This is a genomic window from Streptomyces sp. NPDC058632, assembly GCF_042717095.1.
GTDB lineage: Bacteria > Actinomycetota > Actinomycetes > Streptomycetales > Streptomycetaceae > Streptomyces.
In genome coordinates, this window is record NZ_JBHXQZ010000005.1 from 56,695 (window position 1) to 114,365 (window position 57,671).

The 57,671-nt window shown below is 71.6% G+C and carries 46 protein-coding genes, 2 pseudogenes and 1 riboswitch (1 of these 49 running past the window's edge); of the genes and pseudogenes, 18 read left to right on the forward strand and 30 right to left on the reverse strand.

All coding sequences use genetic code 11. From position 1 onward, the window contains the following. The first annotated feature begins 120 nt into the window (after positions 1-120). Both ACFWVE_RS03735 and ACFWVE_RS03740 read left to right on the forward strand, forming a co-directional pair. Positions 121-2,052 (forward strand): 2-oxoacid:acceptor oxidoreductase subunit alpha, encoded by a 1,932-nt coding sequence (locus tag ACFWVE_RS03735; RefSeq protein ID WP_384007873.1) that lies wholly within the window; start codon positions 121-123, stop codon positions 2,050-2,052. Next, a complete protein-coding gene (locus ACFWVE_RS03740) occupies positions 2,045-3,160 on the forward strand; it encodes a 2-oxoacid:ferredoxin oxidoreductase subunit beta (protein WP_384007875.1) in 1,116 nt (371 codons plus the stop codon). Before ACFWVE_RS03735 ends, ACFWVE_RS03740 begins: the two co-directional genes overlap by 8 nt. 116 nt (positions 3,161-3,276) lie before the next feature. Here ACFWVE_RS03740 and ACFWVE_RS03745 read toward each other — a convergent pair whose 3' ends face one another. Then, complete coding sequence (locus tag ACFWVE_RS03745) at positions 3,277-3,630, reverse strand: winged helix-turn-helix transcriptional regulator (protein ID WP_384007977.1); 354 nt, start codon at positions 3,628-3,630, stop codon at positions 3,277-3,279. 173 nt (positions 3,631-3,803) lie between these two features. Between ACFWVE_RS03745 and ACFWVE_RS03750 the strand changes: the two genes are divergently transcribed. From ACFWVE_RS03750 to ACFWVE_RS03760, 3 genes are all read left to right on the forward strand, one after another. Next, positions 3,804-4,658: an SDR family oxidoreductase gene (locus tag ACFWVE_RS03750; RefSeq protein WP_384007877.1), complete on the forward strand. Its 855-nt coding sequence runs from the start codon at positions 3,804-3,806 to the stop codon at positions 4,656-4,658. Between the two features lie 167 nt (positions 4,659-4,825). Next, positions 4,826-5,890, forward strand: a complete 1,065-nt coding sequence (gene rarD / locus ACFWVE_RS03755; protein ID WP_384007879.1) for an EamA family transporter RarD — start codon at positions 4,826-4,828, stop codon at positions 5,888-5,890. A 27-nt stretch (positions 5,891-5,917) separates the two neighbouring features. Next, on the forward strand, positions 5,918-6,427 hold the full coding sequence (locus tag ACFWVE_RS03760; protein ID WP_384007880.1) for a VOC family protein: 510 nt from the start codon (positions 5,918-5,920) through the stop codon (positions 6,425-6,427). A 31-nt stretch (positions 6,428-6,458) separates the two neighbouring features. On the opposite strand, the gene ACFWVE_RS03765 is transcribed toward ACFWVE_RS03760, so the two are convergent. Then, entirely contained in the window at positions 6,459-7,991 is a 1,533-nt protein-coding gene (locus tag ACFWVE_RS03765; protein WP_384007882.1) for a tetratricopeptide repeat protein, read from the reverse strand. A 145-nt stretch (positions 7,992-8,136) separates the two neighbouring features. On the opposite strand from ACFWVE_RS03765, the gene ACFWVE_RS03770 reads away from it, so the two are divergent. The 3 genes from ACFWVE_RS03770 to ACFWVE_RS03780 all read left to right on the forward strand — a co-directional run bounded on the left by ACFWVE_RS03770 (position 8,137) and on the right by ACFWVE_RS03780 (position 10,602). Further along, complete coding sequence (locus tag ACFWVE_RS03770) at positions 8,137-8,631, forward strand: hypothetical protein (RefSeq protein ID WP_384007884.1); 495 nt, start codon at positions 8,137-8,139, stop codon at positions 8,629-8,631. A gap of 35 nt (positions 8,632-8,666) precedes the next feature. Beyond that, positions 8,667-9,908 (forward strand): amidase family protein, encoded by a 1,242-nt coding sequence (locus ACFWVE_RS03775; RefSeq protein ID WP_384007886.1) that lies wholly within the window; start codon positions 8,667-8,669, stop codon positions 9,906-9,908. Between the two features lie 109 nt (positions 9,909-10,017). Continuing rightward, positions 10,018-10,602: a flavodoxin family protein gene (locus ACFWVE_RS03780; RefSeq protein ID WP_384007979.1), complete on the forward strand. Its 585-nt coding sequence runs from the start codon at positions 10,018-10,020 to the stop codon at positions 10,600-10,602. Positions 10,603-10,610: 8 nt separating this feature from the next. Here ACFWVE_RS03780 and ACFWVE_RS03785 read toward each other — a convergent pair. The 3 genes and pseudogenes from ACFWVE_RS03785 to ACFWVE_RS03795 form a co-directional block, all read right to left on the reverse strand. After that, positions 10,611-10,921: pseudogene (locus ACFWVE_RS03785) on the reverse strand (ATP-binding cassette domain-containing protein); the annotation flags it as partial. A gap of 35 nt (positions 10,922-10,956) precedes the next feature. After that, positions 10,957-12,210, reverse strand: coding sequence for an outer membrane lipoprotein carrier protein LolA (locus ACFWVE_RS03790; RefSeq protein WP_384007888.1), 1,254 nt, complete (start codon positions 12,208-12,210; stop codon positions 10,957-10,959). Between the two features lie 257 nt (positions 12,211-12,467). Next, entirely contained in the window at positions 12,468-13,478 is a 1,011-nt protein-coding gene (locus ACFWVE_RS03795) for a polyprenyl synthetase family protein (protein ID WP_384007890.1), read from the reverse strand. Positions 13,479-14,100: 622 nt separating this feature from the next. Then, positions 14,101-14,263, forward strand: a riboswitch (cyclic di-AMP (ydaO/yuaA leader). A 5-nt stretch (positions 14,264-14,268) separates the two neighbouring features. Here ACFWVE_RS03795 and ACFWVE_RS03800 point away from each other — a divergent pair. Further along, positions 14,269-14,751, forward strand: coding sequence for a transglycosylase SLT domain-containing protein (locus tag ACFWVE_RS03800; protein ID WP_384007891.1), 483 nt, complete (start codon positions 14,269-14,271; stop codon positions 14,749-14,751). 100 nt (positions 14,752-14,851) lie between these two features. Here the strand turns inward: ACFWVE_RS03800 and ACFWVE_RS03805 are convergent, their stop codons facing one another. Further along, positions 14,852-15,721, reverse strand: a complete 870-nt coding sequence (locus ACFWVE_RS03805; protein ID WP_384007893.1) for an HAD family hydrolase — start codon at positions 15,719-15,721, stop codon at positions 14,852-14,854. Between the two features lie 174 nt (positions 15,722-15,895). Between ACFWVE_RS03805 and ACFWVE_RS03810 the strand changes: the two genes are divergently transcribed. The 3 genes from ACFWVE_RS03810 (at position 15,896) to ACFWVE_RS03820 (ending at position 19,407) form a co-directional block, all read left to right on the forward strand. Next, positions 15,896-16,987, forward strand: coding sequence for a GNAT family N-acetyltransferase (locus ACFWVE_RS03810; protein WP_384007895.1), 1,092 nt, complete (start codon positions 15,896-15,898; stop codon positions 16,985-16,987). A 114-nt stretch (positions 16,988-17,101) separates the two neighbouring features. Beyond that, positions 17,102-18,535 (forward strand): glycosyltransferase, encoded by a 1,434-nt coding sequence (locus ACFWVE_RS03815; protein WP_384007897.1) that lies wholly within the window; start codon positions 17,102-17,104, stop codon positions 18,533-18,535. Between the two features lie 116 nt (positions 18,536-18,651). Then, positions 18,652-19,407 carry a polysaccharide deacetylase family protein gene (locus ACFWVE_RS03820; RefSeq protein WP_384007899.1) on the forward strand — a complete coding sequence of 252 codons (756 nt, stop codon included), beginning with the start codon at positions 18,652-18,654 and terminating at the stop codon, positions 19,405-19,407. 52 nt (positions 19,408-19,459) lie between these two features. Here the strand turns inward: ACFWVE_RS03820 and ACFWVE_RS03825 are convergent, their stop codons facing one another. From ACFWVE_RS03825 to ACFWVE_RS03845, 5 genes are all read right to left on the reverse strand, one after another. After that, positions 19,460-20,662 carry a glycoside hydrolase family 26 protein gene (locus ACFWVE_RS03825; RefSeq protein WP_384007901.1) on the reverse strand — a complete coding sequence of 401 codons (1,203 nt, stop codon included), beginning with the start codon at positions 20,660-20,662 and terminating at the stop codon, positions 19,460-19,462. After that, complete coding sequence (locus ACFWVE_RS03830) at positions 20,659-21,087, reverse strand: hypothetical protein (protein WP_384007903.1); 429 nt, start codon at positions 21,085-21,087, stop codon at positions 20,659-20,661. Before ACFWVE_RS03830 ends, ACFWVE_RS03825 begins: the two co-directional genes overlap by 4 nt. Beyond that, positions 21,084-23,030, reverse strand: coding sequence for a glycosyltransferase (locus ACFWVE_RS03835; protein ID WP_384007905.1), 1,947 nt, complete (start codon positions 23,028-23,030; stop codon positions 21,084-21,086). Before ACFWVE_RS03835 ends, ACFWVE_RS03830 begins: the two co-directional genes overlap by 4 nt. A 213-nt stretch (positions 23,031-23,243) precedes the next feature. After that, positions 23,244-25,877: a lipopolysaccharide biosynthesis protein gene (locus ACFWVE_RS03840; RefSeq protein WP_384007907.1), complete on the reverse strand. Its 2,634-nt coding sequence runs from the start codon at positions 25,875-25,877 to the stop codon at positions 23,244-23,246. Further along, a complete protein-coding gene (locus ACFWVE_RS03845; protein ID WP_384007909.1) occupies positions 25,870-27,150 on the reverse strand; it encodes a DegT/DnrJ/EryC1/StrS family aminotransferase in 1,281 nt (426 codons plus the stop codon). Before ACFWVE_RS03845 ends, ACFWVE_RS03840 begins: the two co-directional genes overlap by 8 nt. A gap of 309 nt (positions 27,151-27,459) precedes the next feature. Here ACFWVE_RS03845 and fahA point away from each other — a divergent pair, with 309 nt between their 5' ends. Both fahA and ACFWVE_RS03855 read left to right on the forward strand, forming a co-directional pair. Beyond that, on the forward strand, positions 27,460-28,674 hold the full coding sequence (fahA, locus tag ACFWVE_RS03850) for a fumarylacetoacetase (RefSeq protein WP_384007911.1): 1,215 nt from the start codon (positions 27,460-27,462) through the stop codon (positions 28,672-28,674). Positions 28,675-28,938: 264 nt separating this feature from the next. Beyond that, entirely contained in the window at positions 28,939-29,886 is a 948-nt protein-coding gene (locus tag ACFWVE_RS03855; RefSeq protein ID WP_384007913.1) for a M56 family metallopeptidase, read from the forward strand. A 35-nt stretch (positions 29,887-29,921) separates the two neighbouring features. On the opposite strand, the gene recQ is transcribed toward ACFWVE_RS03855, so the two are convergent. The 15 genes from recQ to ACFWVE_RS03930 form a co-directional block, all read right to left on the reverse strand. Continuing rightward, the gene (gene recQ / locus ACFWVE_RS03860; RefSeq protein ID WP_384007981.1) at positions 29,922-31,964 is read right to left on the reverse strand and encodes a DNA helicase RecQ; all 2,043 of its coding nucleotides are present in this window, start codon (positions 31,962-31,964) and stop codon (positions 29,922-29,924) included. Between the two features lie 255 nt (positions 31,965-32,219). Beyond that, positions 32,220-33,869, reverse strand: coding sequence for an NADH-quinone oxidoreductase subunit NuoN (gene nuoN, locus ACFWVE_RS03865; RefSeq protein WP_384007914.1), 1,650 nt, complete (start codon positions 33,867-33,869; stop codon positions 32,220-32,222). After that, positions 33,866-35,464, reverse strand: a complete 1,599-nt coding sequence (locus tag ACFWVE_RS03870; RefSeq protein WP_384007916.1) for an NADH-quinone oxidoreductase subunit M — start codon at positions 35,462-35,464, stop codon at positions 33,866-33,868. The genes nuoN and ACFWVE_RS03870 overlap by 4 nt, the downstream gene beginning before the upstream one ends. Positions 35,465-35,469: 5 nt before the next feature. Next, the gene (gene nuoL, locus ACFWVE_RS03875; protein ID WP_384007918.1) at positions 35,470-37,470 is read right to left on the reverse strand and encodes an NADH-quinone oxidoreductase subunit L; all 2,001 of its coding nucleotides are present in this window, start codon (positions 37,468-37,470) and stop codon (positions 35,470-35,472) included. Between the two features lie 15 nt (positions 37,471-37,485). Beyond that, positions 37,486-37,785, reverse strand: coding sequence for an NADH-quinone oxidoreductase subunit NuoK (nuoK, locus tag ACFWVE_RS03880; RefSeq protein WP_003974374.1), 300 nt, complete (start codon positions 37,783-37,785; stop codon positions 37,486-37,488). Beyond that, entirely contained in the window at positions 37,782-38,624 is an 843-nt protein-coding gene (locus ACFWVE_RS03885) for an NADH-quinone oxidoreductase subunit J (RefSeq protein ID WP_384007920.1), read from the reverse strand. Before ACFWVE_RS03885 ends, nuoK begins: the two co-directional genes overlap by 4 nt. Then, positions 38,621-39,262 carry an NADH-quinone oxidoreductase subunit NuoI gene (gene nuoI, locus ACFWVE_RS03890; protein WP_384007922.1) on the reverse strand — a complete coding sequence of 214 codons (642 nt, stop codon included), beginning with the start codon at positions 39,260-39,262 and terminating at the stop codon, positions 38,621-38,623. The genes ACFWVE_RS03885 and nuoI overlap by 4 nt, the downstream gene beginning before the upstream one ends. Beyond that, positions 39,255-40,628: an NADH-quinone oxidoreductase subunit NuoH gene (gene nuoH / locus ACFWVE_RS03895; protein WP_384007924.1), complete on the reverse strand. Its 1,374-nt coding sequence runs from the start codon at positions 40,626-40,628 to the stop codon at positions 39,255-39,257. Before nuoH ends, nuoI begins: the two co-directional genes overlap by 8 nt. Further along, positions 40,625-43,150 carry an NADH-quinone oxidoreductase subunit G gene (locus ACFWVE_RS03900; RefSeq protein WP_384007926.1) on the reverse strand — a complete coding sequence of 842 codons (2,526 nt, stop codon included), beginning with the start codon at positions 43,148-43,150 and terminating at the stop codon, positions 40,625-40,627. Before ACFWVE_RS03900 ends, nuoH begins: the two co-directional genes overlap by 4 nt. After that, a complete protein-coding gene (gene nuoF / locus ACFWVE_RS03905) occupies positions 43,147-44,493 on the reverse strand; it encodes an NADH-quinone oxidoreductase subunit NuoF (RefSeq protein ID WP_384007928.1) in 1,347 nt (448 codons plus the stop codon). The genes ACFWVE_RS03900 and nuoF overlap by 4 nt, the downstream gene beginning before the upstream one ends. Next, positions 44,493-45,353, reverse strand: a complete 861-nt coding sequence (gene nuoE / locus ACFWVE_RS03910) for an NADH-quinone oxidoreductase subunit NuoE (RefSeq protein WP_384007930.1) — start codon at positions 45,351-45,353, stop codon at positions 44,493-44,495. Before nuoE ends, nuoF begins: the two co-directional genes overlap by 1 nt. After that, positions 45,350-46,681 carry an NADH-quinone oxidoreductase subunit D gene (locus ACFWVE_RS03915; protein ID WP_384007932.1) on the reverse strand — a complete coding sequence of 444 codons (1,332 nt, stop codon included), beginning with the start codon at positions 46,679-46,681 and terminating at the stop codon, positions 45,350-45,352. Before ACFWVE_RS03915 ends, nuoE begins: the two co-directional genes overlap by 4 nt. Continuing rightward, a complete protein-coding gene (locus ACFWVE_RS03920; protein WP_384007934.1) occupies positions 46,678-47,427 on the reverse strand; it encodes an NADH-quinone oxidoreductase subunit C in 750 nt (249 codons plus the stop codon). The genes ACFWVE_RS03915 and ACFWVE_RS03920 overlap by 4 nt, the downstream gene beginning before the upstream one ends. Further along, complete coding sequence (locus ACFWVE_RS03925; protein ID WP_042164915.1) at positions 47,424-47,978, reverse strand: NADH-quinone oxidoreductase subunit B family protein; 555 nt, start codon at positions 47,976-47,978, stop codon at positions 47,424-47,426. The genes ACFWVE_RS03920 and ACFWVE_RS03925 overlap by 4 nt, the downstream gene beginning before the upstream one ends. Positions 47,979-47,991: 13 nt before the next feature. Continuing rightward, positions 47,992-48,351, reverse strand: coding sequence for an NADH-quinone oxidoreductase subunit A (locus ACFWVE_RS03930; RefSeq protein ID WP_055570452.1), 360 nt, complete (start codon positions 48,349-48,351; stop codon positions 47,992-47,994). Positions 48,352-49,358: 1,007 nt separating this feature from the next. Here ACFWVE_RS03930 and ACFWVE_RS03935 point away from each other — a divergent pair. Next, complete coding sequence (locus ACFWVE_RS03935) at positions 49,359-50,213, forward strand: C40 family peptidase (RefSeq protein ID WP_384007936.1); 855 nt, start codon at positions 49,359-49,361, stop codon at positions 50,211-50,213. Between the two features lie 354 nt (positions 50,214-50,567). Here the strand turns inward: ACFWVE_RS03935 and ACFWVE_RS03940 are convergent, their stop codons facing one another. Next, positions 50,568-51,851 carry a geranylgeranyl reductase family protein gene (locus ACFWVE_RS03940; protein ID WP_384007937.1) on the reverse strand — a complete coding sequence of 428 codons (1,284 nt, stop codon included), beginning with the start codon at positions 51,849-51,851 and terminating at the stop codon, positions 50,568-50,570. 97 nt (positions 51,852-51,948) lie between these two features. On the opposite strand from ACFWVE_RS03940, the pseudogene ACFWVE_RS03945 reads away from it, so the two are divergent. Further along, positions 51,949-52,452, forward strand: a pseudogene (locus tag ACFWVE_RS03945) (GNAT family N-acetyltransferase). A 128-nt stretch (positions 52,453-52,580) separates the two neighbouring features. Further along, positions 52,581-52,937: a PASTA domain-containing protein gene (locus ACFWVE_RS03950; protein WP_384007983.1), complete on the forward strand. Its 357-nt coding sequence runs from the start codon at positions 52,581-52,583 to the stop codon at positions 52,935-52,937. A gap of 40 nt (positions 52,938-52,977) precedes the next feature. Here ACFWVE_RS03950 and ACFWVE_RS03955 read toward each other — a convergent pair whose 3' ends face one another. The 3 genes from ACFWVE_RS03955 to ACFWVE_RS03965 all read right to left on the reverse strand — a co-directional run bounded on the left by ACFWVE_RS03955 (position 52,978) and on the right by ACFWVE_RS03965 (position 56,588). Next, positions 52,978-53,673: a demethylmenaquinone methyltransferase gene (locus ACFWVE_RS03955; protein WP_384007939.1), complete on the reverse strand. Its 696-nt coding sequence runs from the start codon at positions 53,671-53,673 to the stop codon at positions 52,978-52,980. A 156-nt stretch (positions 53,674-53,829) separates the two neighbouring features. Next, positions 53,830-56,130, reverse strand: coding sequence for a bifunctional polysaccharide deacetylase/glycosyltransferase family 2 protein (locus ACFWVE_RS03960; protein ID WP_384007941.1), 2,301 nt, complete (start codon positions 56,128-56,130; stop codon positions 53,830-53,832). After that, a complete protein-coding gene (locus ACFWVE_RS03965) occupies positions 56,127-56,588 on the reverse strand; it encodes a hypothetical protein (protein ID WP_384007943.1) in 462 nt (153 codons plus the stop codon). Before ACFWVE_RS03965 ends, ACFWVE_RS03960 begins: the two co-directional genes overlap by 4 nt. Positions 56,589-56,794: 206 nt before the next feature. On the opposite strand from ACFWVE_RS03965, the gene ACFWVE_RS03970 reads away from it, so the two are divergent. After that, positions 56,795-57,671, forward strand: partial view of a chitinase gene (locus ACFWVE_RS03970; protein ID WP_384007944.1) — the 5' portion only. 125 nt of this gene lie beyond the right edge of the window; the window shows 877 of its 1,002 coding nt (coding positions 1-877); the start codon lies at positions 56,795-56,797; its stop codon lies off the right edge, out of view.

Genomic DNA, 57,671 nt, shown 5'->3' on the forward strand with positions numbered 1-57,671 from the left:
AAGTCGTGCCCAAGATGCGAATGACCCGAGGAAGGCGACCCTTACGGACGTAGGGTTGATCCAGGGACGGCCCGCAGGAGGGCCGGTCCCGGACAGCCGCCCTCGAGGAGGTCCAGTTCAGTGACCAGTCAGGTCAGCAGCCCAGCGGAGCAGGCCGACGGAACAGTCCTAGGAGAGCAGCGCAAAGCGGCGGGCACGAAGGACGTCCGCCGTCTGGACCGGGTGATCATCAGGTTCGCGGGGGACTCGGGTGACGGTATGCAGCTCACCGGTGACCGCTTCACCTCGGAGACGGCCTCCTTCGGCAACGATCTGTCGACCCTGCCGAACTTCCCCGCCGAGATCCGTGCCCCGGCCGGCACCCTGCCGGGTGTCTCGTCCTTCCAGCTCCACTTCGCCGACCACGACATCCTCACTCCCGGTGACGCGCCGAACGTGCTGGTGGCGATGAACCCGGCCGCGTTGAAGGCGAACATCGGGGACCTGCCGCGCGGCGCGGAGATCATCGTCAACACGGACGAGTTCACCAAGCGGGCGATGCAGAAGGTCGGCTATGCGAGCAACCCGCTGGAGGACGGCTCGCTCGACGGCTACAGCCTCCATCCGGTGCCGTTGACGACGCTGACGGTCGAAGCGCTGAAGCAGTTCGACCTCAGCCGCAAGGAGGCCGAGCGCAGCAAGAACATGTTCGCGCTCGGTCTGCTGAGCTGGATGTACCACCGGCCCACCGAGGGCACGGAGAGGTTCCTGAACTCGAAGTTCGCCAAGAAACCGGACATCGCGGCGGCCAACATCGCCGCGTACCGGGCGGGCTGGAACTTCGGGGAGACGACGGAGGACTTCGCCGTCTCCTACGAGGTGGCCCCGGCCGCCACGGCGTTTCCGCCGGGCGTGTACCGGAACATCTCCGGCAACCTGGCCCTGGCGTACGGCCTGATCGCGGCGTCCCGGCAGGCGGATCTGCCGCTGTTCCTGGGGTCGTACCCGATCACGCCGGCCTCTGACATCCTGCACGAGCTGAGCCGGCACAAGAACTTCGGCGTGCGGACCTTCCAGGCCGAGGACGAGATCGCCGGCATCGGTGCCGCACTGGGGGCGGCTTTCGGCGGTTCGCTGGCGGTGACGACGACCAGTGGTCCCGGGGTGGCGCTGAAGTCCGAGACGATCGGTCTCGCGGTGTCGCTGGAGCTGCCGCTGCTGATCGTGGACATCCAGCGTGGCGGCCCGTCCACGGGCCTGCCCACCAAGACCGAGCAGGCGGACCTGCTCCAGGCGATGTACGGGCGCAACGGCGAGGCGCCGGTCCCGGTGGTCGCACCGCGTACGCCGGCCGACTGCTTCGACGCGGCGCTCGAGGCGGCCCGGATCGCGCTGGCCTACCGGACGCCGGTGTTCCTGCTCTCCGACGGCTACCTGGCCAACGGCAGCGAGCCGTGGCGCATCCCGGACGCGGAGGAGCTGCCGGACCTGAGAGTGCGGTTCGCGCAGGGCCCCAACCACACGATGGACGACGGAACCGAGGTGTTCTGGCCGTACCAGCGGGACCCGCACACACTGGCCCGGCCGTGGGCGATCCCGGGCACACCGGGTCTGGAGCACCGGATCGGCGGCATCGAGAAGCAGGACGGCACGGGCAACATCTCGTACGACCCGGCCAACCACGACTTCATGGTGCGCACCCGGCAGGCGAAGATCGACGGCGTCGACGTCCCCGATCTGGAGGTCGACGACGCGGCCGGCGACGCCAGGGTCCTGGTGCTCGGCTGGGGGTCCACCTACGGGCCGATCACCGCGGCCGTACGGCGCATCAGGGGCGCAGGGGGCACGGTCGCGCAGGCCCATCTGCGCCACATCAACCCCTTTCCGCGGAATCTGGGAGAGGTCCTGAAGCGCTACGAGAAGGTGGTCGTACCCGAGATGAACCTCGGTCAGCTCGCGACCCTGATCCGGGCGAAGTACCTGGTCGACGCCCACTCCTACAACCAGGTCAACGGCATGCCGTTCAAGGCGGAGCAGCTTGCCGAGGCGCTGAAGGAGGCCATCGATGACTGAGACGACGACAGGCGGCCCGTCCCCCCTCGGCGACTCCCCCCTCGGAGACCCTCCGTTCGGCGAGGCGCTCGCCCTGGTGCCCAAGGCCGAGGGCAAGCAGTCGATGAAGGACTTCAAGTCCGACCAGGAGGTGCGCTGGTGCCCCGGCTGCGGCGACTACGCCGTCCTGGCCGCCGTGCAGGGCTTCATGCCCCAGCTCGGGCTGGCGAAGGAGAACATCGTCTTCGTCTCCGGCATCGGCTGTTCGTCCCGGTTCCCGTACTACATGAACACCTACGGGATGCATTCCATCCACGGCCGCGCCCCCGCGATCGCGACGGGCCTGGCGACGTCCCGGCGCGACCTGAGCGTGTGGGTCGTCACCGGTGACGGGGACGCGTTGTCCATCGGCGGCAACCATCTGATCCACGCGCTGCGGCGTAACGTCAATCTGAAGATCCTGCTGTTCAACAACCGGATCTACGGCCTGACCAAGGGCCAGTACTCGCCGACGTCCGAAATCGGCAAGATCACCAAGTCGACGCCGGTGGGTTCGCTGGACGCGCCCTTCAACCCGGTGTCGCTGGCGATCGGCGCGGAGGCGTCCTTCGTGGCCCGTACGGTCGACTCGGACCGCAAGCATCTGACCGAGGTGCTGCGGCAGGCCGCCGCCCATCCGGGCACCGCCCTGGTCGAGATCTACCAGAACTGCAACATCTTCAACGACGGCGCCTTCGAGATCCTCAAGGACCGGCAGCAGGCCGAGGAGGCGGTGATCCGGCTGGAGCACGGCAGCCCGATCCGCTTCGGTGGTGAGGGATGCGCGAAGGGCGTCGTCCGGGACCGGGCCACCGGTGACCTGAAGGTGGTCGCGGTGACGCCGGAGAACGAGGCGGAGATCGTGGTCCACGACGCGCACTCGGCGTCCCCGACCACCGCGTTCGCGCTGTCCCGGCTCGCCGATCCGGACACCCTGCACCACACTCCGATCGGTGTCTTCCGCTCCGTGGACCGCCCGGTCTACGACACGCTGATGGCCGAGCAGTTGGACGCCTCCGTCGAGCAGCACGGCAAGGGCGACCTCGGCGCGCTGCTGGCGGGCAACGACACGTGGACGGTCGTCGGCTGAGCGGCAACCACTGAAAGCCGAAGTCCCGCACGGGGCCCGGACGCTTCAGGGCGTCCGGGCCCCGTCGCGTTCCCGCCGGGCTCGGCCGTACGTCTCCACCGGGCCTCGTCGCGCGCCTACCGGGCCTCGTCGCGCGTCCGCCGGGCCTCGTCGTACGCCTGGCGGGCGTCCCGCACGTCGTCCATGCGCCGCTCGGTCCACAGGGCCAGCGCGCGCACCTGTTCGGCGACCTCGCGCCCCAGGTCGGTGAGGGAGTAGTCGACGCGCGGCGGGATCACCGGTTTGGCGTCACGATGGACGAGGCCGTCGCGCTCCAGCGTCTGGAGGGTCTGGGTGAGCATCTTCTCGCTGACCCTGCCGATCGCCCGGCGCAGCTCGCTGAAGCGGTAGGGCCGCTCCTGGAGCCGGATCAGCACGAGCACCCCCCAGCGGCTCGTCACGTGCTCCAGGACCAGGCGCTGCGGGCACATCGTCTCCTGCCCGCTCCACAGCGGCCCGAGAAAAGGCGCCGGTGCAGGCGCCGGGGGCACGGACACACGCTCACTTACCGTCATGCCAGTACCTTACTTCAAAGTGGGTACTTACAAAAAGTTAGCGTAAGTCCTAGCGTTGACGGCACCGCACCCCACAAGGAGTTCTGATCATGAGCATCGTCGTCACCGGAGCCACCGGACACCTCGGCCGCCACGTCGTGGAGCAGTTGCTGGAGAGGGTTCCGGCCGGACAGGTCACCGCCGTCGTCCGCAGCCCGGAGAAGGCCGCCGGCCTGGCGGAGCGCGGCGTGCGGCTCGCGGTCGCCGACTACAGCGCCCCCGAGACCTTCGACGGAGTGTTCGCGGCGGGCGACAAGGTGCTGCTGATCTCGGGCAACGAGTTCGACAAGGGCCGGGTACAGCAGCACCGGGTGGTCATCGAGGCCGCCAAGGCGGCCGGTGTCGCCCTGCTCGCCTACACCAGCGCCCCCAGAACACTGACCGCCGCGCTCGCCGACGACCACCGCGGCACCGAGAAGGCCCTGCTGGACTCCGGCGTGCCGTACGTCCTGCTGCGCAACGGCTGGTACCACGAGGTCTACACCGAGAACCTCGCCCCGGTACTGGAGCACAACGCGGTCGTCGCCGCCGCCGGCGAGGGCCGCATCTCCTCCGCCGCGCGCGCCGACTACGCCGCGGCCGCGGTCGCCGTACTGACCGGCGAGGGCCACGAGAACAAGACGTACGAGCTGGGCGGCGACGAGGCGTGGAGCCTCGCCGAGTACGCGGCCGAGCTGAGCCGGCAGACCGGCAGGGAGATCGCCTACAAGCCGGTCACGGTCGAGGAACTCACCGGCATCCTGGCCGGTGCCGGACTGCCCGGGCCGGTGGCCGCCATCTTCGCCGGTGTGGACGCCTCCATCGAGAAGGGTGAACTGGTCGTCACCAGTGGCGACCTGGCCCGTCTGGCCGGCCGGCCGGCCACGCCGCTCGCGGACGCCGTCGCCGCCGCGCTGAAGGGCTGACCTCCGCGCGGGCCCGCGGCCCGGACACACCCCTGCCTGTCATGACCGTATTCCGATACGGGCATGACAGGCAGGGGTGTGCGGCGTTACCGTCGTCCGGGCGGCCGTCGGCCGCCCGGACGGCACACGTCAAACGCCCCGGACGCAGCAGGTGAGAAGGAGGACCCGTGACCGAGAAGTCGGCCAACGAGCGGCGCAAGGGACTGCTGAACGGCTTCGCGGCATACGGCATGTGGGGACTCGTCCCCCTCTTCTGGCCCCTCCTCACGCCCGCGGGGGCCGTGGAGATCCTGGCCCACCGGATGGTCTGGTCGCTGTTGTTCGTGGGCGCCGCCCTGCTCGTCGTGCGCCGCTGGGCCTGGCTCGGGGAACTGCTGCGGCAGCCCCGTCGGCTGGCCCTGATCACGGTCGCCGCGGCGGTCATCACCGTGAACTGGGGCGTCTACATCTGGTCGGTGAACTCCGGCCACGTCGTCGAGGCCTCCCTCGGCTACTTCATCAACCCGCTGGTCACCATCGCCATCGGCGTACTGCTGCTGAAGGAACGGCTGCGGCCCGTGCAGTGGACGGCGGTCGGGGTCGGCTTCGCCGCGGTGCTCGTCCTCACCATCGGCTACGGCCGCCCGCCGTGGATCTCGCTCTGCCTCGCCTTCTCCTTCGCCGTCTACGGGCTGGTGAAGAAGAAGGTCAACCTCGGCGGCATCGAGTCGCTGGCCGCCGAGACGGCCATCCAGTTCCTGCCCGCGCTCGGCTATCTGCTGTGGCTGGGAAGCCAGGGCGGTTCCACGTTCGGCACGGAGGGCGTGGGACACGCGGCGCTGCTCGCCGCCACCGGGATCGTCACCGCGCTCCCCCTGGTCTGCTTCGGCGCCGCCGCGATCCGTGTGCCGCTGTCCACGATGGGGCTGCTCCAGTATCTGGCCCCGGTGTTCCAGTTCCTGCTCGGCATCCTCTACTTCAAGGAGGCCATGCCGCCCGAGCGCTGGGCCGGGTTCGCCCTGGTGTGGCTGGCGCTCGTACTGCTGACCTGGGACGCGCTGCACACCGCCCGTCGCTCCGCCCGCGCGCTCACCAAGGAGCGGGCGAGGGTGGCGGCGGCAACGGCGGCCGCCACGGCCGGTGCGGCCACGGCGGTCGCCGCCGTGGCGACGCCCCCCGTGGAGCCGGCGGGGGATGCGGCTGATGTGGTGGATGCGGTGGGCACGGTGGATGCGCCGGCAGTCAGGCCGTAGGGCGGCTCGGAGCGCTTGAATGGCTCCATGACGCAGCCACCGGCATCACCCTCTCCCGACGGTCCCACCGATCCCGCCACCCCCGCCGCTCCCGTGCACTGGAAGCTCGTCATCGACGCGGCCGACCCGCACGTACAGGCCGATTTCTGGGCCGCCGCCCTCGGGTACACGGTCGAGGACCACAGCGCACTCGTCGAGAAGCTGCTCGGTCTGGGCGCCGTACCGGTTGAGCTGACCACCGAGCAGCACGGCCGGGCCGCCCGGTGTGACCTGGCCGCGGTACGGCACCCCGACGACCCGTACCAGGAGGAGAGCGGCACCGGACTGGGACGGCGGCTGCTGTTCCAGCGGGTGCCGGAGTCGAAGACGGCCAAGAACCGGCTCCACCTCGCCCCGCACCCCGGCGAGGGGCGCCGCGAGGCGGAGGTGGCACGGCTGGAGCGGCTCGGGGCGAGGGTGCTGCGGCGCGTGGAGGAACCGTCCGGTTCCTGGACGGTGATGACGGACCCGGAAGGCAACGAGTACTGCGTGCACTGAGGCCTTCACGGCCCGGGGGAGCCCCGCTCGCTCACCCGTGGTGGGCGCGGGCCCGGTCGGACAGGCGGGCCATGCGGGCGCGGGCGGACTCCAGTTCCTCGATCTCGTCGGCGGCCGGACCGCCCTCGGTGGCGAGTTCGGTCCACCGCTCGATCAGGTCGCGCCCCAGTTCCAGCCCGCGCAGCGGGTCGCGCACCGCGCGCCAGGCGGTGGCCGCGCTGCGGACGTTGCCGTAGGCGGCCTCCGCGTCGCCCGTCCGGCGGTGGATACCGGCGAGGTCGAGGGAGAGCCGGAAGGCGTGCAGCGGCTCGTCACCGAGGTAGGCGATGTACGCGGTCAGTTCGCGCAGCCGGAGCACCTCGGGATGCTCGGGCCCCAGCGTCTGCGAGGCCTCGGTCACCGTCTCCCCGGCCAGTCGCGCCGCGGTGTCGATCCGGCCCGCCCGGACTGCGTCGTTGATCAGGCCCACGGGCTCTGCCAGATGGGTCTCGCCCGGTACGGCCGGCGGCTCGTCACCGAGCATCGCCTCCGCCACGGCGTCGAAGCCGCGGGGCGGGATCGGTTTGGGATCGGGGTCGCTGCCGCTGCCGGTGCCGGTGCCGAACACGGCTTCCGGAAGCGGTTCGGGCGTCCGGGGACGGCCGGCTTGCGGCCCCGGGCCGGTCGGTGTCCGGTCGGCCCGGGGCAGCGGGCCCGTCGGCCGGTCGGCCGCCGAGGGCAGGGGGCTCGGTATCCGGTCGGCCGGGGAGAGCGGGGGTGCCGGATGCCTCGGGGGTGCCGACGGGGTCCCGGGGAGGCTGTCCGCTTCGGGGGCGGGGTGCGGCCGCGCGTCCATGGGCGGGGGCGGGCCGAACTCACCGGTCGGCGGCGCGACCGTTCCCAAAGGCGCTGCGCCCGTCGCAGCCCCGGGCACCGGCCGCAGCCGGAAGGTGGGGGCGGAGTCCCGTACGGGGTCGGGCGCCGGATCCAGGGCTGGGGCCGGGGTCGACGCCCGTGCCGGGATCGGCGCCGGGGGCGGGTCCGGTACGGGGCGCAGGACGTGGGTGGACCGGTCGTGCCCGGGACGCGGGGGCGGAACGGCGACCGGTCCCGGGGCCGGGGCTGCGGAGAAGGGGGCGGCGGCGTGCGGCACGGCCGCCGATTCCTCCGGAGCCACGTCCCGGCCCGGCACATGGACCGGCCCCGGCTCCGGCTCGGACCCCGACGCGGGCTCCGCCCTCGGCTCCGGCTCCGGTTTCATCGGCGCCGGCTCCCCCGTGAAGCGGCTGGCGCCGTCCGGGTCGACCTGGAGGGGGACGACGTAGCCGATGCGCTCGTCGTGGATGGTGGCCAGGACGGCACGCCCCGAGGCGAGGGCGATGCGGTGGAGCCGGTTCAGCACGGCATGCTGAACCTCCTCACCGGGTCCGGCGACCACCAGTACCCCGTCGACGGACGCACTCCGCGTGCCCGCGCCGCCCCCCGCGGCGACGGGTATACGGACGTCGATCGGCACTGCCGCAAGGTGCGCCGCGTGTGCGGCCTGCTGCTGTTCCCGCTTCTTCTCGCGGCTGAGTCGCGCCATCGTTCCCTCGTTCGGGTCGTGAACCTACCGACGAGTCTGTCCGCCGACCCCTGTTTCTCACGTCACCGCGTTGTCACAGGCTCGTCCCAACGGCCGGCATGAGGACCGGGGGTGGCGAGGCAGGGGAACGGGCATGCGTACGGGCATGCGACAGGGACCGGAGATCTGGATCCGGGGACCGGTGGGAGTGCCGGAACCGGGCCCGCCGGAGCGCGCCCACGCCCGGGCTGCGCCCCTGCGCTTCTCCTGGGTCGGCCTCCATGGCGACGCCGGGGTCTCCACGCTCGCCGCGGTGCACGGTGGTCACGACAGCGGCCGTGCCCGGCCCGGACCGGCCGATCCGCAGTCGGTGCTGCTCGTCGCCCGGACGCAGGCGTCCGGTCCGGAGACCGTCGTCCCGGCCGTGGAGATGTTCCGGCACGGGGAGGTCCCGTACGGGTTCGGTCTCGATGCCGTCGTCCCGGCGGCGGACGCGCCGGATCGCCTGCCGCGCTCCCTCGCCCGGCGGATCCGGCACCTCGAACCGGTGACCGACGTCTACCGCGTGCCGTGGGTGCCCGCGTGGCGCCCGGGCCGCCTGAGTGGCCGGCTGCCGCGCGAGCCCGAGCCGCTGTCCCGCCCGACGGGATCGACGCGCTGAGCGGCGGCCGGGACGCCACTCGGGCTTCGGCTTCGGTGGCGGAGATCGCCTCCGCGGTGCGCACGGGGACGGTGCGGGCCGTCGATGTGGTCGCGGAGGCGCTGGAGCGGATCGAGCGGGCCGATCCGGTGCTGTGCGCGTTCACCGAGGTGTGGGCCGAGGAGGCGTTGCGGCGGGCGGGTGAGGTGGACGCCCTGATCGAGGCGGGCCCGCCGCATCCGCCGCATCCGTCGTATCCGCCACTTTTGCCGCCTCCGTCCGGCCCGAGCGTGGGCGAGGGGCCCGGGGCTCGCGCGTGGCTGCCGCTGGCCGGGGTGCCCGTCGCCGTCAAGAAGGGGCGGCACGGACTGCGGGCGGCGGGGCCGCTGCTCGCGGCCGGCTGTGTCGCGGTGGGTGCCACCGCGGTACCCGGGCCCGGCACCCCCTGGCAGACCTGGGGTCTCGGGGCGCGCGGACGGACCGTCAATCCGTGGCGGGCCGACCGTACGCCGGGCGGTTCCTCGGCCGGGGCCGCGGTCGCGGTGGCGTCGGGCCTGGTGCCGCTGGCGACGGGCAGCGACGGCGCGGGGTCGGTACGCATTCCGGCGGCGTGGTGCGGGGTCGTCGGGCTCAAGGTCACCAACGGCCTGCTTCCGTCGCCCGACCGCACGGGTCTCGCGGCGCCCGGAGTCCTCGCCCGTACGGCGGCCGACGCGGCGGCCTGGTGGCGGGCGGTGTCACCGACGCCCACCGGCGTCGGTGCGCGGCCGTCCCTCCCGCGCACCGCCGTCTGGTCCCCCGGCCTCGGCTTCGCCGGTCCCGATCCGGAGCCCCTGGCGCTGGCACGGGCGGCGGTCGACCGGCTCGTCGACGCCGGAGCCGTACGGCTCGTACGGCCGCCGGCACCGCCGCTGCTCCTGGACCCCGCCCCGGCCTGGCTCGCCCTGCGCAACCCCGGCACGGCGCCCTCCGGCCTCGTCGACGCCCACCGCGTCCGGGCGGAGAACGACCGGCGCCTGGCCCGCCTCTTCACCCGCGCCGAGCTGCTGCTGACACCCACCGCGCCCACCGCGCCGCACGGCCACGAAGGGCCGGGGGACATCTACTCCACCGCGCTCACCTGGGCGTTCAACCTGAGCGGGCACCCGGCGCTGAGCCTGCCCGCCGGGTTCGGCACCGACGGCTGCCCGGCCGGGCTCCAACTGGTGGCACCGCACGGGCGGGAGGCACTGCTGCTCGCCGTGGCAGGGGCCGCGGAGAAGCCGAGCGGCGGAGAAACCGGGCAACGGAGGAGCTGAGCGGCCGAGAGCCGGGGACCTCCCTCGGAATCCCCTTGGACATTTACTTGCTCATGCATATGATGCACATGCTTGTAGTTGGCGCACGCCAACCATCTGGAGGGTGACCATGACACGCCGTTTCCTCTTCGTCCTGGGGAGCGCCCGACGCGACGGCAACTCCGCGCTGCTGGCCCGCCGGGCCGCCGAACAGCTGCCCGCGGGTACGGAGCAGCGCTGGATCGACCTCGCCGACCATCCGCTGCCCGACTTCGAGGACCTCCGCCACGACAGCGACCACGTCCGCCCCACGGAGGGTGACGTCGCCCTGCTGCTCGACGCCACCGTCGCGGCGACGGACGTGGTGATCGTCTCTCCGCTGTACTGGTACTCGGTGTCCGCGCAGACCAAGCGCTACCTGGACCACTGGTCTGGCTGGCTGCGCACCCCCGGCCTGGACTTCGAGGCGACGATGGCGGGGCGCACGCTCTGGGGCGTCACGGCGCTCGCGGACGACGAGCCGGCGGTCGCCGACCCGCTGGTCGGCGCGCTCCACCACTCCGCCGCCTACCTGGGCATGCGTTTCGGCGGGGTGCTCCTCGGCAACGGCAGCAGGCCGGGGGACGTACTGAAGGACAACAAGGCACTGACCCGCGCCAAGACGTTCTTCGCACAGGACGCGCCCCTCGCCCGCTTCCCGTACGAGGCCGGCTGACCCGGCCGGTCCCGGCCGGAGAGGAAGCCGTACAGGGCGGGCCCCTCGATGAGGGCCCCGACCCGCGGGAGCACGGCGCGCGGCATGGGCCGTCCAAGAACGTGCGCCGTGCCCGAGGTGGGCCCGATCAGGCCCCTCAGCATGCGGATGGTGGTGGTCTTGCCGGAGCCGTTGGGACCGAGGAGCCGAAGACGATGCCCGCCGGGACGGTCGGATCGAGGCCGTCGACGGCGGGCCGTCCACCGCGGTAGCGCTTGGTGAGGGCACGGGTGACGATGACGCCGTCACCCGTACTCTGCGTGGCGGACGCCTCACCCATCGGCTCCCTCGCCCCCTGTCGTGCCGCTGCCCGGGTTACTTCGCCTCGTTGGCCGCCTTCACCAGCGTGTCCTTGGTGACGGTGCCCACGTAGACCTTGCCGTCCTCGGTGAACAGGGCGTTGACCAGGCGGGTGCTGAACACGGTGCCCGTGCCGAACTCGCCCTTCACCTGGTCGCCGAGCGAGCCGAGGAAACCGTCGAGGTCGCCTTCTCCGGAGCCGGTCGGCAGAGCGCCCTCGGCTCCGGTGTCGAAGGTGGCGACGGAGTTCCAGCCCTCGCCGAGCACCTTCAGCCCGTCGAGGCCCTTGGCCAGGTCCTTCTCGGACTTCGGGGCGCCCTCCGGCTTCCCGTGCTCCCTGCCCTTCTCGCCACTGCCCTTCTCACCGCCGTCCAGCTCGCCCTCCTCGGTCACCTTGGCGCCCTTGGGCGGGGTGAAGTCGAAGGTCGACGCGGCCGGCCGGTCGAAGCCGACCTTGGTGAAGCCGACGTCCACGACGGCGGCACCGCCGCTCGCCGGGGTCAGCGTGAACTTCAGCGGCGTACCGGTCCTGTGGTCCACCGCGATGCTGATGGCGCCGACCGTGGAGCCGGACTGCCTGGGCTTGACGACCAGCTTGTACGCGTCCCGGCCGGCCACCTGCGCGGTGCCGTCGACGGTGACGGACGTGGTGTCCTCGACCGACTTCAGCGCCTCCTCGGCGAAGTCCTTCGGCGTGGCCGGGGGCCGGTCCCGGTCCTCGGCCCCGGCGGACTCGTCGGTGGTGCCGTGGAAGACCTCGTTGGACTCGCTGTCGTAGCCCCAGACGTCCTCGCCGTTGTGTATCAGGCTGTACTCGGACGCGTTCCCGAGCAGCGACACCTTCTGCCGGTCGGGGCCGTCGGCCGCGACACGCAGGGTGTGCGTGCCGGACGCCAGCTCGGTGAGCCTGGCCGTCGGGTCGGCGGAGGAACCGCCGTCCCCACCCTGGCCCATGGCGCCGGAGGCCAGGCTGCTCTCCAGGCCGCCGAGGTCCGGCAGCCCGAGGTCGGTGGTGATCTTCACGGTGCCGGACAGCTGCTCGACGTCCGACTGGGCGATCTTCTCGATGAGCTGCGCGGCGGTGATCTTCGGCAGGTCCGGGTCGCCGGAGTCGGCGATCGCGGGGACGAGCCCGATGGTCGCGGCCGCCACTCCCATCACCGTGACCGGGACGACGTACCGCGCGGCCCTGCGCCGGCCCGCGCCCCGCCCGTCGGCCTCGCCGGCCTGACGAGCGGTCGTCGTGTCATCGGATTCGTACGGTGCCATGTGTGCCCTACCTCCGTGGTCGGCGGCGGCCTGCGTCTCGTGTCGCTCGCACCAGTCACACCCTGAGCCGCCATCCTCACCCGAATCGGTGAGGAGTGGTGATGTCCGTCGTGTTCCATCTGACCAAACCCGACGGGCGGATGCGTCAGACCCCGGACTCAACTCCGCGTACTGCTGCGGTATGACACAGGGCTTCGTTTCGTCCCCCGACCAGTAGGGGTCGGAGACCAGGGGTGGCGGACGGGGACGGCGGCAGGTCAGCCGGCCCGGTGCACCACGGCGTCGCACAGCTCGACCAGGGCCGTCTTCGACTCGCACTCCGGCAGCGGGGCCAGCGCCGAGCGCGCCTCCTGCGCATAGCGCACGGTGTCCTGGCGGGCCTGCTCCAGTGCGGGGTGGGCGCGCAGCAGCCGCAGCGCCTCGGCGTGCCGGGCGTCGTCGCCGAGGTCGGAGTCGAGCAGCTCGCACAGGGCGATGTCCTCGGCCAGCCCCAGCCGGGCCGCCCGCTCGCGCAGCCGCAGTACGGGCAGCGTCGGGATGCCCTCACGCAGGTCGGTGCCCGGGGTCTTGCCGGACTCGTGGGAGTCGGAGGCGATGTCCAGTACGTCGTCGGCGAGCTGGAAGGCGACCCCGAGGCGCTCGCCGTACTGGGTCAGCACGTCCACGACCGTGTCGTCCGCGCCGGACATCATGGCGCCGAACCGGCAGGCGACGGCGACCAGCGAGCCGGTCTTGCCGCCGAGGACGTCCAGGTAGTGGTCGACCGGGTCCCGGCCCTCCTGCGGCCCCGCGGTCTCCAGGATCTGACCGGTGACCAGTCGTTCGAACGCCTCGGCCTGTACCCGTACGGCCTCCGGGCCGAGGTCGGCCAGGATGTGCGACGCGCGCGCGAAGAGGAAGTCGCCGGTGAGGACCGCGACGGAGTTGCCCCAGCGGGTGTTGGCGCTGGGGACCCCGCGCCGCACGGTGGCGTCGTCCATCACGTCGTCGTGGTACAGCGTGGCCAGGTGGGTCAGCTCCACGACCACGGCGGACGGCACGACACCGGGCGCGTAGGGGTCGCCGAACTGGGCGGCGAGCGTCACGAGCAGCGGCCGGAACCGCTTGCCACCGGCCCGCACCAGGTGCTGGGCGGCCTCGGTGATGAAGGGGACCTCACTCTTCGTGGCCTCGAGCAGCCCTTCCTCGACAGCCGTCATCCCGGCCTGGACATCGGCTTCCAGAGCCTGGTCCCGCACGCTCAGCCCGAACGGCCCGACGACGGTCACGAGGGGTCTCCTGTCTGCTGGTGTCCACCGGCGCTTAGACGTCTTGCACAGTTTGTCGATAGGTCGCTGACATCACTCCAACCAGCGTATCCGGTCATGTTTCGATCACCGCCAGCACCCGCATTCCCCGGACTCACCCGCACACGCGCGGACGGCGCCTCACGGCGCCCTCCGTATCGGATCACCCTCAGACCGTTTCCGACCAGGTGGCAAAAAAGAATATTCATCGCTTTCCGGACACAGCGTCCCGCTCCCGAGGCGCAACCCGGAACGCGGTCCGGCGCACGGTCCCGCACGCAGGCCGTCCCGCCCACCCCGGAGTCCGATTTGCCGTAATTACCAAGCAAATTCCCTTTGGCGGCAAATACTCCCACGCGGTGCGGCCAGTGAAGTGAGTCACGCGCACCCCGACGCGCCCGCCCCTCGCGCTCGCCGGCGCTTCCCCTTGCCCCGCAAGCGAGTTGACCCTTGGCGTCCGCAAAGGATCAAGCACCTCAAAACCCCCACGGCAAGATCAAACGGCTCGATCCGTGACGGTCTCACTTGTTTCCGACAAGTGCGCTCGCATACGTTCCCGGCTTGTCGGGCGGACGCCGAATCCTGCCGCCGCCCGCGCCACCCATCGACGAACTCACTCACGCACGGCAGGAGCGGGGGACCCAGGTAAGCCGCCGGACCGGTTCGCACCCGGAACGGCTCGGGGTGAAGCCATGCCCGCAGGGGCACGGCCGGGCACTCTCCCGCCCGAACCCGACAGCTCACCTCGCAGGCGTAGGAGAGGAACACAGACATGACCGCATCCGGTCCGCCCCGCCGCTTCGGCAGCTCCCGCCTCGTCCGCTCCTTCGCCGTCGCCGGTGTCGCGGCGGTCGTCCTCCCGCTGTTCGGCGCCACCACCGCCTCCGCCGCGCCCGCCGCGCCCGCCCCTGCCGCCGGCACCGTGACCGCGTACCCGGACAACCTCGACGGCTGGATCCGCGAGTCGCTGTCCGTCATGGCGCAGCACGGCATCCCCGGCAGCTACGACTCCATCCACCGCAACATCCTGCGCGAGTCGTCCGGCAACCCGCAGGCCATCAACCTGTGGGACTCCAACGCCATGGCCGGCACCCCGTCGAAGGGCCTGCTCCAGGTCATCGACCCGACCTTCCAGGCGTACCACGTGCCCGGCACGGCCTTCGACCCGTTCGACCCGGTCGCGAACATCACGGCGGCCTGCAACTACGCGGCGGACCGCTACGGCTCCATCGACAACGTCTTCGGCGCCTACTGAGACACCTGAGGCATCCGAGACATCCGCGACACCCGGGCCCGTCGGAACGCCGGGACACCGGAACGCCGGCGGCACCGGCCACACCGGCGAACACCGGGGCCTACCGGGACACCCTCCCGGGCCTGGGGCGGGACAGCACGTGTTGGGGCACGCGCGGCTCCGCTCCGCCGAACAACCGCTCGAGGACGACGGCCACGCCGTCGTCCTCGTTCGACGTGGTGACCTCGTCGGCCACCGCCTTGAGCTCGGGGTGCGCGTTGGCCATGGCGACTCCGTGGGCCGCCCAGTCGAACATCGGGATGTCGTTGGGCATGTCGCCGAAGGCGATGGTCCGCTCGGGATCCAGCCCCAGGTACTCGGCGGCCAGTGCGAGACCCGTCGCCTTGGTGACACCGCACGGCTGGAGTTCCACGGTGCCCGGACCCGACATCGTGACCGTGGCCAGCGAGCCGACCGCCGCACGGGCCGTCGCCGCCAACTCGTCGTCGGTCAGGCCGGGATGGCGCAGCAGCACCTTGCTGATCGGCCGGGCCCACAGATCGTCCCGCCGTTCGACCCGCACGGCGGGCAGCGTCGGGTGCGGCATCAGGTAGCCCGGCTCGATCAGGGTGAGCCCGTCCACTCCGTTCTGGTCGACCGCGGCGTACAGCTCCCCGACCTCGGCCTCGATCTTGCCGAGCGCGGTCTCCGCCAGTTCCCGGTCCAGGGTGACCGACCACAGCAGCCGGTCCGTGCCGGCGTCGTACACCTGCGCGCCCTGTCCGCACACCGCGAGCCCCGTGGACCCCAGGTCGTCCAGGAGCGGCCGCACTCTGGGCGCCGGGCGCCCCGTCACCACGAGGTGCCGGACACCGGCCCGCGCCACCAGCTCCAGCGCGGCGAGGGAGCGGTCGGAGAGGGTGTCGTCGTCGCGCAGCAGCGTCCCGTCCAGGTCGGTGGCGATGAGCGAGCAATCGGTGGGTGCGGCCATGACCAGAGAATACGGACACCGCGCGCCCCCGACTCACCGCGCCCCGGGCACCCGTCCCGTGCCCCGTCCGCGGCCTCTGCACCACTTGGCAACAACATGCGCCGCTCCCTACCGTCCTCGCGGTCCCGGGCGGTACCTTCCAGATGTCCAGGGGGGACTTGATCGGGGGGTCAGGTGAGCAGTGGACGCACGCGTGTGCTGAGGCTCGACGAGCTCGGCGAGGGGGAGCGGGAGCGATGGCGTGAGCTGCGCGCCGCCTCGGGGGTACCGCGCAGCCCTTTCATGGAACCGGAGTTCGCCACCGCCGTGTCCAGGGTGCGGCCGCAGGCCCGGGTCGCGGTGCTGTACGAGGGGGCGTCCGCCGAACCGGCCGGCTTCCTGCCGTACGAGCGGGGCGCGTGGGGGCAGGGCCGGGCGATCGGGCTCGGGGTATCGGACTGCCAGGGCGCCGTCCTGCGGCCGGGGCTCGTGCCGGAGACCGGTGAACTGCTGCGTGCCTGTTCGGTGTCGAGCTTCGCCTTCGACAACCTGGAGGCGGACCAGGCCCTGTTCGTCCCGCAGGCGGCCGAGGAGCACGCCACCTTCGTCATCGACGTGGAGAAGGGCTACGAGACCTACGAGTCCGTCCTGCGCGCCCAGTCGCCGAAGTTCCTGAAGACCACCCTGGCCAAGGAGCGCAGGCTCGGCCGCCAGGCCGGACCCGTGCGGTTCGTGTTCGACGAACACGAACCGGCCGCGCTGCGCGCCCTCATCGGGTGGAAGTCGGCGCAGTACCGCAGGACCGGGCGCCGCGACCGGTTCGCGCAGGAGTGGATCACCCGGCTCGTGGGCCGCCTGGCCGAAACCCGGGCTCCGGGGTGCGCGGGCACGCTGTCCGTCCTGTACGCCGGGGACCGTCCCGTCGCCGCCCACTTCGGCCTGCGCTCGACTTCGGTGCTGGCCTGCTGGTTCCCGGCGTACGACCCGGAGTTCGCGAAGTTCTCGCCGGGGCTCGTGCTGCATCTGCGGATGGCCGAGGCGGCGGCCGGCGAGGGCATCGGCCTGCTCGACATGGGGCGCGGCCCGGCCGAGTACAAGAACTCGCTGAAGACGGGCGAACGCGCCGTCTACGAAGGCACGGCGACGCGTCCGGGGCTGGGCGCCACACTCCAGCTGCTGCGCCGCGAGCCCGCGCGCCGCGCGCACGGCTTCGTCGTCGCCCGACCGCGTCTCGCCTCGCTGGCGTCGCGCACCTTGAAGGGGGCGGCGCGGCTGCGCCGGACCTGAGTCCGTCAGCCCGTCAGTCCGTCAGTCCGTCAGGAGGTTCCGGTCGTGAGCACAAGGACCGCTCGGGACGGCCACGGCCGCTGGTGACAACCGTTCGTGAGGAGGGGAGGGCTCATGTCCCGCACGGCACGTACGCAGGGGGAGATACGGCGGTTCCTGGACATCGGTGCGGTTCAGGTCGCCGAACTGGACCTGAGAGGTGAGGAGGCGGAAGCCGCCCTGAGACCCGGTCCGGGCAGTCAGCCGGTGACGCACGGCGAGGTGTTCCTGCTGGTCAGGAGGGACGGTCTACCGGTGGGCACGTTGCTGGGAAGGGTCCCGGAGGGGGCCGATCCGACGACGGCCCTGGCGGCGCTCGCACGGCAGGCACATGTGCAAGAGCACGTGCAAGAGCAAGAACAGGGACGGGGACGGGGACGGGGACGGGGACGGGGACAACGGCAAGGGCATGACACGGCGGAGGCGGCCGCGGACGCCGCCGGGCCGCCCCCGCCCCTGTTCTCCTCGGTCGTCGTGGCCACCCGGGAGCGGGCCGGACAGCTCACCCGCGCCCTCGACTCCCTCCTCGCGCAGGACCATCCGCGCTTCGAGATCGTCGTCGTCGACAACGCGCCCGTGACGGACGAGACGCGCGACCTGGTGCAGCGGAAGTACGGGGAACGCGTGCGGTACGTGCGCGAGCCGGTCCCCGGACTCGCGACCGCGCACAACACCGGGCTCGCCCACGCCCTGGGTGAGGTGATCGCGTTCACCGACGACGACGTCGTCGCCGACACCCGCTGGCTCACCGAACTGGCCGCACCCTTCACCGCCGACCCGGAACTCGGCTGCGCCACCGGCCTGATCCTGCCTGCCCGGCTGCGCACCCCGGCCCAGGTCCTGCTGGAGAGCCACGGCGGCTTCGCGAAGGGGTTCACGCCGATGACGTACGACCCGCAGGACCCGCCCCGCGACGAACCGCTGTTCCCCTTCACCGCGGGCCGGTTCGGCTCCGGGGCGAACATGGCGTTCCGTACGGAAGTGCTGCGCGCGGTCGGCGGTTTCGACCCGGCCACCGGCGCCGGGACGCCTGCCCGGGGCGGCGACGACCTCTACGGGTTCGTCCGGGTCCTCGCCCAGGGGCACAGGCTGCGCTACACACCCCGGGCGCTGGTGTGGCACCACCACCGGGAAACGTGGGCCGATCTGGAGACCCAGGCCTTCGGCTACGGCGCCGGCCTCACCGCCTACCTCACGGCGATCCTGGTCAACCGGCCCGCGCTGCTGCCGGCGTTCCTGGCCCGGCTGCCCCGCGGCCTGTCCCACGCCCGCGGCCTCACCGCCGTACGGGACGCCGGGGATGCCGGAAACTCCGGGGGCGCCGGTGCCGGCTCGGCTACTCCGGGCGATCACGGCACCCGTACGCATCCCTGGCCGCGCCGCCTCTCCCGGCTGCAGCGCAGGGGGATGCTGTACGGCCCGGTCGGCTATCTGCGGGCCCGGCGGGCGGCGGGCGGCACGACGGGGAAGGCCTCCTCCGGCGGCCGGGCGGCCGGGGGTGCGCGATGACGGCCTCGTCCTCGCAGGACCCGGAGGTTCCAAGAGCCCGGGCCGGCTCACGTGCCAGAGGCGGCGACCGGGCCCCGAGGCCTCCGGCCATTCCGGTGTTCCTCTACCACGCCGTGATGGACGATCCGCCCGACTGGATCGCCGAATTCACCGTCACACCAAGGGAGTTCGCAGCGCATCTCGACGTCCTCGAGGACAGCGGCCGCACCCCCGTCACCATCAGCACCCTCGCGGGCCATCTCACCGGGCGGGCACCCCTGCCACCCCGGCCGGTGCTCCTCACCTTCGACGACGGCTTCGCGGACCTGCCCGGTCCCACCGCCGGCCTCCTGGCCCGACGCTCCCTGCCGGCCACCGCGTACCTCACCACCGGCGCCCTCACCCCGGGCGGACGCAGTCTGCTGCCGCCGGCGCCGATGATGACCCTGGACCGGGTGGCGGAACTGGAGGCTTCCGGCATGGAGATCGGCAGCCATACGGTCAGTCACGCCCAGCTGGACACGCTGACCGGGAAGCAGCTGCGCGCCGAACTGGTCGACTCCAAGGCCGTGCTGGAGGACACCCTCGGCCATCCGGTCCCCCATCTCGCCTACCCGCACGGCTACAACAGCCCCCGGGTGAGGGCCATGGCGTCCCGCACCGGGTACGAGACGGCGACCGCGGTGCGACACGCGCTCAGCTCGGACCGGGACGAGCGCTACCGCATCGCCCGGCTCATCGTCCGCCGCAGCCACACCGTCGCCGACGTCAGGGCCTGGCTGGCGGGCGACGGCGCCCGCGTCGCCCCCTACCGCGACGGCCCGAAGACGATCGCCTGGCGCTGGTACCGGCACGCCCGCGCGACACTCCGCGGACCGGAGTTCGCGGGCTGAGTCACGGGACGAACGCGGAAGGCGGCCGCGCGCGGCCGCCTTCCGCGTTCACTCACTCGGTCGGCTGGTTCAGATGCGGGTCGGCCGCCACCTTGCGCAGGGCCTCCCACGCCGCCTCGTTGGCCACGGCCAGGTCGCAGTGCGGGCCGGGGTCGCGGTAGTTCCACTGGAGCGCGGCCTTGACACCCTCCAGCCCCTTCAGCACGGGCGGTACCCGCGCGTACCACTCGGCCTGCCGTTCGGGCCGGGCGGAGTCGGCCGCGCTGCCGAACTCGGAGAGCATCAGCGGCTTGTCGGCGGAGATGTTCTCGCGTATCCACTCGTGCGTGGCCGTCTGGGTCTGCTCGAAGGTCAGCCACTCCGTCTTGTGACAGCGGTAGTAGTTGTACTGGTTGTAGCCGATCCAGTCGACGTACGCGTCCCCCGGATACATCCTCTTGAACAGGTCGCCGTGGTTCAGGTAGCCGGTGATGATCCAGGTCCACACCACGTTGTCCACGCCGAGTTCCCGGAACCGGTCGTGGATGTGCCGGTACGCCTGCACGTACTGGGCCGGCGTGCCGTTGGCCGGGGTGCGCGTGTCCATCTCGAGGTCGAAGGAGAGGAAGACCTTCTTCCCCGTGCGCTGCCCGTAGTCCTTGATGCGCTTCGCCTGGACGTCGATCACGGTCGCGTCCAGGTCACCGGCGGCTATCTCCTCCCACCTCGGCTGCTGCCCCTTCGTGCCGCCCCACCACTTGCTCTCCCAGGACAGCAGCAACATGCGCTTCTCGCCCACCCGTTGCTCCTCCGGGCTCAGCAACTGGCCCTCCCTGCGAGTTCCTTCGTGCAGGGACATGTCGTGGTACGTGTAGACGATGTCGAGCTTGCGGCCCACCTGTTCCTCGTAGGCCTTCACCTTCTCCTCCAGGTCGGCCCGTTCGTGCGGCACGAAGGCCCCGAACCAGGCGCCGCACGGCGGTTCGAGCAGTTCCGTGGGCCGGCACTCCCCGTCCGTCCCGGAGGGCTCCGAGGTGTTCCGCAGAGCGAGGACGGCGACCAGGGCCGCGCAGACGACCGCGGCCGAGGTGATCAGTACCCGACGGCGGCTCGCGGCCGGCCGCCCGGCTTTCGGACTACGGTGCCGGCCGGTTCCTGCGGGGGATCCGGGACCGGCGGGAGAGCCGGTGGCCGGACGGCCGGCGGGCGGGCCGGTTCCTGGTCGAACACCGCGCAGGGCGGCGGTGATACGGCGAAGAGGGCGAGCGAACCTCACAGGACGGAACCCTTCCGTGTCCTCGACGGCGGGGAGGCACGCAGCCGCGGGCAGAACGCGGCGAGCGTGGTCAGCAGCGTCAGGGCCAGCAGCACCCGCTGGGCGCTGAAGGTGTGCGTGGCGATCAGCACCGTCGCGACGATCATCATCGCGGCGACACTGACGAAGACGGCCAGCATCAGCCGTTCCAGCAGGTCGGAGTGGCGGACGAAGTCGGGGTCACGCCGCTCGACGGGCCCCCGTGCGGACCGTGCGCGCAGCGCGGGACCGCAGAGGCCGACCAGGGCCGCGCCCGGCCCCGCCGCCAGGAAGACGACGACGGCCGCGCCGCGCAGCGGCGAACCGCCGGGCAGGGCGAGCGCGGCGAGCGCCAGCCAGCCGGCGAACGGCGGAAGCATCCGGATCACGAGATCCTGCGGTGTCATCGCTCCCCTCCCCCTTCTCCCCCGGCCCTCTCTGTTCCCTCTGTTCCTTCTGTCCTCTCCGTCCTCTCCGTCCCCTCCGTCCTCTCCACTCCGTCTGCTTCCTCCGCCTGTCGCAGTTCGTAGACCGCCCCCGCGCCGTTCTCCGCCACCAGCCGGAACCGCGGCGACGTGGCGACGGACTCCAGGACGCTGTTCAACTGGACGCCGGTGAGCTGACCGTTCATCTCGGAGTTGGCCAGCTGGCCCTGGGTGAAGAGGAAGTAGGCCCGGCTCGGGCGGTCCACTCCCGCCATGTCGGTGGCGAGGGTGCCGGCCGGGTCCCGCACGATCTCGTCGACGTGGCTCCGGTCGTCCTCGAGGAACCAGTAGTGGTCGATGCTTCCGTACGAGGCGTAGGCGAGCGGGTAGTTACGGTTGGCGGCGACGACCAGCGAGCCCTCGGGCGCCTCGTCGAAGAGCTGCCCCACCAGGGCCACCTCCTGCGGCGGGAAGTAGTTGACCCGGTCCTTGCCCGAGTAGCTCGGGACGAACGCCAAAGTCCCGGCCAGCAGCACGGGCAGGGGGCCCCGGACACGGATACCGAAGCCGGTACGGAACCGGGTGCCGGTGCCGCGGCGCGCGGGCGACTCGGCCTTCCGGTGGGCCCTGGCCTCCGCCGCCGCCTCCGTGGCGGCGAGGGTGCGCACCTTGGGCAGCAGGGCGGCGGCGGCGAAGAAGGCGACGCCCGGCAGCATGAACATCAGGACTCGGAAGATCATCTCGCTGCCGTAATTGCTCGCGACGAACATCGGCAGCGGTGCCGCCGTGACCACCAGCAGCGGCATCGCGCGGTACCGCAGTACGGGCTGCCACCAGAGCCCGGCCGCCGCCAGCAGCAGGACAGAGCCCGAGAGCAGCCGGGCCGCCCACGAGGTCGCGATCGCCCCGGCACCGGTCGGGGTGGCGCCGTAGCCCGTCTCGACGTTGCCGCCGACGTCGCCCACGGCGCGGATCATGTCCGGCATCGCGGCGGACAGGAAGGGCAGCGCGGCCGTCAGGCACCAGGCCAGGAAGATGACGACCGTCGTGACCACCGGCACCCAGTCCCGGTGGCGGCGGAGCAGCACCAGCGCGAGCAGCGACACGACCAGCATGGCGGGAGTGAGCTGGTGCGAGATGACGATCGCCGTCACCAGCACGGTGAGCACGGCGGTCCAGATCGCCTGCCCCCGCCGCCCGCCGCCCCCGCCCCCGCCCTCGCCGGAACGGCCGTACCGGCGCAGCACCACGGCCAGCACGCCGAGGTGCAGCGCGAAGGCGACGGACTGCGGGGAGAAGTAGTCCTGGCCCACCCAGTTGGCGACCTGGAAGAGCCAGACCGCGGTCCAGATCAGCCGTCGGTCCTCGGTGAAGGTGCGGTAGACCAGCAGCAGCGGGAACAGCAGCATCAGACTGGACGCCAGCGGCCACCACGCCATGTACATCGCCGCCGAGTCCACGCCCAGCAGCCGTACCAGCGCCGCCTGCGCGGCGAAGAAGCCCGGCCACTGGTCGTAGACCGCCATGTCACCGATCCGGTCGGCGCTCTGGAGCCCGCCGGCGGTCAGCAGGTGGTCGATGACACCGTCGTGCTTCCACGCCCAGGCGTACAACGGGGTCGGGTAGAGCACGGCCTGCGTGGCCCGCTCCATCACCAGCAGGCCGAGCACGTACGCCGCCGGCCAGCCGCCGGGCCGGCGGCGGTCGCGGACCGTGGACCAGAAGCCGGCGGTGAGGACGGCGAGGCCGGCCCAGAAGCTCGGGTGGAGCGCGGTGACCAGGCCGTAGTCGTCGAGCCCCGACACATCGGTGTGCCGTACCGCGTACAGCCACAGGGTGAGCGCCGCGAGCAGCGGCAGGACGGGCCGGAGCGCGAGGGCGCGGCGCGCGGACCAGAGGGGCGGCAGGTCGGAAAGATCCGTCACGGGCTCATGGGCAGGGGTCGACGGCTCCGAGGAAGGGCGGGTCCGCGACTCGGTCCGCGAAGGCGGTTCCGCGGAGGTGTCCGCAGGCGTGCCGGGCGCCGGTGTGCTCTCTGGTGCGGGCTCGGACGCGGATCTCTCGCGTGGAGTGGCTGGCGGACGCACGGTGGTTCCCCCCTGGCGGTTCGGCTCCGAAAGCTTGGTTCGATCGCTGGTTCAGCCGTTCGGTCGTCTGTGGCCGGGCAGCCACGACGCCGTTGCGGCACGGCGGAGCGGCGGAAGTCGGAGAATGAGCAGCAGCAGAAGCAGTGCGGCGAGCAGCGGCGGTGACACGGGCGCGAGCGCGTCCCGCCACACCCAGCCGGCCACGGCGACGAGATACGACGCCCCCCAGCGCCCCGGCCAGGACAGCCGGTCGCCGCCCACCCGCTCGAGCAGCAGCCACAGCGCGACGAGGCACAGCACCTGGCACACCTGCGGCGTCCAGCGCAGCAGCGGCTCCGGTCCGTCGATTCCCACCGCGTCCGCGAGGAGTTCGGCTGCCCGGACGTACACCGCCCCGCCCACCGGCGAGGGTTCCCAGCCGAGCGCGACAGGTGCGGCGTACAGGGCGAGCAGGGCCGAACCCAGCGCGGTGCCGGGGAGCCAGGGTTCGGGCGCCGTGCACAGCGTCACCGCGGCGACGAAGACCAGGAGCAGCACTCCGCCCGCCGCGAGCGCCATGAGCGGCAGCTCTTCCAGCAACTGTCGCCCCGTCAGTTCGCCCTGCCGATCCGGCGGCGGCCCGCCGAGCCGGTGCAGCGGGCGCGTCGACGCCCAGAAGGTGACGGTGGCGAGTCCGAGCAGCCCCCAGAGGATGTCCCGCAGCCGCCGCTCGGACCGGTCGGGCCCGTCACCGCCGGCGGCCTCGCGGCGTTCGTCGTGTGGGGGCGGGGTCTCGTCCCGGGCCGATGCGTGTGTGTTCCGTGGAGTGGGCTCCGCGTGATCGCCGGCCACCCGGTCGACCGCCACCCGCTCGTGCGCCGCCCGATCGCCCGCCACCCGCTCGTGCGCCTCGGCGCCCGGCTGCTCCCCCGGCTCGGCGCTCGGACCCGCGCCGGCGTCCGCGACCGGTTCCGGGCCCCTGTCCGGGTCCACCTCCGGGTCCGCTTCCGGGCCCACGTCCGGCCCGGGGTCCGCGTCCGGCTCAGGGTCCCCGTCCGCGGGGCGGGGCCGGACGATGAACGCCATCGTGTCCGCCTGGAGGGCCTCCCGTTCGTAACCGGGGGTGCCGATGAACAGCGTGACGGTGTCCGCGTCGTCCTGCTCGCGGTCCTTGTCCTCGTACGCGGCCCGGCGGGCCCAGCCCGTGCCGTACCCGGCGGTGGCGTTCAGCTTCGCCCAGCGTGTGCCGTAGACGGGGCCGGTGGAGGTGCCCCCGGCCCGGCCCGGCCCGCTCGTCGTACGGTCCTTGCCGTCGGCGCCGCCCGGCCGGTCGACGGGCCCACCGTGCCCGCCGCGCGTGTCGTGCCCGCCGTGCGTGTCGCGCGTGTCGCGCAGTGCCGAGCGCAGGCCGAACACCGAGACGACGGCGACCACCGTCATGCCGGTCAGCACCGCCCACCCGGCGCCCGCGATGCCCGCCGGGGTGAACAGCACGGCCGCGCTGCCCAGGACCAGCACGCACATGGCACCCTGGAGGACGGCGAGCACGCCGGTGCGCCCCTGTACCCGCAGCACCCCGATGTACAGCTCCACGACCACCCGGGGCAGCGCCCCGAGCGCCAGCAGTCGCAGCACCAGCGAGCCGTGCTCGGCGTAGTCCGCGCTGAACGGCGTGAGGATCAGCGGCGCGAAGACCACCAGCACCAGCACGACCGGCACCAGAAGCAGCGTCATCCGGCGCAGCGCCCCCCGCACCCCGTCCGCGAGCCGGCGCGGGTCGTGCGAGGCGTGGGCGGTGAGCGACGCGGCCATGTTGATGGCCATGAACTCCATGGTTCCGCCGACGGTGTACGCCACGTAGAAGTAGCCGTTCTCGGCGGCGCTGAAGCGGACCGCGACCATCACCGGCAGGAGGTTGATCATCGCCAGGCTGAACAGCGCGCCGAGCGAGTCACCGGCGAGGAAGCGGCCCATGTCGCGGATCCTGGGCGGTTCCCGGTCGCGGTCGGCGGCGGCCTGACGCGGAATGAGCCGGCGGAAGATCAGCCAGCCGAGCGGCAGTATGGAGAACGCGATCGCGACGGCCCAGGACACGAAGATGCCCAGCACCGGCAGCGCGCTCGCGAAGACGGCCAGCAGGACCAGCTTGCCGGTGGAGAAGACGGCGTTGCCGACGGGCACCCACTCGGTCCTGCGCAGGCCCGTGAGGACCCCGTCCTGCAGGGTGAGCAGCGCCCAGGCCGCGCACGCCGCGACGAACAGCGCGCCCGCCAGGGGGGTGCCGAGGGGCTCGTACGACGCGCCCCACAGGTCGAGCGTGAGCAGGAAGACGCCCGCGGCCAGCACGACGACCAGCGAACTCGCCCCGTACACGCCCCACACCAGGCGCCCGGTCTCACGCCCTGCACGCGGCACGAAGCGGACCACGGCGCCGATCATCGTGGTCGCGGTGATGCTCGCGAGCAGCCGCATCGCGGCGATGGCGGCGGACCCCTGACCGACCGCGTCCTCGGAGTAGTAGCGCGCGGCCACGAGCCAGAAGCCCAGCCCGAGGACGGCGGACACGCCGGTGCTGAGCATCAGGAAGTAGGCGTTCTTGAACAGCGAGTCGGAGCCGTCGGAGCCGGGTTCGCCGTCGGCGGGTCCGGCTCCGCCGCCGCTGCCGGTGCGCACCGCGGCGGGTTCGTGCACCTGGATCTCAGCCACGAGACGGCCCCAGCCCTCTCCCCGTGGTCCCCTCCGGCGGCTCCGGTGCGTCCCGCACGCCCGGCTCCTCCGGCGGCTCGGCCGGCCGGGCCCCGGACCGCTCCAGGACCTCTACCGCCTCACGCGCCCGCAGCGGGTCCACCGGCAGCGCGTGCCGCGCGAACCAGCGAGCGTTGCCGGGGGCGGGCGACGGGTCCGTGAAGGCCGCCCCCGCGTAGTCGTCCAGGGGCGGGTCGTAGAGGTAGCCGACGACGATGCCGTGCCGGGCCAGCGCCGCCATCGCCGCGTCCCGGTCCGCGACCAGCAACGGCACCCGGAACAGCGGTTGCACCACGCCGTCCGCCGGCGGCCGGGCCCACGGCGTCGACAGCAGCAGCTCCGTGCCCGCCCGCGAGGCCCGTAGGACGTCGTCCAGCCGCCCGAGACTGCGGTGCACGCGGCGCAGGCGTACGGGGCCGGGCTCCAGCCGGTAGTCGTGCATGTCGACCCGCACCCAGGGGTCGTGCGCGGCCAGGTCCGGCGCGGAGCGCACGGCACCGGCCAGCGCGTCCGGACGCAGCGGCATCCGGATTCCCTCGCGCTCCGTCAGCCCCAGCAGACCCATCGCGGCCCAGGCGGCCCGGCGCAGCCCCAGCCGTCGCACGGCGGCCTCGGCGTACGGCCGTACCGCGTAGGTGAGTTCGGACGTCATGCGCCGCGGGGCGAGCAGTTCGGCGCAGGCCTCCCGCACGGCCGCGCTCCGGTCCGGGCCGGCCGGCGCGAGGATGCCTCCCGTCTGGGCGCCGGCATGCTTGGAAAGGCTGAAAACGGAGGCGTCGCCCCAGGCCCCGACCGGCCGCCCGCCGACCTCGCTGCCGATGGCATGCGCCCCGTCCTCGAACAACGGGATGCCCAACGCATCGCAGCGGGCCCGCAGTCCGGGGGCCGGATCCGGGTTGCCGTACAGGTTCGTGGTCAGTACGGCGGACAGCGAACCCCACGTCCCCTCCGGCACGGCGTCGATGTCGATGGACGCGTCGAACGGGTTGAGCGGTGCCTGCACCGGGCGCAGGCCCGCCGCGAGCACCACGAAGAAGACGACGTCGTCGTTGACCGGCGACATCAGCACCCTGCCGCCCGGCTGGCACCAGTGGCGCAGCGCCACGAACAGCCCGAACCTGCACGACGGCACGTACACGCACTCCCGGCCGAGCCGGCCGCGCATGGCATCTTCCAGCCTCTTGGGCCGCATGCCGGAGCGCGCCGCTCCCGGACCGGCCTCCCCAATGGCCATCCGTCCCCCTGGTGTGCCATCGGAACGCCCCCTCCCCGAGGCCTTCCGGCACCCGCCCAGAGTCGCCCTGTTCGCACCGCTCCGTCAAGATTGCGTCGCGTCCTGTGGATGACTTCCGGTACGCGGGGGGAAGCGGCGCACGCGTCCTGCCGTCCCGGGCACGTCGCCCGTCCTGCGCCCGGGACCCGTCCCCCGTCTCCGCCTCCGCCTCTGCCTCTGCCTCTGCCCAAGACCACCGCGGCCCCCGTAACGTGTGGCCTGACCACGGACACGTGGAGCACCTGCCACACGAAAGCGAGGCAGCACCCGATGCCCCCCTTCGATGTCCCCGAGGGCGATCCCTTCGGCCCGCACAATCTGCCGTACGGCGTGTTCTCGCCCTCCGGCTCGTCGGAGCAGAGGGTGGGCGTCCGGCTCGGTGACCACGTCCTCGACGCCGGCGCGGCCGCACACGCCCTGGGTTCCCCGTACGCCTCCCTGCTCGCCCGCCCGACCCTCAACCCGCTGCTGGCGGCGGGCCGTACGGCCTGGTCGGACGTCCGGCGCGCCCTCACCGCCTGGGTGACCGTCCCGGCGCACCGGGAGACCGTCGAGCCGCTGTTCCACCCGCTGTCGTCGGTGACCCTGCACCTCCCCTTCGAGGTCGCGGACTACGTCGACTTCTACGCCTCCGAGAACCATGCCCGGAACGTCGGCCGGATCTTCCGCCCGGACGCCGCCGACTCCCTCACCCCGAACTGGAAGCACCTGCCGATCGGCTATCACGGCCGCGCCGGCACGGTGCTGGTGTCCGGCACCGACGTCGTGCGCCCCTCGGGGCAGCGCAAGGCGCCCACCGATCCCGCCCCGGTCTTCGGTCCGTCGGTGCGGCTGGACATCGAGGCCGAGGTCGGCTTCGTGGTCGGGGCGCCGTCCGAGCCGGGCCGGCCGGTGCCGCTCGGCGACTTCCGCGACCACGTCTTCGGTCTCTGCCTCCTCAACGACTGGTCCGCACGCGACGTCCAGGCCTGGGAGTACGTTCCCCTCGGCCCGTTCCTCGGCAAGTCCTTCGCCACCTCGGTGGCGGCCTGGATCACCCCCCTGGACGCCCTAGAGGACGCCCGGGTGGCGCCACCGGAACGCACCCACGCGCTGCTGCCGTACCTGGACGACACGGACGAGGGACCCGGCGGTTACGACCTGCGGATCTCCGTGGCCGTCAACGGGCACGTCGTCTCCGAGCCTCCCTTCTCGACCATGTACTGGACGGCCGCCCAGCAGCTCGCCCACATGACCGTGAACGGCGCCTCCCTGCGCACCGGCGACCTCTACGGCTCCGGCACGGTGAGCGGTCCCGCCGAGGGACAGCGCGGGTCCCTGCTGGAACTGACCTGGAACGGCCGCGACGCCCTCGAACTGCCCGACGGCAAGCGGACGTTCCTCGAGGACGGCGACGTCGTGACCCTGTCGGCCTGGGCCCCGGGACCGGGCGGAGTCCGCGTCGGCCTCGGCGAGGTCACAGGCCGGGTGACCCCCGCGGTCTGACCCCCACCGCGGTCCGGCCCCCACCGGCGCCGCGACGGGCGCCCTTCGTGTCCGCCGATCGACGCCGCACCCCTGCCCCACGCCGCCCTTCGCCGTCATACTTGTCGGCGTCGGGCGGTGTGCGGCTCCCGCACGTTCCGCGCCGCACACTCCACGCACGGCCCCGCGCGTCACACGTCGGACACCCTCCGCACGTCACGCGCGGCCGCGCGTCCCCGCACGACCCGAAGCCGCCCCCTTCCGACAGGATCCGGAGCCCGTGGCATGACTGGCACGACCCTCTGCCTGCTCCTGCTGAGCGTTGTCGCCGTGACGGCCGCCTGGCCCGTCCCGCGTGCGCTGACCCGGGCGAACTGGCCGGAGCGGGAACCGGTGGTCGCCCTGTGGGTCTGGCAGTGTCTGGTCGCCACGGTCCTGTTGTGCTGCCTGACCGCCCTGGCCCTGGGCGCCGCCGCCGTCTTCGGCACGGTCCGCGCCCAGCTCTTCGCCCCGGCCCCGCCCGCGGTGACCGCGGCGTACGACCTGTCCGCCGCCCCGCCCTGGGCGGCCGCCCTCACCCTGCTGCTGGCCTGCGGCGCGGCCTGGACCACGGCCATGCTCGGGCGGGAACTGGCCGACGCCCGCCGGCGCCGCGCCCAGGCCCGCGCGCATCTGCTCGAGCGCGCCCCCGACCTGCCCGCCGGTCTCCCCGCCGCCCGCGGTCCCCTGCTGGTACTCGAGGACGAGTACCCCGACGCCTGGTGGATGCCGGGCAGCCCGCCCCAGCTGATCGTCACCACCGGCGCCCTGCGCCGCCTCACCGACCACCAGATCGACGCCGTCCTCACCCACGAACGCGGCCACGCCCGTGCCCACCACGACTGGCTGCTGCACCTCTCCACCGCCCTGGCCACCGGCTTTCCCCGTGTCCCGCTCTTCGCCCACTTCTGCGACCAGACCCACCGCCTGGTCGAACTCGCCGCCGACGACACCGCCTCCCGCCGCTGCGGTCACCTGACCACGGCACTGGCGCTGATCGAGCTCAACCGGCACCGCGGCGTCCTGTCCTGCGCCTCCAGCCACCGCCTGCTCGGCGAACGCGTCGACCGCCTTCTGAAGCCGCCGCCCCGCCTCGGCCGCCGCGACCGCGCCCTGACGACGACGGCGGCAGCCCTGGTCCCTCTCCTCCCCCTCCTGATCACCTTCGCCCCGGGCCTCACCGCCCTGCCGTAGGGCCTGTCCGGCCGCAGGACCGGACGGCTGCCGGGTCACATCCAGTCGGGCTCCGGCTCGGTGTCCATCTCCGGCCAGTCGTCGTCGGACACGGCACCGGCGTGGGTCCGACCCACGTCACCGGCCCCGGCACGACCGGAGCCACTGCCCGCGGCCTCGGCCGGGCCCTGCGCACCGGCCGGTGATCCGCCCTGTGGCCCGCCCAGCGCCGCGAGCACCCCCACCACGCCCTCCCCGTACGTCGCGAGCTTCTTCTCGCCCACCCCGCTGATCCCGCCGAGCTCGGCGACCGAGCCGGGCCAGAGCGTGACGATCTCGCGGAGCGTGGCGTCGTGGAAGATGACGTACGCGGGAACGCCCTGCTCGCGGGCCTGTTCGGCCCGCCAGGCGCGCAGCGCCTCGAAGGCCGGCAGGAGGTCCTCGGGCAGCTCGGCCGCCACGGCCTTGGCCTTCCCGGAGCCCGACGATCCCGGGGATCCCGGCCGGGAGGTCACCGGCTTCTTCGGCTCCTTGCGCAGCTGCACCTCCCGCTCGCGCCGCAGCACCGTCCCACTGGCCTCGGTCAGCACCAGCGTGCCGTAGTCCCCCTCGACCGCGAGCAGCCCCTGGGCCAGCAGCTGCCGGACGACGCCACGCCATTCGGCCTCGCCGAGATCCTCACCGATCCCGAACACGGAGAGCTGGTCGTGGTCGAACTGGATGACCTTGGCCGTGCGCTTGCCCAGCAGGATGTCCACGATCTGCACCGCGCCGAACTTCTGCCCGCGCTCCCGCTGCAGCCGGACCACCGTCGAGAGCACCTTCTGGGCCGCGACGGTGCCGTCCCAGGTCTCCGGCGGGGTGAGGCAGGAGTCGCAGTTGCCGCAGCCCGCCGGGTCGGGATTGTCCTGGCCGAAGTAGGCCAGGAGCTGCCCGCGCCGGCACCGGACCGTCTCGCACAGGGCCAGCATCGCGTCCAGGTGCCGGCCCGCCCGCCGCCGGAAGGTCTCGTCCCCCTCGCCGGACTGGATCAGCTTGCGCTGCTGTATGACGTCGTTGAGGCCGTACGCCATCCAGGCCGTGGACGGCAGCCCGTCGCGGCCCGCACGGCCCGTCTCCTGGTAGTAGCCCTCGACGGACTTGGGCAGGTCGAGGTGGGCGACGAACCGGACGTCCGGCTTGTCGATGCCCATGCCGAAGGCGATGGTCGCCACCACGACCAGGCCGTCCTCCCGCAGGAAGCGGGACTGGTGCGCGGCACGCGTCCCCGCGTCCAGTCCCGCGTGGTACGGCACCGCCTCGACGCCGTTGCGGCTGAGGAACTCGGCGGTCTTCTCCACGGAGTTGCGGGAGAGGCAGTAGACGATGCCCGCGTCGCCCGCGTGCTCCTCCCGCAGGAAGTTCAGCAGCTGCTTCTTGGGGTCGGCCTTGGGCACGATCCGGTACTGGATGTTGGGCCGGTCGAAGCTCGCCACGAAGTGCCGGGCGTCCGGCATGGCCAGCCGCTCGGTGATCTCCTGGTGCGTGGCGTGCGTGGCCGTCGCGGTGAGCGCGATCCGGGGCACGTCCGGCCAGCGCTCGCCGAGCAGCGACAGGGAGAGATAGTCCGGCCGGAAGTCGTGCCCCCACTGGGACACGCAGTGCGCCTCGTCGATCGCGAAGACGGAGATCTTCCCCCGCGAGAGCAGGTCCAGGGAGCTGTCCAACCGCAGCCGCTCCGGCGCGAGGTACAGCAGATCCAGCTCGCCGGCGAGGAACTCGGCCTCCACGACGCGCCGCTCCTCGAAGTCCTGCGTGGAGTTCATGAACCCGGCGCGCACGCCGAGCGCCCGCAGCGCGTCCACCTGGTCCTGCATCAGCGCGATCAGTGGGGAGACGACGACTCCCGTACCCGGTCTGACCAGGGCCGGAATCTGGTAGCACAGCGACTTGCCGCCACCGGTCGGCATGAGCACCACGGCGTCCCCGCCCGCGATCACATGCTCGATCACCGCCTGCTGCTCACCGCGGAAGGCGTCGAATCCGAACACCCGCTGCAGCACCGCCAGCGCCTCGTTCTCCGTCACTGCCATGCCACCACTACCGCCCGTCCCACCCATCGCCCTGCCCCCGTACGACCACTCGCGGCCACCGCGTCCACTGCGGCCGTTCTCGACCACTGCCTCCACGATAGGCGCCTCCACCGACATCCCCCGGGTTGTCCACAGACCGACGCCCCGGACGTGTCCACAGGCCCTCGCGCCGGTCACCTCCGCATACCGCTGTGCGCAGAGGACCGCGTTCCGCCGGGCACGACGACGGCCCGGCACCCCCCGAGCGGGTGCCGGGCCGCCCTGTCGTCGGCGGGCGCCGGGTCAGCGCACGAACACTCCCGCGTCCCCCGCCAGCTCCAGGAAGTACTGCGGCGCGACACCCAGCACCACCGTGACCGCCACGCCCAGCCCGATCGCCATCATCGTCAGCGGTGACGGCACCGCGACGGTCGGGCCCTCGGGCCGCGGCTCGCTGAAGAACATCAGGACGATCACCCGGATGTAGAAGAACGCCGCGATCGCCGACGCGATCACACCGACCACGACCAGCGGGACCGCGCCGCCCTCCGCCGCCGCCTTGAACACGGCGAACTTCCCGGCGAAGCCCGACGTCAGCGGAATGCCCGCGAAGGCGAGCAGGAACACCGCGAACACGGCCGCCACCAGGGGCGAACGGCGGCCGAGACCGGCCCACTTGGACAGGTGCGTCGCCTCGCCGCCCGCGTCCCGCACCAGCGTCACCACCGCGAACGCGCCGACCGTCACGAACGAGTACGCCGCCAGATAGAAGAGGACGGACGAGATGCCCTCCGGCGTGGTCGCGATGACACCCGCGAGGATGAAGCCCGCGTGCGAGATCGCCGAGTACGCCAGCAGCCGCTTGATGTCGGTCTGGGTGATCGCGATGATCGCGCCGCCCAGCATGGTGACGATCGCGACGGCCCACATGACCGGCCGCCAGTCCCAGCGCAGGCCGGGAAGCAGGACGTACAGCACTCGCAGCAGGGCACCGAACGCGGCCACCTTGGTCGCCGCCGCCATCAGGCCCGTCACCGGCGTCGGCGCGCCCTGGTACACGTCCGGCGTCCACATGTGGAAGGGGACGGCACCGACCTTGAACAGCAGGCCCATGATCAGCAGACCCGCGCCCACCAGGAGCAGCACGTCGTTGCCCATGGTGTTGACGAGCGCCGGGTCGACCTCCGCGATCGTGCCGTCGACGACCTGCGCGATCGTCGCGTACGACATCGAGCCCGCGTAGCCGTACAGCAGCGCGATGCCGAAGAGGAGGAACGCGGAGGCGAACGAGCCGAGCAGGAAGTACTTGACCGCGGCCTCCTGCGAGATGAGCCGCTTGCGGCGGGCCAGCGCGCAGAGCAGGTACAGGGGCAGGGAGAGGACCTCCAGGGCCACGAACAGCGTCAGCAGGTCGTTGGCCGCGGGGAAGACCAGCATGCCGGCGACCGCGAAGAGCAGCAGCGGGAACACCTCGGTGGTGGTGAACCCGGCCTTGACGGCCTTCTTCTCGCCGTCGCTGCCCGGCACGGACGCGGCCTGGGCGGCGAAGGAGTCGACCCGGTTGCCGTGCGTCTCCGGATCGAGTCTGCGCTCGGCGAAGGTGAACAGGCTGACCAGGGCCGTCAGCAGGATCGTGCCCTGCAGGAACAGGGCGGGGCCGTCGACGGCGATCGCGCCCATGGCCGCGATGCCCGCCTTGGTCGTACCGTATCCGTCGGCGGCGAGCGCCACGACCGCGGCGAACGCGGCGACGAGCGCGACCGACGCGACGAACATCTGTGCGTAGTAGCGGGATCTGCGCGGCACGAAGCCCTCGATCAGGATTCCCACGACCGCCGCACCGACGACGATCAGGGTGGGCGCGAGCTGCGCGTACTCGATCTTCGGCGCGTCGATCTTCGCGATCGGGTCGACCGCGGTTGTCCACAGGCTGTGGACGGCTGATGCGCTCACTTGGCCGCCTCCACCTCGGGCTGGGGGTCCTTCTGCTGGACGTCGGACATGGTCTGCTCCACTGCCGGGTTCACGATGTCCGTGACGGGCTTCGGGTAGACGCCCAGGAAGACCAGCAGCACGATCAGCGGCGCGGCCACCGCGATCTCACGCACCCGCAGGTCGGGCATCTTGGCGAGCTCGGGCTTGAGGGGGCCCGTCATCGTCCGCTGGTAGAGGACGAGGGTGTAGAGCGCGGCGAGCACGATGCCGAAGGTGGCGATGACGCCGATCACCGGATAGCGCGTGAACGTGCCGACCAGGACCAGGAACTCGCTGACGAACGGCGCGAGCCCCGGCAGCGACAGCGTCGCCAGGCCGCCGATCAGGAACGTGCCGGCGAGTACCGGCGCGACCTTCTGCACCCCGCCGTAGTCGGCGATGAGCCGGGAGCCACGCCGCGAGATGAGGAATCCGGCCACCAGGAGCAGGACGGCGGTCGAGATCCCGTGGTTGACCATGTAGAGCGTCGCCCCGGACTGGCCCTGGCTGGTCATCGCGAAGATGCCCATGATGATGAAGCCGAAGTGCGAGATCGACGCGTACGCGATCAGCCGCTTGATGTCGCGCTGGCCGACCGCGAGCAGCGCTCCGTAGATGATGCCGATGACCGCCAGCACCATGATCGCGGGCGTCGCCCACTTGCTCGCCTCCGGGAACAGCTGGAGGCAGAAGCGCAGCATCGCGAAGGTGCCCACCTTGTCCACGACGGCCGTGATGAGCACGGCGACCGGGGCGGTGGACTCCTGCATGGCGTTGGGCAGCCAGGTGTGCAGCGGCCACATCGGCGCCTTCACCGCGAAGGCGAGGAAGAAGCCGAGGAACAGCCAGCGTTCGGTGCTCGTCGACATCTCGAGCGAGCCGTTGGCCCGCGCCTCGGCGATCTCGGTGAGCGAGAAGTTCCCGGCGACCACGTAGAGCCCGATCACCGCGGCCAGCATGACCAGACCGCCGGCCAGGTTGTAGAGCAGGAACTTGACCGCCGCGTACGACCGTTGTGTCGCCGCCGCCTTGTCGCCCTCCGCCGCGGTGGCGGCGGACCGGTACGAGCCGTGGGCCCGGTCCCCGAAGCCGCCGATGAGGAAGTACATCGGGATCAGCATGGCTTCGAAGAAGATGTAGAAGAGGAAGACGTCGGTGGCCTCGAAGGAGATGATCACCATCGCCTCGACGGCGAGGATGAGGGCGAAATATCCCTGGGTCGGCCGCCACTGCTTACTACCTGTTTCCTGCGGATCGGCATCGTGCCAGCCCGCCAGGATGATGAACGGGATCAGCAGGGCGGTCAGTGCGATCAGCGCGACCCCGATGCCGTCCACCCCCAGCTCGTAACGGACTCCGAAGTCCGCGATCCAGGCGTGCGATTCGGTGAGCTGGTAGCGGTCGCCGTCCGGGTCGAAGCGCACCAGGACGACGATCGCCAGCACCAGGGTGGCGACCGAGACCAGCAGGGCCAGCCACTTGGCGGCGGTGCGTTTCGTGGCCGGTACGGCGGCCGTGGCGATCGCCCCGATGGCCGGGAGCACCGCCGTCGCTGTCAGCAGAGGAAAGGACATCGGTATCAGACCGCCCTCATCAGCAGGGTCGCGGCGACCAGGACGGCCGCGCCCCCGAACATCGAGACCGCGTAGGACCGCGCGAAGCCGTTCTGCAGCTTGCGCATCCGCCCGGACAGGCCGCCGAACGAGGCCGCCGTTCCGTTGACGACCCCGTCGACCAGGGTGTGGTCGACGTACACCAGGGAGCGTGTGAGGTGCTCGCCGCCACGCACCAGGACCACGTGGTTGACGTCGTCCTGGAGCAGGTCGCGCCGGGCGGCCCGGGTGAGCAGCGACCCGCGCGGGGCGAGCGCCGGGACCGGGCGGCGCCCGTACTGGCCCCAGGCGATCGCCACGCCGATGACCATGACCGCCACCGTGGACAGCGTGACCGTCAGGGCGCTGATCGGCGCGTGGCCGTGGTCGTGCCCGGTGATGGGCTCCAGCCAGTGCACGAACCGGTCGCCGACGCCGAAGAACGCGCCGGCGAACACGGAGCCGAAGGCGAGCACGATCATCGGGATCGTCATGCTCCTCGGCGACTCGTGCGGGTGCGGCGGGCCCGCCGCGGCAGCGGCATGTCCGGAGCCGGCCTCGCCGCTCGTCTCCGCGGCCGGCTCCACGCCGGACTCGGCCGGGGACGGTGTCGGAGCCTTCCGCCAGCGCTCCTCGCCGAAGAACGTCATCAGCATCACGCGCGTCATGTAGTACGCGGTGATCGCGGCGCCCAGCAGGGCCACGCCGCCGAGGATCCAGCCCTCGGTGCCGCCCTTGGCGAACGCCGACTCGATGATCATGTCCTTGGAGAAGAAACCGGACAGACCGGGGAAGCCGATGATGGCGAGGTAGCCGAGCCCGAAGGTGACGAACGTGACCGGCATGTACCTGCGCAGTCCGCCGTAGCGGCGCATGTCGACCTCGTCGTTCATCCCGTGCATGACCGAACCGGCGCCGAGGAACAGCCCGGCCTTGAAGAAGCCGTGCGTCACCAGGTGCATGATCGCGAAGACGTAGCCGATGGGGCCGAGGCCCGCCGCGAGCACCATGTAGCCGATCTGCGACATCGTCGAACCGGCCAGCGCCTTCTTGATGTCGTCCTTCGCGCAACCGACGATCGCACCGAACAGCAGCGTGACCGCGCCGACGATGGTGACGACCAGTTGCGCGTCCGGGGCGCCGTTGAAGACGGCGCCGGAGCGGACGATCAGATAGACGCCCGCCGTCACCATGGTCGCGGCGTGGATCAGGGCCGAGACCGGGGTCGGGCCCTCCATCGCGTCCCCGAGCCAGGACTGCAGCGGCACCTGGGCGGACTTGCCGCAGGCGGCGAGCAGCAGCATGAGGGCGATCACGGTGAGCTTGCCCTCGTCGGCGGCGCCGGCCAGCCCGGCCTCCTCGTGGCTGCCGAGCACCGGCCCGAAGGCGAAGGTGCCGAACCACAGGAACATCAGCATGATCGCGATCGACAGGCCCATGTCGCCGACCCGGTTGACCAGGAAGGCCTTCTTCGCCGCGGTCGCGGCGCTGGGCTTGTGCTGCCAGAAACCGATCAGCAGGTAGGAGGCGAGACCGACGCCCTCCCAGCCGACGTACAGCAGCAGGTAGTTGTCGGCGAGGACGAGGATCAGCATCGCCGCGAGGAACAGGTTCAGATAACCGAAGAAGCGGCGGCGCCGCTCGTCGTGCTCCATGTACCCGATCGAGTACAGGTGGATGAGCGAGCCGACGCCGGTGATCAGCAGGACGAACGTCATCGACAGCTGGTCGAGCCGGAAGGTGACGTCGGCCTGGAATCCCTCCACCGGAATCCAGCTGAACAGATGCTGCGTCAGGGTGCGGTCGGCGGCGGCGTTGCCCAGCATGTCGGCGAAGAGGACGACGCCGATCAGGAAGGACGCGGCGGCGAGCACCGTGCCGATCCAGTGGCCGACGGCGTCCAGCCGGCGGCCGCCGCACAGCAGGACCGCCGCTCCGAGCAGGGGCGCCGCCACCAGCAGCGCAATCAGATTCTCTGGATTAGTCACGGTTCTAGCGACCCCTCACAGCTTCATCAGGCTGGCGTCGTCGACCGAGGCCGAGTGGCGGGAACGGAACAGGGACACGATGATCGCCAGCCCGACCACGACCTCCGCCGCGGCGACGACCATCGTGAAGAAGGCGATGATCTGGCCGTCGAGGTTGCCGTGCATACGGGAGAAGGCGACGAACGCCAGATTGCAGGCGTTGAGCATCAGCTCGATGCACATGAAGACGACGATCGCGTTGCGCCGGATGAGGACACCGGTGGCGCCGATCGTGAACAACAGGGCCGCGAGATACAGATAGTTGACCGGGTTCACTTCGATGCCTCCTCGGACCGCTTCGACGACGTCGGTTCGATCGCCGTGCGCTCGAGCCGCTCCTCGGAGCGCTGCTCCAGCGCCCGCAGGTCGCCGAGCGCCTCCTGGGACACGTCCCGGATCTGGCCGCGCTCGCGCAGCGTGCTGCTGACGGTGAGGTCGGACGTGGTGCCGTCGGGCAGCAGACCCGGGATGTCCACCGCGTTGTGCCGGGCGTACACGCCCGGGGCCGGCAGCGGCGGGAGCTGCTTGCCCTCGCGGACGCGCTCCTCGGCCATCTCCCGCTGGGTCTTGGCCCGCTCGGTGCGCTCCCGGTGGGTGAGCACCATGGCGCCGACGACGGCCGTGATGAGCAGGGCGCCGGTGATCTCGAAGGCGAAGACGTACTTGGTGAAGATGAGGGCGGCGAGGCCCTCCACGTTGCCGTTCGCGTTCGCCTGGCCGAGGCCGTCGAACTCGGTGAGCGCCGCGTTGCCGATGCCGCCGACGAGCAGGATGCCGAAGCCCAGCCCGCACAGCAGGGCGAGCCAGCGCTGGCCCTTGATGGTCTCCTTGAGGGAGTCCGCCGCGGTGACACCGACCAGCATCACCACGAACAGGAACAGCATCATGATCGCGCCGGTGTAGACGATGATCTGGACGACGCCCAGGAAGTAGGCGCCGTTGGCGAGGTAGAACACCGCCAGGACGATCATGGTCCCGGCGAGGCAGAGCGCGCTGTGCACGGCCCGCCGCATCAGGATCGTGCACAGGGCGCCGATCACGGCGACCGTGCCGAGGATCCAGAACTGGACGGCCTCTCCGGCGGAGGTGGAGTAGGCGGCGAGGTACTCGGTCATCCCCGGATCACCTTCTTCGACGCCGGTTCGTCCTCGCCGAAGGTCGAGTCGGCCTCCTGCACGGCCTCGCCCCCGGAGTGGGCCGTCTGCCGCTCCGTACCGGGGGCGGCCTCGGTCACCAGGCCCCGGTAGTAGTCCTGTTCGTCGGTGCCCGGGTACATGGCGTGCGGGCTGTCGACCATGCCCTCCTCCAGACCGGCGAGCAGCTGCTCCTTGGTGTAGATGAGGTTGGCACGGCTGGAGTCGGCCAGCTCGAACTCGTTGGTCATCGTCAGCGCGCGCGTGGGGCACGCCTCGATGCACAGACCGCACAGGATGCAGCGGGCGTAGTTGATCTGGTAGACGCGGCCGTACCGCTCGCCGGGCGAGTAGCGCTCCTCCTCGGTGTTGTCCGCGCCCTCGACGTAGATCGCGTCGGCGGGACAGGCCCAGGCGCACAGCTCGCAGCCGACGCACTTCTCCAGGCCGTCCGGATGGCGGTTGAGCTGGTGCCGTCCGTGGAAGCGCGGGGCCGTGGTCTTCTGCTGCTCCGGGTACTGCTCGGTCAGCCGCTTCTTGAACATGGCCTTGAAGGTCACACCGAAGCCGGCCACGGGATTCTGGAAACCGGGCTTGGTCTCCTTGGGCTCCTCAGCCATCGGACGCCTCCTTTCCATCCAGAGATTCGTCACTGTGGGTATCGGGCCCACCACTGGCAACGAGCTCCCGCTCCCGGCGCGAGCGGCGTCGCGGCACCGGCGGGAGCTCCTGTCCGGGCAGCGGCGGTACGGGGAACCCGCCTGCCATCGGGTCGAAGGCGGCCGGCCGGCCGCCCGCTCCCTCGGCGTCCTCGGCGTTCTTGCCCTTCGTCCGGAACATGTCGGCGACGAAGGACAGCAACAGCAGGGCGAGGACGCCGGCGGCGATGTAGAGGGCCATGTCCGCGAAGCCGTAGCCCTCGTTCCTCAGGGCCCGCACCGTGGCGACGGCCATCAGCCACACCAGGGAGACCGGGATGAGGACCTTCCAGCCGAGCTTCATCAGCTGGTCGTACCGCACGCGTGGGAGCGTGCCGCGCAGCCAGACGAACATGAACAGCAGCAGCTGGACCTTGACGACGAACCAGAGCATCGGCCACCAGCCGTGGTTCGCGCCCTCCCAGAAGGTGCTGACCGGCCACGGAGCCCGCCAGCCGCCCAGGAAGAGAGTGACGGCGACGGCCGAGACGGTCACCATGTTGATGTACTCGGCGAGCATGAACATCGCGAACTTGATCGACGAGTACTCGGTGTTGAAGCCGCCGACCAGGTCGCCCTCGGACTCGGGCATGTCGAAGGGGGCGCGGTTGGTCTCGCCGACCATCGTGACGATGTAGATGATGAAGGAGACCGGCAGCAGCAGGATGTACCAGCGGTCGGCCTGCTGCTCGACGATCGCGGACGTCGACATCGACCCCGAGTAGAGGAACACGGAGGCGAACGCGGCGCCCATGGCGATCTCGTAGGAGATCATCTGCGCACACGAGCGCAGCCCGCCCAGCAGCGGGTACGTGGATCCGGAGCTCCAGCCGGCGAGGACGATGCCGTAGATGCCGACCGAGGCGACCGCGAGGATGTAGAGCAGCGCGATCGGCAGGTCGGTGAGCTGCATCGTGGTCCGCTGACCGAAGATCGAGATCTCGTTGCCGGACGGCCCGAAGGGGATCACCGCGATCGCCATGAAGGCCGGGACGGCCGCGACGATCGGCGCGAGGATGTACACCGCCTTGTCGGCGCGTTTGACGACGACGTCTTCCTTGAGCATCAGTTTCACGCCGTCGGCGAGCGACTGGAGCATGCCCCAGGGGCCGTTCCGGTTGGGGCCGATGCGCAGCTGCATCCAGGCGACGACCTTGCGTTCCATCACGATGGCGATCAGCACCGTCACCATGAGGAAGGCGAAGCAGAACACCGCCTTGACCACGACCAGCCACCAGGGGTCGCGGCCGAACATCGAGAGGTCTTCAGCGGCGAAGTACGGGCTCATGCCTCCACCTCCTTGGGGGCCTCGCCGGCGAGTGACGCCGGGCCGATACGGACGAGGGAGCCGGGCAGTGCCCCGGTGTCGGAGGCGACCCCGCCGCCGGTGGAGTTCAGCGGGAGCCACACCACGCGGTCGGGCATCTCGGTGACGCCCAGGATCAGTTCGACCGTCCCCGCGGGGCCGGTCACGGCGAGCGGGTCGCCGTCCTTGACGCCGACCTCGGCGGCCGTGGCGGCCGACACGCGCGCGTGCGCGGCGTGCCGGGTGCCGGCGAGCGCCTCGTCGCCCTGTTGCAGGAGCCCCTGGTCCAGCAGCAGCCGGTGCCCGGCGAGCACCGCCTCCCCGGCGGCCGGCCGGGGCAGCACGCCCGCCCTCTCCAGCGGTTCGGTGGCCCGGGGCCCGTCCCAGGCGCCGAGCCGCTCGAGCTCCGCGCGGGTGGTGCGCAGGTCCGGCAGGCCCAGGTGCACGTCCATGGCGTCGGCCAGCATCTGCAGCACGCGCGCGTCGGTCGGCGGGAGCGGGCGGGTCATCTGCTCGGGCTTGAGCGCCGACTCGAAGGGCCGGACCCTGCCTTCCCAGTTGAGGAAGGCGCCGGACTTCTCGACGACGGCGGCCACCGGCAGCACCACGTCGGCGAGTTCGGTGACCTCGCTGGGCCGCAGCTCCAGCGAGACCACGAAACCGGCCTCGGCCAGTGCCGCACGCGCGCGTGCCGGGTCGGGCAGGTCGGCGACCTCCACGCCCGCGACCAGCAGCGCCTGCAGCTCACCGCTCATCGCGGCCCCGACGATCTCGCCGGTGTCGCGGCCGTAGCGGTGCGGCAGGGCGGCGACGCCCCAGACGGCTGCGACCTCCTCACGCGCGCGCGGGTCGGTCGCCGGGCGCCCGCCCGGCAGCAGCGACGGCAGCGCGCCCGCCTCGACGGCGCCCCGCTCCCCGGCGCGCCGCGGGATCCACACCAGCCGGGCGCCGGTCGCGGTGGCGATCCGTACGGCGGCGGTCGGGCCGCCCTCGACGGCGGCGATCCGCTCGCCGACGACGATCACCGCGCCCTCGGCCCGCAGCGCCTCGGCGGCCCTGGCCCCGTCGCCCTCCAGGCCGACCCCGCTCGCGAGCGCGTCCAGCCATTCGGTCTCGGTGCCGGGAGCCGCCGGCAGCAGCGTGCCGCCGGCCTTCTCCAGGCCGCGCGTGGCGTGCGTGGCCAGCGAGAAGGTCCGCTGCCCGTGCGTACGCCATGCCTTGCGCAGTCGCAGGAAGACACCGGGCGCCTCCTCCTCGGCCTCGAAGCCGACCAGCAGGACGGCGGGCGCCTTCTCCAGCGAGGAGTACGTGACACCGTCGGTCGCGTCCTGGCCGGACGCGCCCCCGAGGTCACGTCCGCGGCCCGCGACCCGCGCGGCGAGGAAGTCCGCCTCCTCGACGCTGTGCACACGCGCGCGGAAGTCGATGTCGTTGGTGTCGAGGGCCACGCGCGCGAACTTGCTGTACGCGTAGGCGTCCTCGACGGTGAGCCGGCCTCCGGTCAGGACCCCGGTGCGGCCGCGGGAGGCCAGCAGGCCCTGGGCCGCGATCTGCAGCGCGTCGGGCCAGGAGGCCGGCTCCAGCTCACCCTCGGCGTTGCGGACGAGCGGGGTCCGCAGCCGGTTCCGCTGCTGCGCGTACCGGAACCCGAAGCGGCCCTTGTCGCACATCCACTCCTCGTTGACCTCGGGGTCGTCGGCGGCGAGCCGCCGCATGACCTTGCCTCGCCGGTGGTCGGTGCGGGTGGCGCAGCCGCCGGAGCAGTGCTCGCACACCGACGGCGAGGAGACCAGGTCGAAGGGGCGGGAGCGGAACCGGTAGGCCGCCGAGGTGAGCGCGCCGACCGGGCAGATCTGGATGGTGTTGCCGGAGAAGTACGACTCGAAGGGGTCGCCCTCGCCGGTGCCGATCTGCTGGAGCGCGCCCCGCTCGACCATCTCGATCATCGGGTCGCCCGCGATCTGGTTCGAGAACCGGGTGCAGCGGGCGCACAGCACGCACCGCTCGCGGTCGAGCAGCACCTGGGTGGAGATCGGCACGGGCTTCTCGTAGGTCCGCTTCTTGCCGTCGAAGCGGGACTCCGGGTTGCCGTGCGACATCGCCTGGTTCTGCAGCGGGCACTCGCCGCCCTTGTCGCAGACCGGGCAGTCCAGCGGGTGGTTGATGAGCAGCAGCTCCATCACGCCGTGCTGGGCCTTCTCGGCGACGGGCGAGGTGAGCTGGGTCCGCACCACCATCCCGTCGGTGCAGGTGATGGTGCAGGAAGCCATGGGCTTGCGCTGGCCCTCGACCTCGACGATGCACTGGCGGCAGGCGCCGGCCGGGTCGAGGAGGGGGTGGTCGCAGAACCGGGGGATCTCGATGCCGAGCTGTTCGGCGGCCCGGATGACCAGGGTGCCCTTGGGCACGCTGATCCCGACGCCGTCGATCGTCAGTGTGACGAGGTCCTCCGGCGGGACCGCCGCCTCTCCCCCACCGGAGGGAGAGCTGGTGGTCACAGTCATGCGTGCACCTCCGTACGGTCGGCCCAGGCCGTCGACTTGGCCGGGTCGAACGGGCAGCCACGGCCCGTGATGTGCTGCTCGTACTCCTCACGGAAGTACTTGAGCGAGGAGAAGATCGGCGAGGCTGCGCCGTCGCCGAGGGCGCAGAACGCCTTGCCGTTGATGTTGTCGGCGATGTCGTTCAGCTTGTCGAGGTCGGACATCCGGCCCTTGCCGGCCTCGATGTCGCGCATCAGCTGCACGAGCCAGTACGTGCCTTCGCGGCAGGGCGTGCACTTGCCGCAGGACTCGTGGGCGTAGAACTCGGTCCAGCGGGTGACGGCCCGTACGACGCAGGTCGTCTCGTCGAAGCACTGGAGGGCCTTCGTGCCGAGCATGGAACCGGCGGCGCCCACTCCCTCGTAGTCGAGGGGCACGTCGAGGTGCTCGTCGGTGAACATCGGCGTCGAGGAGCCGCCCGGCGTCCAGAACTTCAGGCGGTGTCCCGGCCGCATGCCGCCGCTCATGTCGAGCAGCTGACGCAGTGTGATGCCCATCGGGGCCTCGTACTGTCCGGGGCGTGCGACGTGGCCGCTGAGGGAGTAGAGAGTGAAGCCGGGTGACTTCTCGCTCCCCATCGAGCGGAACCATTCCTTGCCCCGGTTCATGATGGCGGGAACCGATGCGATCGACTCGACGTTGTTCACCACGGTCGGGCACGCGTAGAGGCCCGCGACAGCGGGGAAGGGCGGACGGAGCCGCGGTTGACCACGGCGGCCTTCGAGCGAGTCGAGCAGTGCGGTCTCCTCACCGCAGATGTACGCGCCGGCGCCGGCGTGCACGGTGAGGTCGAGGCCGAGTCCGCTGCCCAGCGCGTTCTCGCCGAGGATGCCCGCCGCGTAGGCCTCGCGCACGGCCTCGTGCAACCGCCGCAGTACGGGGACGACCTCACCTCGCAGGTAGATGAAGGCGTGGGACGACCTGATGGCATAACAGGCGATGACGATGCCCTCGATGAGGCTGTGCGGGTTCGCGAAGAGGAGCGGAATGTCCTTGCACGTTCCGGGCTCCGACTCGTCGGCGTTGACCACCAGATAGTGCGGTTTTCCGTCGCCCTGGGGAATGAACTGCCATTTCATTCCCGTCGGGAAGCCGGCGCCCCCGCGTCCCCGCAGACCGGACTCCTTGACGTACGCGATGACGTCGTCCGGTGACATGGCGAGCGCCTTGCGGAGCCCCTCGTACCCCTCGTGCCTCTTGTAGACGTCCAGGGTCCAGGACCTGTCCTCGTCCCAGAAGGCCGACAGCACGGGTGCGAGCAGCTTCTCCGGGCCGGTGTCCTTGAGTTCCGGTGCCAACGTCATCACTCCCCCTCCTCGGCGGCGGGTCCGGCCGGGTGCGCCGGATCGGAGGCCGACGTGTCCTGCGGCGCGTCGTGCGAGCTGAGGTGCTCCCCCGGTGACGGGTCGTGCGGCGGGGTGTCCCGGGGCGCCTCACCGCGCGGGTGCACCACGCGCGCGGGGGCGGCCTCCCCCTTGGCCAGCTTCAGGCCGGCCAGGGAGGCGGGTCCCGCGCTTCCCGTGGCGTCGACGGCGCCGTCCCGCTCGTCGGGGAAACCGGCCAGGATCCGGGCGGTCTCCTTGAACGTGCACAGGGGCGCCCCGCGGGTGGGCGAGACGGGTCGGCCGGCGCGCAGGTCGTCGACGAGACGCTTGGCGCTCTGCGGGTCCTGGTTGTCGAAGAACTCCCAGTTGACCATCACGACGGGCGCGAAGTCGCAGGCCGCGTTGCACTCGATGTGCTCGAGGGTGACCTTGCCGTCGTCGGTGGTCTCGCCGTTGCCGACGCCCAGGTGCTCCTGGAGCTCCTCGAAGATGGCGTCGCCGCCCATGACGGCGCACAGGGTGTTGGTGCACACCCCGACCTGGTAGTCACCGCTCGGCCGGCGCCGGTACATGGAGTAGAAGGTGGCGACGGCGGTGACCTCGGCCGTGGTCAGAGCGAGCGTGTCCGCGCAGAACTGCATCCCGGTGCGCGTGACATGGCCCTCCTCCGCCTGCACGAGGTGCAGCAGCGGCAGGAGAGCCGACCGGGAGTCCGGGTAGCGGGCGATGATCTCGCGCGCGTCTGTCTCCAGCCGGGCCCGGACGTCGTCCGGGTAGGCGGGTGCGGGCAGTCGGGGCATGCCCAGACTGACGCCCCGCTCCGAGGATGAGGTGGTCACCGGTCGACGCCTCCCATCACGGGGTCGATGGATGCGACGGCGACGATGACGTCGGCGACCTGGCCGCCCTCGCACATCGCCGCCATGGCCTGCAGGTTGGTGAAGGACGGGTCGCGGAAGTGGACCCGGAAGGGGCGGGTGCCGCCGTCGGAGACGACATGCGCCCCGAGCTCGCCCTTGGGCGACTCGACGGCCGCGTACGCCTGTCCCGGCGGTACCCGGAAACCCTCGGTGACCAGCTTGAAGTGGTGGATCAGGGCCTCCATGGAGGTACCCATGATCTTCTTGATGTGGTCGAGGGAGTTGCCCAGTCCGTCCGGGCCCATGGCGAGCTGGGCGGGCCAGGCGATCTTCTTGTCGGCGACCATGACCGGTCCGGGCTGGAGCCGGTCCAGGCACTGCTCGACGATGCGCAGCGACTGGCGCATCTCCTCCAGCCGGATCAGGAAGCGGCCGTAGGAGTCGCAGGTGTCCGCGGTGGGGATCTCGAAGTCGTACGTCTCGTACCCGCAGTACGGCTGCGCCTTGCGCAGGTCGTGCGGCAGGCCGGTGGAGCGCAGGACCGGACCGGTCGCCCCCAGGGCCATGCAGCCGGCCAGGTCCAGATGGCCGACGTCCTGCATACGGGCCTTGAAGATGGGGTTCCCGGTGGCGAGCGCGTCGTACTCCGGGAGGTTCTTGCGCAGCTTCTTCACCAGCTCGCGGATCTGGTCCACCGCGCCGGGCGGCAGGTCCTGGGCGAGTCCGCCGGGGCGGATGTACGCGTGGTTCATCCGCAGGCCGGTGATGAGCTCGAAGGCGTCGAGAATGAGTTCACGATCACGGAACCCGTAGATCATGATGGTGGTGGCGCCGAGCTCCATGCCTCCGGTGGCGATGCACACCAGGTGGGAGGAGAGCCGGTTCAGCTCCATCAGGAGCACCCGGATGACCGAGGCCCGGTCGGGGACCTGCTCCTCGATGCCGAGGAGCTTCTCGACTCCGAGGCAGTACGCCGTCTCGTTGAAGAACGGCGTCAGGTAGTCCATGCGCGTCACGAACGTGGTGCCCTGGGTCCAGGTCCGGTACTCGAGGTTCTTCTCGATGCCGGTGTGGAGGTAGCCGATGCCGCAGCGGGCCTCGGAGACCGTCTCGCCGTCGATCTCCAGGATCAGCCGGAGCACACCGTGCGTGGACGGGTGCTGCGGGCCCATGTTGACGATGATGCGCTCGTCGTCACTGCGCTGCGCCGTCTCGACTACCTCGTCCCAGTCTCCGCCGGTGACGGTGTAGACGGTGCCTTCCGTGGTCTCGCGCGCGGAGGCCGCGGATGCGTTCGAGGTGCTCATGAGTAGGACCTCCGCTGGTCCGGAGCCGGGATCTGGGCGCCCTTGTACTCGACGGGGATGCCACCGAGGGGATAGTCCTTGCGCTGCGGATGCCCCTGCCAGTCGTCCGGCATCAGGATCCTCGTGAGGGCGGGGTGCCCGTCGAAGACGATGCCGAAGAAGTCGTACGTCTCGCGCTCGTGCCAGTCGTTCGTCGGATAGACGGAGCACAGCGACGGGATGTGCGGGTCGCTGTCGGGAGCGCCGACTTCCAGACGGATCAGCCGGTTGTGGGTGATCGAGCGCAGGTGGTACACGGCGTGCAGCTCGCGGCCCTTGTCGCTGGGGTAGTGCACGCCGCTGACGCCGGTGCACAGTTCGAAGCGGAGCGCGGGGTCGTCGCGCAGGGTCGTCGCGACCCGGAGCAGGTGCTCGCGCTCGATGTGGAAGGTGAGTTCGCCGCGGTCGACGACCGTCTTCCCGATGGCGTTGCCGGGGAGCAGGCCCTGCTCCTCCAGCGCGCCCTCCAGTTCGTCGGCCACCTCGTCGAACCATCCGCCGTAGGGGCGGTTCGAGGCTCCCGGGAACCGGATCGAGCGGACCAGTCCGCCGTAACCGGAGGTGTCGCCGCCGTTGTTGGCGCCGAACATGCCGCGCTGGACGCGGATCTCCTCACCGCCCTCGCCCCGCCGGCCGGGGAGGTTCTGGGCGGAGAGGTCCTTCTCGGGGTTCACGCCGTCGCCCGCGGTGTCGTTCGCGTCGCTCATCGCAGCAGCCCCTTCATCTCGATGGTGGGCAGGGCCTTGAGCGCCGCCTCCTCCGCCTCGCGGGCCGCCTCCTCGGCGTTCACACCGAGCTTGGAACCCTGGATCTTCTGGTGGAGCTTGAGAATGGCGTCCATCAGCATCTCGGGCCGGGGCGGGCAGCCGGGCAGGTAGATGTCGACCGGGACGACGTGGTCGACGCCCTGGACGATCGCGTAGTTGTTGAACATGCCGCCCGACGAGGCACAGACCCCCATGGAGATCACCCACTTGGGGTTCGGCATCTGGTCGTAGACCTGCCGCAGCACCGGTGCCATCTTCTGGCTGACCCGGCCGGCCACGATCATCAGGTCCGCCTGCCGCGGCGAGCCGCGGAAGACCTCCATGCCGAAGCGCGCCAGGTCGTAGCGGCCGGCGCCGGTGGTCATCATCTCGATGGCACAGCAGGCGAGTCCGAACGTGGCGGGGAACATGGACGACTTGCGCACCCAGCCCGCGGCCTGCTCGACGGTGGTCAGCAGGAATCCGCTCGGCAGCTTTTCTTCGAGTCCCATGGTCAAAGGCCCCTCAGTCCCATTCCAGGCCGCCGCGCCGCCACACGTACGCGTAGGCGACGAAGACGGTGAGCACGAAGAGCAGCATCTCCACGAGCCCGAAAATCCCCAGGGCGTCGAAGCTGACGGCCCAGGGATAAAGGAAGACGATCTCGATGTCGAAGACGATGAAGAGCATCGCCGTCAGGTAGTACTTGATGGGGAAGCGCCCGCCGCCGGCCGGCGTGGGGGTCGGCTCGATACCGCACTCGTAGGCTTCGAGCCTGGCGCGGTTGTACCGCTTCGGACCGATCAGCGTGGCCATGACCACGGAGAAGATCGCAAAGCCTGCCCCGAGGGCTCCCAGTACGAGGATGGGCGCATACGCGTTCACCGCTCCTCGCTCCTCTCAGTCGGCACTGACTGCTGGCGAGTCGGACTCACTTGCGCCCCACGCGTCCCGTGAACCACGCCCGCCCCGGCGAGGATCGAGAACATGTGAAGCAGGTCACAAGCCCAACCGCTCCGCATCCTATGCCCGCCGGTCTGTGATCTGCGACACGGGGTATTGCACAAGCTTTGTGATCTCCACCACCTGACGAACGATCATGAAGCCGGAGGAGCGGTGATCTTCATACGCGAAGCGTCCGTGCAGTCACCATAAGTGACATTTTGTTGCGTCGATGCAGGCCAGGAGGGTCACCCCGGTATCAAGAGTGTTCCTCTGCATGCAAATTGGCGCTGGACGCGGTCGCTTGCTAGAGGACGTGTTCACACATCGGAGGGACGCGGGGCGCGATGTGGACGTGTGCACGCGTTCACGAAGTCCGGGAGACCCACGGCCCGCCGCGGGGCCGAAACGCCGTGGCGAGCCGGCCCCACCCCGGCACCGTCGGCACGCGGCCGCCGCGCCGGACTCGATCCGGAGCTCCTCTCGAACCCGGCCCCGAACCTCACCCGGACCCCGGACCAGGGGCCCGGCCCAGGACCCCACCCCAAGGACCGGCCGGAACGCGGCCCGGGCACGGCGCGGACGCGGTCCGGGGCACGGCGCGGCCCCGCCCCGGACGCGGCGCCCGTCGCGATCCGACCGCGACCCCGGCGCAATCCGTCCGCAATCCGTCCGCAATCCGTCCGGAGCTCGCACACCGGACGCAACGACAGGGGTGACCGTTCCGTGACCTCCACCACATCCACAGAGGGGTCACAGGAAGGGGGCTTGGCCAATCATTTCAACCGATGGTAGGCGTGGGGCAATTCGGACGTAAAGATGAAAGACCGTGATCACAGGCCCATTACGCCGCGCCCGCAATGTCCGTTACGGCGTCAATAAAGAGCGACACGCCCGGGGTTCGGCGTCGTGATTGAACAATTGTGGCGCAGCACACGTTTCTTGTGGATATGAAGGAGCCCCTGGTACCGGTTGTTCCCATGTCCCACACCGCTCACATACGAAGCCACCGGAAACCCCGCCGCACCGCGCAGACCACGATGGCGATGCGGGCCGGAGTTGCCGGTGGCGTCCTCGGCACTCTGGCAGTGGCCGGGGCGTCGGCCTCGGCGGTCGCCGCCGAGCCGGTGACCCAGACCCTCGAACTGCCCGCCCTGACGGCCGACCTGTCCACTCAGGTCGCCCAGTCCGCGGAGGCCACCCAGCAGGCCGCCGCGAACTACCAGCTGCAGGCCGAGCGTGACGCCGCCGCGGCCAAGGCCGCCAAGGAGGCGAAGGCCGACCTCGCCGAGGCCAAGGAGAAGGCCGAGGCGAAGAAGAAGGCGGCCGAGGAGGCCCGCAAGGCCGCCGCCGAGCGGGCCACGCGCGATGCCGAGCGCGCCACCCTCACCGCCGACTCGGGCACCACGACCGCGGCGGCCACCACGACCACCGCCTCCGCGCCGGCCAGTGGCAGCGTCGGAACGGTGGTCTCCTTCCTCAAGGCGCAGGTGGGCGACGCCTACGTCATGGGCGCCACGGGCCCCAACGCCTGGGACTGCTCCAGCCTGGTGCAGGCCGCGTTCCGCCAGGTCGGCGTCGACCTCCCGCGCGTCTCGCAGGACCAGTCGACGGTCGGCACCGACGTCTCGCTGTCCAACCTCCAGGTCGGCGACATCCTGTACTGGGGCGGCAAGGGCTCCGCGTACCACACGGGTGTCTACATCGGTGACGGCCAGTACCTGGACGCCGCCAACCCGTCCAAGGGCGTCGTCATCCAGGACCTTTCCGGCTACCCCGCGTCGGGCGCGGTGCGCGTGCTCTGATCCGGGCCGCCCACACGGACCGGAGGGCCGCTGCCGCTCGGGGGCAGCGGCCCTCCGTCGTCCGCATCCGGGCGCTTCGGGGGCACTTCGGGCATACCGGCCGCTCCACCCCGCCACTCCGCCCGGCGACCCCCCTCGCCCCGCCGCACCAAAATCACCTGATTGCCCGAATTGCCCTCCGCGCAGGACGCGCTGATGGGCCGCCACGCCCGCGTGAAGCGCCGTCCGGCCTTGTGGAGACCCCCTGCGGCGCCCCGCGCGGACGCCGGACGGCGGGGCCCCTTCCCCCTGGCTCCGGCCGTCCACAGCGCCGCTCAGGGCCGCGCGCCCCGGGCGGCGGCACCGCCGCGCGGGTCACGCCTTCGGCGCCACCTTGCTCAGGCCGTTGATGATGCGGTCCATCGCGTCGCCGCCCGTCGGGTCCGTCAGGTTGGCGAGCAGTTTCAAGGTGAACTTCATCAGCATCGGGTGCGTCAGGCCGCGCTGGGCGGCGATCTGCATGATCTTCGGGTTGCCGATGAGCTTCACGAACGCGCGGCCGAGCGTGTAGTAGCCGCCGTAGGTGTCCTTCAGGACGCGCGGGTAGCGCTGGAGGGCCGTCTCCCGCTGGGCCGGCGTCGCCCGCGCGTGGGCCTGGACGATGACCTCGGCGGCGATCTGCCCGGACTCCATGGCGTACGCGATGCCCTCGCCGTTGAACGGGTTCACCAGGCCGCCCGCGTCACCGACGAGCAGCAGCCCGCGCGTGTAGTGCGGCTGGCGGTTGAAGGCCATGGGAAGCGCGGCGCCGCGGATCGGGCCGGTCATGTTGTCCGGGGTGTAACCCCACTCCTCGGGCATCGACGCGCACCATGCCTTCAGGACCTCGCGCCAGTCCAGTTCCTTGAAGGAGTCCGAGGTGTTGAGCACGCCGAGGCCGACGTTGCTCGTCCCGTCGCCCATGCCGAAGATCCAGCCGTAGCCGGGCAGCAGCCGGTCCTGCGGGCCGCGGCGGTCCCACAGCTCGAGCCAGGACTCCAGGTAGTCGTCGTCGTGGCGCGGCGAGGTGAAGTACGTACGGACCGCGACGCCCATCGGACGGTCCTCGCGGCGGTGCAGGCCCATGGCCAGGGACAGCCGCGTGGAGTTGCCGTCGGCGGCCACCACCAGCGGGGCGTGGAAGGTGACTTCCCGCTTCTCCTCGCCGAGCCTGGCCTTCACGCCGGTGATGCGGCCGGTGCGGTCGTCGATGATCGGCGCGCCCACGTTGCAGTGCTCGTACAGGCGCGCGCCGGCCTTCTGGGCCTGCCGGGCGAGCTGTTCGTCGAAGTCGTCGCGCTTGCGGACCAGGCCGTAGTCGGGGAAGGAGGCGAGGTCCGGCCAGTCGAGCTGGAGGCGGGACCCGCCGCCGATGATGCGCAGGCCCTTGTTGCGCAGCCAGCCCGCCTCTTCGGAGATGTCGATGCCCATCGACACCAGCTGCTTGGTGGCGCGCGGGGTGAGGCCGTCGCCGCAGACCTTCTCCCTCGGGAACTCGGTCTTCTCCAGCAGGAGCACGTCGAGACCGGACCTCGCCAGGTGGTACGCGGTCGCGGAGCCGGCCGGCCCCGCGCCCACGACGATCACATCGGCGGTGTTGTCGGAGAGCAGCTCGGTCACGGCGGGTTCTCCCCAGGTTCGAAATCTGCGTGCCGACGGCACTGGACACGGGCAGTCTATGCAGCGGCCCCGATCACCCTGCCGAAGGGCCGCCTCGATGAATCCAGCCCCGCCCGCCGTGCGGCTTCGCGTACCCACCCACGAGGACGCCTTCACCTGGCACCGGATCTTCGTCGATCCGGAGGTCATGGAGTTCCACGGCGGCAGGGCCGCGGAGCTGTCGGTCCACGGGGGGGCTCACCGCCCGCCGGCGGCGGCGGCACGACGCCTAACTCGGTTTCCGCCCGTGGACCGTGGCCGGCGGGGCGGACCGCGTCGTCGGCTTCACGGGCGCCCAGCCCTGGGAGCGGGACTGGGGTCCGAGGGGCGAGATCGAGATCGGCCGGCGCCCCGGCCGGGAGCACCGGGGCAAGGGGTACGCCACCGCTGCCGCACGCCGGAGCGCGTGCGCGCCACCGGCGTGCGGGACGCGGTCGCGATGGTCGACGCCCGCAACACCCGCTCGGCGGCGGTCACCCGGCGGCTCGGGATGCGCCTCGCCGAGACGTTCACGATCCCGGCCTCGCACCGGGAGGGCCACTGCTACCGGCTGGCCCTCTGAAAGCGGAGTGAGAGTTCCCGGTTAAGTCACCCACCGTGACGGATTGTCACAGATAGCCACGGAATACTTCCTTCCGGTGCGTGACCGTGCCTACGCTGCCGGTACCGCTGGGGGTGACATCCGTGCGTATGCAACCCAGAACACCCGAGGTGCGCGTTCCCCGCCTGGTCGGCCTGATGGCCGTGGACGCGCGCGAGTCGGCCCGTGCGCGTGGCCTGTCCCTCGAGGCGCCGGACCGGCCGGACTTCCACCTGACCGTCGTCGAGTACGTCGTGCGCCAGTATCCGCAGCCCGGCACCGGGGTGCCGCGGGACTCCTCGGTGCACGTGTGGTTCGACTTCGGGGAGGGGGACGGCGGAGGAGGGGTGCGTGAGCCGCGCGGACCGGCGCCTCCCGGCGGCGGCCTCCGGCGGGAACTGGACGAACCGGGAACCCCGTACGCGGCCGCGCCCCGCACGGCGACGGCGCTCCTCGGCCCGCCCTGACTCCGCCCGCGCGCCCTGTGCGCGCCCTGCGTGGCTCGCCTCAGCCCGCCTTGTGGCCCCGGTGCAGTGCGACCACGCCGCCCGTGAGGTTGCGCCAGGCGACCTTCGTCCAGCCGGCGCCCTGGAGCCGCTCGGCCAGGGCGGGCTGGTCGGGCCATTCCCGGATGGACTCGGCGAGGTAGACGTACGCGTCGGGGTTCGACGACACCGACCGGGCGACCGGCGGCAGCGCCCGCATCAGGTACTCGGTGTACACGGTGCGGAACGGCGCCCAGGTGGGCTGCGAGAACTCGCAGATGACGAGGCGCCCGCCGGGCCGGGTCACCCGGTGCATCTCACGCAGCGCGGCGTCCGTGTCCTGGACGTTGCGCAGCCCGAAGGAGATGGTGACGGCGTCGAAGACGTCGTCCTTGAAGGGCAGCCGGGTCGCGTCGCCGGCGGTGCAGGGCAGCCAGTTCCGGCGCTGCTTGCCGACCCGGAGCATGCCGAGGGAGAAGTCGCAGGGGACGACGTAGGCGCCGGCCTGCGCGAAGGGCAGCGAGGACGTCGCCGTGCCGGCCGCCAGGTCCAGGACCTTCTCGGCGGGGCGCGCGCCGACCGCCTTGGCCACCTCCTTGCGCCAGATCCGGTCCTGGCCGAGCGACAGCACGTCGTTGGTCAGGTCGTACCGTGCCGCCACGTTGTCGAACATCGAGGCGACTTCGTGCGGCTGCTTGTCCAGGGATGCGCGGGTCACGGACCCATTCTTGCAGTCCGCTCCCGGGGCGGGAGCCCCGGCTTCCCGCCCGCGCCCCGCGGCACCCCCGCTCCGTGTGCCCGCCGGCGCACCCCCGTCGGCGCATCCCCGCCGGCCCGTCTCCGTCGACCCGTCCCCGTCGGGGGGGGGTACCCGTCAGCCCGCCCCCGCCGACGCACCGACCTCGCCCGTACGCTTCAGCTTCTGCCAGCGCAGCCGGCCGCCGGTCAGGGCGGTGACACAGGAGTGGATGAGGACGAGGTACATCATCTGCCGGTAGGCCAGCTGCTGCAGCGGCATCATCAGCAGGTACCGGTACTTCTCGCGGTCGAGGCGGAAGGCGTACGCGGCACACACCAGCTGGACCCCCAGCACCGCCAGCCACGCCACCAGCGCCGCCGTGAAGTCGACGAAGACCATCGAGTACACGGTGAACACGTCGATGAGCGGCGCGAACACCGGTGTGACGATCTGGAAGAGCACCACGAGCGGCATCCCGACCCGTCCGAACCGTCCCGAAGGCCCCTTGTCCGTCAGGGACTTGCGGTGCTTCCACAGCGCCTGCATGGTGCCGTACGACCAGCGGTAGCGCTGCGACCAGAGCTGCTTGAGCGAACCCGGCGCCTCGGTCCAGGCGCGGGCGTGCTCCTGGTAGACGACCCGCCACCCGGCGCGGTGCAGGGCGATGGTGATGTCGGTGTCCTCGGCGAGCGTGTCCTCGCTCATGCCGCCGGCCTGGAGGACCGCCTCGCGGCGGAACGCGCCGATCGCGCCGGGGATGGTCGGCATGCAGCGCAGCAGGTCGTACATGCGCCGGTCGAGGTTGAAGCCCATCACGTACTCGATGTGCTGCCAGGCGCCGATGAGGGTACGCCGGTTGCCGACCTTGGCGTTGCCCGCGACCGCGCCGACGCCGGGGTCGGCGAAGGGCTGCACCAGGTGCCGTACGGTGTCCGGCTCGAAGACGGTGTCGCCGTCCATCATCACGACGATGTCGTGGCCGGCGTGCCGGACGCCGTTGTTCAGCGCCGCCGGCTTGCCCGCGTTCGCCTGCCGCACGACGCGGACGTTCGGCAGGCCGAGCGACTCGGCGATGTCCGCCGTCCCGTCCGTGGAACCGTCGTCCACCACGATGATCTCGATCGGGTGCGTGCTCCCCGCCAGCGACCGGAGGGTGTTGGCGATGCACTCCTTCTCGTTGTACGCCGGGACGATCACGCTCACCGGGCGGGCGACGGGCGGCCCCCAGCCGAACCGGCGTCTGTTGCGCTGCCGGTGGTGGCGCCGGGCGAGGACCAGCATCAGCCCGAACCGGCCGAGGACCGCCACGCCGACCACCACCAGGGCGGCCGACAGCACCGGCACCGTCCACTCCGCGACGGTGACGGCGGCGACGAGCGCCTTGCCCTCGTACAGCGTCGCGCCGGACGCCTCGCGGTGCGCGGCCTGGAGGGGGTTCCCGCCGCCGGGGGCGCCCGCGGCCGGTTGCCGCCCGGGCACGGTGGTCCCGTCGGCCTGCTCCTCGGTCCCGGCGCCGTCCCCGGCCTGCTGTCCGGAGGCGTCGGCGTTCCCGGTCCGCTGTCCGGACATGGCGCCGCTGACGGTGGTGAAGGCGTATCCCTTCGCCTTCATCTTCTCGATGTACGTCGCCAGCGCCTCCACGGTCTGCGAGCGCTCGCCGCCGGAGTCGTGGAAGAGCACCGACGCGCCCTCGCCGTCCTCGGGCGTCGCCCCCTTCACGATCTTTGACACCCCGGGCTGCTTCCAGTCCTCGCTGTCGGTGTCGATGAAGACACTGGTGTAACCGTCCTCGCCGAGCTGCTGGTAGACCCGCCAGCTGTAGTTGTCGATGGCGTCCGTCTTCGAGGAGTACGGCGCGCGGAACAGCGTGGTGGTGATCCCGGCCGCTCCCGCCAGCGCGAGCTGGGTCTGCTCCATCTCGCGGGTGAGGCGGGAGGCGCTCTGGTAGGACAGGTCCACGTGCGTGAAGGTGTGGACGCCCACCTCGTTGCCCTGGTCGACCAGGTCCCGCACGATGTCCGGGTGGCGCGAGATCATGGAGCCGACCAGGAAGAACGTGCCGGGGACGTCGTGCTCCTCCAGGACCTGGAGCACCTTCGGCGTCCAGGTGGGGTCGGGGCCGTCGTCGAAGGTGAGCACGATCGTCCTGTCCGGTACGGACACGGTCGTGGCCTGACCGCCCGGGAAGTCGAGGATCGGTCCTCCGTCGAGGATCTCCTCCGGTACGTCACCGGCGTCGGCCCCGGCGCGCACCCGCTGGTCGCCGCCGACCTCGGCGCGCAGATAGCCGTCGAGCAGCAGGACGCAGGTCAGGGCGAGCAGGAGCAGCAGGGCGAGCAGGACCCGGGGCCGCTGGAGCGCGGCGGCCCGGCCTGCGGCGCGTTCGATACGGGTGGGGGCGCGGCGTCGGCCGCGCGAGGGCGTGCCGACGGTCATGAGGCGGCACCGCCCGTGGGCGAGGCACCACCGGTGGGCGGGGCACTACCGGTGGGTGGGGCACTACCGGTGGGCGGGGCACCGGTGGGCGGGGCACCGGTGGGCGGGGCACCGGTGGGCGGGGCACCGGTGGGCGGGGCACCCGTCGGTGCCGTACCGCCGCCCGGTGGGCCCCCGTCCTGTCCCGGTGCCCCGCCCCGGCCGTCACCGAAGGGCAGCAGCGAGGCCGGGGTCACGGAGGTGCCGATGCCCAGGAAGGTCAGGCCCAGCACGAACGCGTAGCCGACGCAGACAGTGCCGGCCAGGAGGCCGATCCGGCGCAGCAGTCTGGCCCGGCGTCCGGAGCTGTCGACGAACACGGGCCCTTCACCGGACCTCTTGCCGCGGCGGCTGCGGCGGCTGTGGCGGCGCCCGCGCACGTCGTCGGCGCGGCTCTCGATGGCGGGATCGGAATGCATTCCCCGGACGGTAGACAGCCTTGTCTGCCGAAAACCTGGTCCCCGCTGTGAGGTGCACAGGAAAACGCGCGCAGCCTTTCCTTTCGCTGAGGATTCACGGCCTCCGGCCCCTCCGGGGCCTGTTCTCCCAGGTGGGGCACAGGACGCCGTGCGAGGTTTCCGGTTGCGAACCCGAACCGTCGTACGCGCGAAGGAGAACGAACGCCATGAGCGGTCCACTGAAGTCCGTCGCCGGGCTCGTCTGTCTGTTCGTCCTGGCCACGGCGGGCTGCTCGGCCCAGGCCGACCCGGACGAGCAGGACGACCGGGGCGACCGGGCGTCGTCCGCGCCGGTCACCGCGTACGCCCCCTACGTCAGTGCCACCACGGCCGCCGACCAGGACGCGGCCGGCTCCCCCAGCGCCTACAACCTGGCCTTCGTGCTCTCCTCCGGTGAGGGCTGCGCTCCGGCCTGGAACGGCACGCTTCCCCTCGACGACACGTCCGTGACGTCCCGCATCTCGGAACTCACCGCCTCCGGCGCCGCTGCCCGCGTCTCCTTCGGCGGTGCGTCCGGCACGGAACTCGCCGCGGCCTGCGACAGCGCGGAGGAACTGGCGAAGGCGTACGGCACGGCGCTGGACGCGGCAGGCGCCACCCGGGCGGACTTCGACATCGAGGGCGACGAACTGGCCGACCCCGACTCCGTGGCCCTGCGCTCGGAGGCGATCGCGCTGCTGCAGGAGGAGCGTACGGAGCTGGAGGTCTCCTTCACCGTCCCGGTGATGCCCTCGGGTCTCGACGAGGACGTCCTGGACCTGCTGGACTCCGCCAACGACCACGGCGTGCGGGTCGGCACCGTCAACCTCATGACGATGAATTACGGGGAGTCGTACGACGGTGACATGGGCGACTACGCCGTCACCTCGGCGGAGGCCGCGAACGCCCAGCTCATGGAGGTCTTCGGCTTGTCGGGGACCGCTGCCTGGCGGGGCATGGCGCTCACGTCGATGATCGGTGTCAACGACGTCGAGGGCGAGACGTTCACCCTGGCGGACGCGGCGCAGGTGCGCGCCTTCGCGGAGGAGAAGGGCATCGCCTGGG

Coding starts and splice junctions, on each gene's coding strand:
- recQ (WP_384007981.1), bottom strand. CDS start 31,964: ATGGGTGGGACGGGCGGTAGTGGTGGCATGGCAGTGACGGAGAACGAG.
- ACFWVE_RS03800 (WP_384007891.1), top strand. CDS start 14,269: ATGACCGCATCCGGTCCGCCCCGCCGCTTCGGCAGCTCCCGCCTCGTC.
- ACFWVE_RS03820 (WP_384007899.1), top strand. CDS start 18,652: ATGGACGATCCGCCCGACTGGATCGCCGAATTCACCGTCACACCAAGG.
- nuoF (WP_384007928.1), bottom strand. CDS start 44,493: ATGACGTTGGCACCGGAACTCAAGGACACCGGCCCGGAGAAGCTGCTC.
- ACFWVE_RS03745 (WP_384007977.1), bottom strand. CDS start 3,630: ATGTGCCCGCAGCGCCTGGTCCTGGAGCACGTGACGAGCCGCTGGGGG.
- ACFWVE_RS03780 (WP_384007979.1), top strand. CDS start 10,018: ATGACACGCCGTTTCCTCTTCGTCCTGGGGAGCGCCCGACGCGACGGC.
- fahA (WP_384007911.1), top strand. CDS start 27,460: ATGCCCCCCTTCGATGTCCCCGAGGGCGATCCCTTCGGCCCGCACAAT.
- ACFWVE_RS03805 (WP_384007893.1), bottom strand. CDS start 15,721: ATGGCCGCACCCACCGATTGCTCGCTCATCGCCACCGACCTGGACGGG.
- ACFWVE_RS03815 (WP_384007897.1), top strand. CDS start 17,102: ATGTCCCGCACGGCACGTACGCAGGGGGAGATACGGCGGTTCCTGGAC.
- ACFWVE_RS03770 (WP_384007884.1), top strand. CDS start 8,137: ATGCGACAGGGACCGGAGATCTGGATCCGGGGACCGGTGGGAGTGCCG.
- nuoI (WP_384007922.1), bottom strand. CDS start 39,262: ATGGCTGAGGAGCCCAAGGAGACCAAGCCCGGTTTCCAGAATCCCGTG.
- ACFWVE_RS03830 (WP_384007903.1), bottom strand. CDS start 21,087: ATGACACCGCAGGATCTCGTGATCCGGATGCTTCCGCCGTTCGCCGGC.
- ACFWVE_RS03765 (WP_384007882.1), bottom strand. CDS start 7,991: ATGGCGCGACTCAGCCGCGAGAAGAAGCGGGAACAGCAGCAGGCCGCA.
- ACFWVE_RS03920 (WP_384007934.1), bottom strand. CDS start 47,427: ATGAGCGACGCGAACGACACCGCGGGCGACGGCGTGAACCCCGAGAAG.
- nuoH (WP_384007924.1), bottom strand. CDS start 40,628: ATGAGCCCGTACTTCGCCGCTGAAGACCTCTCGATGTTCGGCCGCGAC.
- ACFWVE_RS03900 (WP_384007926.1), bottom strand. CDS start 43,150: ATGACTGTGACCACCAGCTCTCCCTCCGGTGGGGGAGAGGCGGCGGTC.
- ACFWVE_RS03960 (WP_384007941.1), bottom strand. CDS start 56,130: ATGACCGTCGGCACGCCCTCGCGCGGCCGACGCCGCGCCCCCACCCGT.
- ACFWVE_RS03740 (WP_384007875.1), top strand. CDS start 2,045: ATGACTGAGACGACGACAGGCGGCCCGTCCCCCCTCGGCGACTCCCCC.
- ACFWVE_RS03925 (WP_042164915.1), bottom strand. CDS start 47,978: ATGGGACTCGAAGAAAAGCTGCCGAGCGGATTCCTGCTGACCACCGTC.
- ACFWVE_RS03845 (WP_384007909.1), bottom strand. CDS start 27,150: ATGGCCATTGGGGAGGCCGGTCCGGGAGCGGCGCGCTCCGGCATGCGG.
- ACFWVE_RS03965 (WP_384007943.1), bottom strand. CDS start 56,588: ATGCATTCCGATCCCGCCATCGAGAGCCGCGCCGACGACGTGCGCGGG.
- ACFWVE_RS03790 (WP_384007888.1), bottom strand. CDS start 12,210: ATGGCACCGTACGAATCCGATGACACGACGACCGCTCGTCAGGCCGGC.
- ACFWVE_RS03915 (WP_384007932.1), bottom strand. CDS start 46,681: ATGAGCACCTCGAACGCATCCGCGGCCTCCGCGCGCGAGACCACGGAA.
- ACFWVE_RS03935 (WP_384007936.1), top strand. CDS start 49,359: ATGAAGGAGCCCCTGGTACCGGTTGTTCCCATGTCCCACACCGCTCAC.
- ACFWVE_RS03870 (WP_384007916.1), bottom strand. CDS start 35,464: ATGTCCTTTCCTCTGCTGACAGCGACGGCGGTGCTCCCGGCCATCGGG.
- ACFWVE_RS03760 (WP_384007880.1), top strand. CDS start 5,918: ATGACGCAGCCACCGGCATCACCCTCTCCCGACGGTCCCACCGATCCC.
- ACFWVE_RS03750 (WP_384007877.1), top strand. CDS start 3,804: ATGAGCATCGTCGTCACCGGAGCCACCGGACACCTCGGCCGCCACGTC.
- ACFWVE_RS03950 (WP_384007983.1), top strand. CDS start 52,581: ATGCAACCCAGAACACCCGAGGTGCGCGTTCCCCGCCTGGTCGGCCTG.
- ACFWVE_RS03855 (WP_384007913.1), top strand. CDS start 28,939: ATGACTGGCACGACCCTCTGCCTGCTCCTGCTGAGCGTTGTCGCCGTG.
- ACFWVE_RS03885 (WP_384007920.1), bottom strand. CDS start 38,624: ATGACCGAGTACCTCGCCGCCTACTCCACCTCCGCCGGAGAGGCCGTC.